At 57.8% G+C, this 48,017-nt stretch carries 44 protein-coding genes (1 of these 44 only partly in view); 19 read left to right on the top strand and 25 right to left on the bottom strand.

The window, feature by feature from the left end; translation table 11 throughout:
• From PH5382_RS06975 to PH5382_RS06955, 5 genes are all read left to right on the top strand, one after another.
• Positions 1 to 554, top strand: a 554-nt coding sequence (locus tag PH5382_RS06975; RefSeq protein WP_255354094.1) for an amidase family protein, incomplete at its 5' end; no start/stop codon positions are given.
• Between the two features lie 834 nt (positions 555 to 1,388).
• Positions 1,389 to 2,534, top strand: coding sequence for an acyl-CoA dehydrogenase family protein (locus PH5382_RS06970; protein ID WP_058333623.1), 1,146 nt, complete (start codon positions 1,389 to 1,391; stop codon positions 2,532 to 2,534).
• Positions 2,535 to 2,624: 90 nt separating this feature from the next.
• Entirely contained in the window at positions 2,625 to 3,665 is a 1,041-nt protein-coding gene (locus tag PH5382_RS06965) for an enoyl-CoA hydratase/isomerase family protein (protein WP_058333622.1), read from the top strand.
• A gap of 3 nt (positions 3,666 to 3,668) precedes the next feature.
• Positions 3,669 to 4,541: a 3-hydroxyisobutyrate dehydrogenase gene (gene mmsB / locus PH5382_RS06960; protein ID WP_058333621.1), complete on the top strand. Its 873-nt coding sequence runs from the start codon at positions 3,669 to 3,671 to the stop codon at positions 4,539 to 4,541.
• Between the two features lie 368 nt (positions 4,542 to 4,909).
• Positions 4,910 to 6,493, top strand: a complete 1,584-nt coding sequence (locus PH5382_RS06955) for a Hint domain-containing protein (protein ID WP_058333620.1) — start codon at positions 4,910 to 4,912, stop codon at positions 6,491 to 6,493.
• 21 nt (positions 6,494 to 6,514) lie between these two features.
• Here the strand turns inward: PH5382_RS06955 and PH5382_RS06950 are convergent, their stop codons facing one another.
• On the bottom strand, positions 6,515 to 7,285 hold the full coding sequence (locus tag PH5382_RS06950) for a helix-turn-helix domain-containing protein (RefSeq protein WP_058333619.1): 771 nt from the start codon (positions 7,283 to 7,285) through the stop codon (positions 6,515 to 6,517).
• Positions 7,286 to 7,459: 174 nt separating this feature from the next.
• On the opposite strand from PH5382_RS06950, the gene PH5382_RS06945 reads away from it, so the two are divergent.
• Positions 7,460 to 7,855 (top strand): excinuclease ABC subunit A, encoded by a 396-nt coding sequence (locus PH5382_RS06945; RefSeq protein ID WP_231751812.1) that lies wholly within the window; start codon positions 7,460 to 7,462, stop codon positions 7,853 to 7,855.
• An 88-nt stretch (positions 7,856 to 7,943) separates the two neighbouring features.
• On the opposite strand, the gene uvrA is transcribed toward PH5382_RS06945, so the two are convergent.
• Both uvrA and PH5382_RS06935 read right to left on the bottom strand, forming a co-directional pair.
• Complete coding sequence (uvrA, locus tag PH5382_RS06940; RefSeq protein WP_058333617.1) at positions 7,944 to 10,802, bottom strand: excinuclease ABC subunit UvrA; 2,859 nt, start codon at positions 10,800 to 10,802, stop codon at positions 7,944 to 7,946.
• Positions 10,803 to 11,050: 248 nt separating this feature from the next.
• Positions 11,051 to 12,223 carry an MFS transporter gene (locus tag PH5382_RS06935; protein ID WP_197410012.1) on the bottom strand — a complete coding sequence of 391 codons (1,173 nt, stop codon included), beginning with the start codon at positions 12,221 to 12,223 and terminating at the stop codon, positions 11,051 to 11,053.
• A gap of 105 nt (positions 12,224 to 12,328) precedes the next feature.
• Here PH5382_RS06935 and PH5382_RS19720 point away from each other — a divergent pair, with 105 nt between their 5' ends.
• Complete coding sequence (locus PH5382_RS19720; RefSeq protein ID WP_156414849.1) at positions 12,329 to 12,598, top strand: hypothetical protein; 270 nt, start codon at positions 12,329 to 12,331, stop codon at positions 12,596 to 12,598.
• Positions 12,599 to 12,739: 141 nt separating this feature from the next.
• On the opposite strand, the gene lpdA is transcribed toward PH5382_RS19720, so the two are convergent.
• On the bottom strand, positions 12,740 to 14,134 hold the full coding sequence (gene lpdA, locus PH5382_RS06925) for a dihydrolipoyl dehydrogenase (RefSeq protein ID WP_058333614.1): 1,395 nt from the start codon (positions 14,132 to 14,134) through the stop codon (positions 12,740 to 12,742).
• Positions 14,135 to 14,377: 243 nt separating this feature from the next.
• On the opposite strand from lpdA, the gene PH5382_RS06920 reads away from it, so the two are divergent.
• Positions 14,378 to 14,809 (top strand): hypothetical protein, encoded by a 432-nt coding sequence (locus PH5382_RS06920; protein ID WP_058333613.1) that lies wholly within the window; start codon positions 14,378 to 14,380, stop codon positions 14,807 to 14,809.
• 54 nt (positions 14,810 to 14,863) lie between these two features.
• Here PH5382_RS06920 and PH5382_RS06915 read toward each other — a convergent pair whose 3' ends face one another.
• The 4 genes from PH5382_RS06915 to PH5382_RS06900 all read right to left on the bottom strand — a co-directional run bounded on the left by PH5382_RS06915 (position 14,864) and on the right by PH5382_RS06900 (position 21,529).
• Positions 14,864 to 15,442 (bottom strand): DUF924 family protein, encoded by a 579-nt coding sequence (locus PH5382_RS06915; protein WP_058333612.1) that lies wholly within the window; start codon positions 15,440 to 15,442, stop codon positions 14,864 to 14,866.
• Between the two features lie 139 nt (positions 15,443 to 15,581).
• Entirely contained in the window at positions 15,582 to 16,856 is a 1,275-nt protein-coding gene (locus tag PH5382_RS06910) for an MFS transporter (protein WP_058333611.1), read from the bottom strand.
• Positions 16,857 to 17,050: 194 nt separating this feature from the next.
• Entirely contained in the window at positions 17,051 to 18,121 is a 1,071-nt protein-coding gene (queA, locus tag PH5382_RS06905; RefSeq protein WP_058333610.1) for a tRNA preQ1(34) S-adenosylmethionine ribosyltransferase-isomerase QueA, read from the bottom strand.
• A 99-nt stretch (positions 18,122 to 18,220) separates the two neighbouring features.
• The gene (locus PH5382_RS06900) at positions 18,221 to 21,529 is read right to left on the bottom strand and encodes a YhdP family protein (protein ID WP_231751811.1); all 3,309 of its coding nucleotides are present in this window, start codon (positions 21,527 to 21,529) and stop codon (positions 18,221 to 18,223) included.
• Positions 21,530 to 21,697: 168 nt separating this feature from the next.
• Here PH5382_RS06900 and PH5382_RS06895 point away from each other — a divergent pair, with 168 nt between their 5' ends.
• From PH5382_RS06895 to PH5382_RS06875, 5 genes are all read left to right on the top strand, one after another.
• Entirely contained in the window at positions 21,698 to 22,159 is a 462-nt protein-coding gene (locus PH5382_RS06895) for a peroxiredoxin (protein ID WP_058333609.1), read from the top strand.
• Between the two features lie 355 nt (positions 22,160 to 22,514).
• The gene (locus PH5382_RS06890; protein ID WP_058333608.1) at positions 22,515 to 23,378 is read left to right on the top strand and encodes a ferritin-like domain-containing protein; all 864 of its coding nucleotides are present in this window, start codon (positions 22,515 to 22,517) and stop codon (positions 23,376 to 23,378) included.
• Between the two features lie 317 nt (positions 23,379 to 23,695).
• A complete protein-coding gene (locus PH5382_RS06885; RefSeq protein WP_058333653.1) occupies positions 23,696 to 25,027 on the top strand; it encodes a M23 family metallopeptidase in 1,332 nt (443 codons plus the stop codon).
• The gene (locus tag PH5382_RS06880) at positions 25,017 to 25,562 is read left to right on the top strand and encodes a bactofilin family protein (RefSeq protein ID WP_058333607.1); all 546 of its coding nucleotides are present in this window, start codon (positions 25,017 to 25,019) and stop codon (positions 25,560 to 25,562) included. Before PH5382_RS06885 ends, PH5382_RS06880 begins: the two co-directional genes overlap by 11 nt.
• A gap of 543 nt (positions 25,563 to 26,105) precedes the next feature.
• On the top strand, positions 26,106 to 26,414 hold the full coding sequence (locus PH5382_RS06875) for a hypothetical protein (protein ID WP_058333606.1): 309 nt from the start codon (positions 26,106 to 26,108) through the stop codon (positions 26,412 to 26,414).
• A gap of 182 nt (positions 26,415 to 26,596) precedes the next feature.
• On the opposite strand, the gene PH5382_RS06870 is transcribed toward PH5382_RS06875, so the two are convergent.
• Together PH5382_RS06870 and PH5382_RS06865 are read right to left on the bottom strand one after the other, a co-directional pair.
• Positions 26,597 to 27,142 carry a peptidylprolyl isomerase gene (locus PH5382_RS06870; RefSeq protein WP_058333605.1) on the bottom strand — a complete coding sequence of 182 codons (546 nt, stop codon included), beginning with the start codon at positions 27,140 to 27,142 and terminating at the stop codon, positions 26,597 to 26,599.
• Positions 27,135 to 27,641 carry a peptidylprolyl isomerase gene (locus PH5382_RS06865; protein ID WP_058333604.1) on the bottom strand — a complete coding sequence of 169 codons (507 nt, stop codon included), beginning with the start codon at positions 27,639 to 27,641 and terminating at the stop codon, positions 27,135 to 27,137. Before PH5382_RS06865 ends, PH5382_RS06870 begins: the two co-directional genes overlap by 8 nt.
• A gap of 147 nt (positions 27,642 to 27,788) precedes the next feature.
• Here PH5382_RS06865 and pgk point away from each other — a divergent pair, with 147 nt between their 5' ends.
• The 6 genes from pgk to PH5382_RS06835 all read left to right on the top strand — a co-directional run bounded on the left by pgk (position 27,789) and on the right by PH5382_RS06835 (position 35,399).
• A complete protein-coding gene (gene pgk, locus PH5382_RS06860; RefSeq protein ID WP_058333603.1) occupies positions 27,789 to 28,979 on the top strand; it encodes a phosphoglycerate kinase in 1,191 nt (396 codons plus the stop codon).
• 325 nt (positions 28,980 to 29,304) lie between these two features.
• Positions 29,305 to 29,604, top strand: a complete 300-nt coding sequence (locus PH5382_RS06855; RefSeq protein WP_058333602.1) for an FtsB family cell division protein — start codon at positions 29,305 to 29,307, stop codon at positions 29,602 to 29,604.
• A gap of 232 nt (positions 29,605 to 29,836) precedes the next feature.
• Positions 29,837 to 30,826: a pyruvate dehydrogenase (acetyl-transferring) E1 component subunit alpha gene (gene pdhA / locus PH5382_RS06850; RefSeq protein WP_058333601.1), complete on the top strand. Its 990-nt coding sequence runs from the start codon at positions 29,837 to 29,839 to the stop codon at positions 30,824 to 30,826.
• A 15-nt stretch (positions 30,827 to 30,841) separates the two neighbouring features.
• Positions 30,842 to 32,209: a pyruvate dehydrogenase complex E1 component subunit beta gene (locus PH5382_RS06845; RefSeq protein WP_058333600.1), complete on the top strand. Its 1,368-nt coding sequence runs from the start codon at positions 30,842 to 30,844 to the stop codon at positions 32,207 to 32,209.
• 14 nt (positions 32,210 to 32,223) lie between these two features.
• Entirely contained in the window at positions 32,224 to 33,537 is a 1,314-nt protein-coding gene (locus tag PH5382_RS06840; RefSeq protein ID WP_058333599.1) for a pyruvate dehydrogenase complex dihydrolipoamide acetyltransferase, read from the top strand.
• A 266-nt stretch (positions 33,538 to 33,803) separates the two neighbouring features.
• The gene (locus tag PH5382_RS06835) at positions 33,804 to 35,399 is read left to right on the top strand and encodes a methyltransferase domain-containing protein (RefSeq protein WP_197410010.1); all 1,596 of its coding nucleotides are present in this window, start codon (positions 33,804 to 33,806) and stop codon (positions 35,397 to 35,399) included.
• Between the two features lie 226 nt (positions 35,400 to 35,625).
• Here PH5382_RS06835 and cysE read toward each other — a convergent pair whose 3' ends face one another.
• The 15 genes from cysE to PH5382_RS06760 all read right to left on the bottom strand — a co-directional run.
• Complete coding sequence (gene cysE / locus PH5382_RS06830; protein ID WP_058333597.1) at positions 35,626 to 36,444, bottom strand: serine O-acetyltransferase; 819 nt, start codon at positions 36,442 to 36,444, stop codon at positions 35,626 to 35,628.
• 136 nt (positions 36,445 to 36,580) lie between these two features.
• On the bottom strand, positions 36,581 to 36,946 hold the full coding sequence (locus PH5382_RS06825) for a DUF7742 family protein (RefSeq protein WP_197410009.1): 366 nt from the start codon (positions 36,944 to 36,946) through the stop codon (positions 36,581 to 36,583).
• 37 nt (positions 36,947 to 36,983) lie between these two features.
• Positions 36,984 to 40,985 (bottom strand): baseplate multidomain protein megatron, encoded by a 4,002-nt coding sequence (locus PH5382_RS06820; protein ID WP_058333595.1) that lies wholly within the window; start codon positions 40,983 to 40,985, stop codon positions 36,984 to 36,986.
• Positions 40,985 to 41,482: an NlpC/P60 family protein gene (locus PH5382_RS06815; RefSeq protein ID WP_058333594.1), complete on the bottom strand. Its 498-nt coding sequence runs from the start codon at positions 41,480 to 41,482 to the stop codon at positions 40,985 to 40,987. Before PH5382_RS06815 ends, PH5382_RS06820 begins: the two co-directional genes overlap by 1 nt.
• A complete protein-coding gene (locus PH5382_RS06810; RefSeq protein ID WP_058333593.1) occupies positions 41,479 to 42,366 on the bottom strand; it encodes a DUF2163 domain-containing protein in 888 nt (295 codons plus the stop codon). Before PH5382_RS06810 ends, PH5382_RS06815 begins: the two co-directional genes overlap by 4 nt.
• Complete coding sequence (locus PH5382_RS06805) at positions 42,366 to 42,998, bottom strand: DUF2460 domain-containing protein (protein WP_058333592.1); 633 nt, start codon at positions 42,996 to 42,998, stop codon at positions 42,366 to 42,368. Before PH5382_RS06805 ends, PH5382_RS06810 begins: the two co-directional genes overlap by 1 nt.
• A gap of 16 nt (positions 42,999 to 43,014) precedes the next feature.
• Positions 43,015 to 43,674: a phage tail tape measure protein gene (locus tag PH5382_RS06800; protein ID WP_058333591.1), complete on the bottom strand. Its 660-nt coding sequence runs from the start codon at positions 43,672 to 43,674 to the stop codon at positions 43,015 to 43,017.
• 63 nt (positions 43,675 to 43,737) lie between these two features.
• Positions 43,738 to 43,959 (bottom strand): rcc01693 family protein, encoded by a 222-nt coding sequence (locus PH5382_RS06795; protein ID WP_058333590.1) that lies wholly within the window; start codon positions 43,957 to 43,959, stop codon positions 43,738 to 43,740.
• Positions 43,950 to 44,309 (bottom strand): gene transfer agent family protein, encoded by a 360-nt coding sequence (locus PH5382_RS06790; RefSeq protein ID WP_058333589.1) that lies wholly within the window; start codon positions 44,307 to 44,309, stop codon positions 43,950 to 43,952. The genes PH5382_RS06795 and PH5382_RS06790 overlap by 10 nt, the downstream gene beginning before the upstream one ends.
• Before the next feature lie 10 nt (positions 44,310 to 44,319).
• Positions 44,320 to 44,733 carry a phage major tail protein, TP901-1 family gene (locus PH5382_RS06785; protein WP_058333588.1) on the bottom strand — a complete coding sequence of 138 codons (414 nt, stop codon included), beginning with the start codon at positions 44,731 to 44,733 and terminating at the stop codon, positions 44,320 to 44,322.
• A gap of 58 nt (positions 44,734 to 44,791) precedes the next feature.
• Positions 44,792 to 45,199: a DUF3168 domain-containing protein gene (locus PH5382_RS06780; protein WP_058333587.1), complete on the bottom strand. Its 408-nt coding sequence runs from the start codon at positions 45,197 to 45,199 to the stop codon at positions 44,792 to 44,794.
• A complete protein-coding gene (locus PH5382_RS06775) occupies positions 45,196 to 45,540 on the bottom strand; it encodes a head-tail adaptor protein (protein ID WP_058333586.1) in 345 nt (114 codons plus the stop codon). Before PH5382_RS06775 ends, PH5382_RS06780 begins: the two co-directional genes overlap by 4 nt.
• Positions 45,537 to 46,151: a head-tail connector protein gene (locus PH5382_RS06770; RefSeq protein ID WP_058333585.1), complete on the bottom strand. Its 615-nt coding sequence runs from the start codon at positions 46,149 to 46,151 to the stop codon at positions 45,537 to 45,539. Before PH5382_RS06770 ends, PH5382_RS06775 begins: the two co-directional genes overlap by 4 nt.
• 165 nt (positions 46,152 to 46,316) lie before the next feature.
• Positions 46,317 to 47,498 (bottom strand): phage major capsid protein, encoded by a 1,182-nt coding sequence (locus PH5382_RS06765; RefSeq protein ID WP_058333584.1) that lies wholly within the window; start codon positions 47,496 to 47,498, stop codon positions 46,317 to 46,319.
• Positions 47,495 to 48,017 carry the 3' portion of an HK97 family phage prohead protease gene (locus PH5382_RS06760; protein ID WP_058333583.1) on the bottom strand. The gene runs 71 nt beyond the window's last position, so the window shows 523 of its 594 coding nt (coding positions 72-594); its start codon lies off the right edge, out of view; the stop codon is at positions 47,495 to 47,497. Before PH5382_RS06760 ends, PH5382_RS06765 begins: the two co-directional genes overlap by 4 nt.

The following is a 48,017-nucleotide window of genomic DNA, read 5'->3' as shown; positions in this document are numbered from 1 at the left end:
GCTCTTGGCATACCCGTTACCGAGCCCGTAGGATAATTCCGTCCGGGGAAAGGGGAAGTCCCCTCAGAAACCGATTTGTGCAACAAAGCCTCACCGGGAAACCGGTTGAAGAAACCGGACTGATGAATCGCTTCACCATCGATTTCGGGAACAAAGCGGAAGGCCTCAGCGCTGGGGATCTGGAATCCGCTGAGACCTATTTTGCGACCATGGCACAGAAATTCGACAGTTGGATGACACCATTTGACGTCGTCTTGACGCCGGTGGCCTATGCACCACCGCCCCAAACCGGTTTCCTCTTTGATCAAAGCAAAGATTGGGACGTCATGCACCGCCGGGTCTTCGACTTCGTCAGCTTCACCTCGCCAATGAATGTGTTCGGGTTGCCTGGGATGTCGGTACCACTTGCCTGGAGCAAAGGAGGCTTGCCGATTGGCAGCCATTTCTTTGCCAAATATGGCCAAGAACCCATGTTGCTTGAACTCGCCTATGAACTGGAAGCCGCACGACCGTGGAAAGACAAGTGGGCGCCGAACTCGATCGCCAATTTGTGACGAGCGCCTATTGGGTCAGTGAAAGTGCGGTGGGGCGGCAGGACCGATTCTGGCACAAAGTGTCGTAGTGGCACGTGTTGCAGCATGGTTATCGGCGTTTCGCATACCAAGCCACTAAGCCCGAATTCTCCCCCTTCGCAACCCGCGTGACAAAGGTCCGCTATCGTACATTCGCGCCAAGGGCCTTGGGTCCGCTTTGGGCTGACAGCAGCCGCTAGCGCCATTTGGGACTGAGTTGCCGACACTCGTCGCGAGCCCGACCAAAGTAGCATAGCAATGCCCATTTTGAATCCTGACCGGGAGCGCGCCGCCCGCGTTCTGTGTAAGTTGGAAGTCCTTGATCCAAACAATGGAGGGGCGGCCATGTAGCGCTCTTTCCTGCCGGAGGTCGGCGCAGTTCTGAGGGCAATGCTACGACCCAAAAGTTGGGAAAAATTGAAGGGCGTACCCTAAGAGCTCGGCTCCGAGCAGTTTAAACCCCCTTTAAACGACCTTTAAAGACAGCCGCAGCTGGACATTTTAAACGGGTCGGGATGCGCTATAACCGATTTTGAAATGGGAAGTGTCCAGTACTGCAATGCGAAGTGTCCCAAACTCACCTCGAAATAGGCACCAATGGTGGGTGGCCTCGGGTCCAGTTCTGACATATAAAACAGGGCGTTCGTCTAGAAAATTTTGCTGCAACGGGAAGTGTCCCGCACTGCAAAACGAAGTGCCCCACTACATTGAATTTGTGCAGCACCGCTTTGCAAGCGCGCCCGGTTGCTCTTGGAGCATGATCCGGCTATTAAATAAACAACTGTTCAATTCACACCGCGCCAGGGAGGACACGACGTGGATTTCGCTTTGACCGAGGAACAAACCGCGATTTTTGATATGGCTCATGCATTTGGCCAGGAAAACATTGCGCCTTTTGCACGCCAGTGGGAATCCGAAGGCACCATCCCAAAAGAGCTGTGGCCCCGCGTGGGCGAGTTGGGCTTTGGCGGTCTTTATGTCAGCGAAGAAGGTGGCGGTTCGGCCCTGTCACGTCTGGATGCCACATTGGTGTTCGAGGCCCTGTCGATGGCCTGCCCCTCCGTGGCGGCATTCCTGTCGATCCACAACATGTGCGCCAAGATGCTCGACAGCTTTGCCAGCGACGAGATGAAAGCCCGCATCATGCCGGATGTCTTGTCGCTCAATACCGTGTTGAGCTACGCCCTGACCGAGCCGGGCTCTGGCTCTGATGCCGCCGCACTGAAGACCCGCGCCGAGAAAACCAATGAGGGCTACACCCTGAACGGCAACAAGGCCTTTATCTCGGGCGGTGGCTATTCGGACGCCTATGTCTGTATGGTGCGCACCGGCGAAGATGGCCCCAAAGGTATTTCCACCGTTTATGTCGAAGACGGCACAGCCGGGCTGTCCTTTGGTGGGCTCGAAGAAAAAATGGGTTGGAAAAGCCAACCAACAGCACAAGTACAGTTTGATGACTGCAAAATCCCGGCCAACAATCTGGTAGGCGAAGAGGGCAAAGGCTTCAAATACGCCATGATGGGCCTGGATGGCGGGCGTCTGAATATTTCGTCCTGTTCACTTGGGGCCGCCCAGACGGCGCTGAACCTGACCCTGCAGTACATGTCGGAACGCAAGGCATTCGGCAAAAGCATCGACCAGTTCCAGGGGCTACAGTTCCGCCTCGCCGATATGGAGATTGAGCTGCAAGCCGCCCGTGTGTTCCTGCGTCAGGCGGCTTGGAAGCTGGATCAGGGGGCACCCGACGCCAGCAAGCATTGCGCCATGGCCAAGAAATTCGTCACAGAAGCAGGCTCCAAAGTCGTTGATCAGTGCCTGCAACTGCATGGCGGCTACGGCTACCTGGCGGACTATGGTATCGAAAAACTGGTGCGTGACCTGCGCGTGCATCAGATCCTCGAAGGCACCAACGAGATCATGCGAGTGATTGTCGCGCGTCATTTGCTGGCAGAAAATGCCTGATCGCGAGACCACCGCCTATTCTGACCGATAGCCCTGCTACACCTGCGCTGTGAAACCGGCGCAGGTGCACAGGCTGACAGCGAGGACAACATGAGTGATATCAATATCCGTGTGATCGGTCAGGCCGGTCGCATCACCCTCACCCGCGGCAAAGCCCTGAACGCGCTGTCCTATGACATGTGCATGGCGATTGACGCCGCCATGCGCGCCTGGGCCACAGATGACGCGGTCAAACTGGTGGTGATCGATGCCGAGGGCGACAAGGCTTTTTGTGCCGGCGGCGACATTGCCGAACTTTATGAGACCGGCACCAAAGGCGACTACGCCTACGGGCAGAAGTTCTGGCGCGATGAATACCGCCTGAACGCGATTATCTTTGAATACCCAAAGCCGGTTGTCAGCTTCCTACAGGGGTTCACCATGGGTGGCGGCGTTGGCATTGGCTGTCATGGCACCCATCGCGTGGTTGGCGACAGCAGCCAGATCGCCATGCCTGAATGTGGCATCGGCCTCATTCCCGATGTGGGCGGCACCCTGATGCTGGCACTGGCTCCGGGACGTCTGGGTGAATACCTTGGCACCACGGCCGGTCGCATGAAGGCGGCAGATGCCATCTATGCAGGTTTTGCTGATTTCTACATTCCTGAAAGCTTCTGGCCCGTGCTGATCGCTGGGCTGCAACGCGATGGCGATCCGTCCATTCTGGAGGTCGCTGCACGAAAAGCACCAGCGGGCACCCTGGAAGGCCAACAAGCGGATATCGACCGTTGTTTTGCAGGCGAGACACTCGGCGACATCCTGACTGTGCTCAAGGCAGACGACAGCGAACTTGCGACGGCAGCGCTGAAACCGCTCCAGCGCAACGCGCCTCTGGCCATGGCCTGCACGGTGGAACTGCTGCACCGGCTGCGCGGCAGCAATCTGGGCATTCGCAAAGCCTTGGATCACGAATACCGCTATACGTTCCGGTCGATGGAAAAGGGTGATTTTCTCGAAGGTATTCGGGCCCAGATCATTGACAAGGACCGCCAGCCCAAGTGGCAATATGCGAATGGAAATGTGCCTGCTACGGCCGTCAGCCAAATGCTGATGCCGCTGGGTGCAGATGCACTGGACTTTGAGGAGGAGTAAGGCATGAAAATCGGATTTATTGGTCTGGGCAATATGGGTGGGCCGATGGCCGCCAATCTGGCCAAGGCAGGCCATCAGGTCACCGGGTTTGATATGGCGGATGTCACCATCGAGGGTGTCGCCATGGCTGCATCCGGCGCCGAAGCCGCCAAAGGCGCGGATGTGGTCATTACCATGCTGCCCAACGGCCAGATCCTACGCGCCGTCGCCAATGAGGTTCTGCCCGCGATGACAGCAGGGGCCGCCTTGGTTGATTGCTCCACCGTTGATGTGGATTCTGCCCGTGCCGTTGCAGAACAGGCTGCCACCGCCGATCTTTTGTTTGTCGACGCGCCTGTGTCTGGTGGCGTTGGCGGGGCTTCCGGTGGCACGCTAACCTTTATGGCCGGTGGCAGCGCAGATGCCTTTGCCAAGGCAGAGCCGCTGTTCGCCATCATGGGTCAAAAGGCGGTACATTGTGGAGATGCAGGCGCCGGTCAGGCGGCCAAGATCTGTAACAACATGATCCTGGGCGTCACCATGGTTGCCACCTGCGAGGCCTTTGCGCTGGCAGATAAACTGGGGCTGGACCGCCAGAAGATGTTCGACGTGGTTTCGACCTCTTCAGGCTATTCCTGGACGATGAATGCCTATTGCCCTGCCCCCGGTGTTGGCCCGCAGTCTCCCGCAGACAATGACTACAAACCCGGCTTTGCCGCTGAATTGATGCTGAAAGATCTGCGTCTCAGCCAACAGGCCGCGCAAAGCGCTGACGCAGACACACCGATGGGGGAGCTGGCTCAGGCACTTTATACCCAGTTTGTCGAAAACGAAGGCGGCACTGGTATGGATTTCTCGGCCATGTTGCCCCGTTTTGAGAAACGTTCGCGCAGCTAACCCTGCCACAATGAAAGTGACCAGCCCGGTTTGAGCCGTCTCTTGCCCCTAAGAGACCCGCTCAAACCGGGCTGTTTTCCATGCAACATGCTGTTGCCCGCCCGAACAAGATACAACTTAGGCCGAACGACGCATCAAAACGCGTCTGGCCAGCGCTGACTGGGACAGGCTTGCTGCTATGCCCTGTCTGACTTGTTCCACCTGACGGGTCCGCCTGAACTAATCGCCCCATTTCTTCAGCTTTTGTTAAATTTGATTAAAATTCAGGAAATCGGCACCGCAGCACCACATTTCAGTCCAAGTTCAAAGCGAAACCTGCAGATAAGCCGCCAAAGTCGAGCGGCCTTGGACAGAGTGCAGGTTTAATCATGGCTACGGCAACAGAACTCGATATCAACACATCCGCCACGGCCACGCAGATGGCCAACGAGATCTTTGGCGACGGAACCACCGTGGTCAGCGCCAGCTATACCGGTGATGTGGACTCATCTGGGATTTATACCGGGGCCGATACCACCGTTGCAGGCGTTGCCCCCGCAGACAATGGCGTCATTCTGTCGACCGGCGACGTCGTAGATTTCACCAACAATAGCGGCACCACGAATACAAACACTTCGGGCAATACCAGCACCAATACCAGCGGCGTGAATGGCGACAGTGATTTCAACGCCATCGCGGGTTCGGCCACCTATGACGCCGCCTTTCTCGAAATCGACTTCATCCCTGATGGTGATGTTCTGACCCTCGACTTTGTACTGTCCTCAGAAGAGTACCCCGAATTTGCCTCGTCGCAGTATAACGATGTCGTCGGCGTTTGGGTCAACGGCGTGCAGGCCCAAGTGACGATCGGCGATGGCTCTGCCTCGATCGGCAATATCAACCAGAGTGACACTCAGAATATCTATGTCGACAATACCAGCGACCAGTTCAACACCGAGATGGACGGGTTCACCATCACGCTCACTTTTACCGCTCCGGTAAATGCAGGCGCGGTGAATTCGATCAAAGTCGGTGTCGCAGATGTTGCCGACAGCAGCTACGATACCAACCTCCTCATAGCCGGGGGATCAGTTCAATCCGCCTTTGTGGCGCAGGATGACAGTCTGACCATGCCGCTGGCAGCTACACGTATGCTGGATGTGCTGGACAATGACGCAGCCACAGCAGGCGGCACCCTGACGATTACCCATATCAACGATGTGGCAGTCACGGCAGGCGATACTGTCACCCTCAGCTCTGGCCAGCAGATCACCCTGAATGCCGATGGCACGCTGGAAGTGGTTGCTGATGGCGATGCCGAAACCGTCTATTTCAACTATACGGTCGAAAATGATCTGGGCGACAGTGACACTGCCCTGGTTGAAATCACCCAGGCGCAGCCCTGTTTTCTGCGCGGCACCCTGATTGTGACCGAAGACGGCCCCTTGCCCATCGAAGACCTGCGCCCAGGCATGCTGGTTGAAACCTATGACCATGGATTACAGCCTCTGCGCTGGATCGGACACAGCCATGTGACTGTGTCCGAGACCACGGCGCCTATCAGGTTTAAAAAGGGCCAATACGGGTGCGAACAGGACCTCTGGGTCTCTCCGAACCATCGTATGCTGGTGACCGGACAGTTTGCCGAACTTCTGTTTGGTGAATCCGAAGTGCTGGCCAAGGCCAAAGATCTGGTCAACGACAGCAGCATTCGCCCTGATCACAGCTTTGAAACAGTTGAATATTTCCACCTGCTATTCGATCAGCACGAAATCCTGTGGTCCAATGGCGCGCTGAGCGAAAGCTACCATCCTGGCCCCGAGACGACCCGTGGTTTTGATGCCGAAACCCAGGCCGAACTTTTTGCGCTGTTTCCCGAACTCTGCCCAATGACGGGCACGGGCTATGGTGCTGCCGCCCGGCTGTCCCTACGCCATTTCGAGACCGTCCTGCTGGACACTTACATGAGTTGACGGCACAGAACATACGCGACATCAGGCCGTGACAAAGAGCGAAAGCAAAGCCTCTTTTGTCCGTTCATCTGCCGGGAACATCATTTCGACCTTCAGTTCTGACATGGCAATATCGCCGGTCGAGGCGAATTGCGACAGGGTTGAGAAAAGAGACAACTCCTGCCCATTGATGCGGTAGACTGCGGGAATGATCGCTGGCAATTTCTGAAGTGACGCGGTTTTATGGCCTGCGATGTTCATTTGAAGCCGTTCGACAGCGCTTTCGAGCAAAGGATCGCGACCAAAATGCGCCAGTTCGGTCCGCAGCCGCAAAAGGCTCAGGGCTTCGACCTCTTCCAAATTGACCAGAGAGTGGCGCAGGAGCTCATTGCCAAGGAGCGCCTCTATCAGACTATCGCCTGAATGAACGCCACTGGCTTGAAGCATTATCCGGGCCGGTGAGTTGCAGGCAACAAGCCGCCAATGCCGATCCAGGGCCATCCCCGGATAGGGCGAATGGTTTTGCAGGATCCAGTCGACGGCCTGCTGCAGAGGCGCCCGTTCGGCCTCGGACAGACCTTTCACCCCATGAGCCGCAACCAGCCCGACCGCCGCTAATAGTTGGTTGCGGGCGCTGAGCGGCATGTGCAGCGCCTCTGCCAGGCGCAGTACCATGTCACGACTGGGACGAGATCGCCCCGTTTCCAAGAAAGAGATATGGCGGGCGGAGACCTCGGCACCTAGCCCTAGGTCCAGCTGGCTCATCCGGCGCAGTGCCCGCCATTCCTTGAGTATCACGCCGAAGGTTGCCATCACGCCTCTCCCTGTCTGGTCAAAGACTAGAGCAGACAGGAGCCAAAAGCACTTACCTGCAAGGTAATTGTTTTGTGAATCAGGGGCAGGTCATTCTGGCCCTATCAGGTTCAACAAAAGGGATATACTGCCATGAAACATGAAAATGCCATCCAGGGTTTGAAATTAGCATCAATGGCCACGATAGCTTTCGGACTGGCCATGGCTATCTTCCCGGCGACCTCGCTCAAGTTTCTCTTCGACTGGTTTCTGGATTTGGCGCATCTGCCGCTGGACCGCGCACAAAACATCGACAGTGACAGCGAAGCCTTGCTGATGGCCATTTCCGGCGGCCTCATGGTAGGGCTGGGCACTCTGGTCTGGCAGGTGACGGAGCTAGTCTATGCACGAACCCCTCAACACGGCCGAAAGATCCTTCTGCCGGGCCTTTTGGCCTGGTATCTGCCCGACTGTTTCGGCTCCTACCTTGCGGGTGCGTGGTTCAATCTGCTGATGAACACAGGGTTTCTGGCACTCTTTCTGGTTCCGCTTCTTTTGGGAAGCAAGCAGGAACAGACGACCGCAGCCTGAACCCCGCACCTGATGGCCAACCATGCGTGCAAAAAAGGGGGGGCAGTGAGCCCCCCCCTTTTGGCAGAGTTTCCCAAAGGGGCAAAGCCTATTCGGCGGCAACTTTCTTCGCCGACAGCATATCCTTCAAGTAGTGGCCGGTATGGCTGCGTGGCTCTTTGGCGACCGTTTCTGGCGTGCCAACTGCAACGATCTCGCCGCCGCCATCGCCGCCTTCGGGACCGATATCGATGATCCAGTCCGCGGTTTTGACCACATCAAGGTTGTGTTCGATCACCACGACCGAATTGCCCTGATCAACCAGCTCATGCAGAACTTCCAACAGCTTTTTGACATCCTCAAAATGAAGCCCCGTTGTGGGCTCATCCAGAATATACAGCGTCCGCCCAGTAGAACGCTTTGACAGCTCTTTTGAGAGTTTCACCCGCTGCGCCTCGCCGCCAGACAGCGTCGTCGCCTGCTGGCCGACCTTGATATAGCCCAGCCCCACCCGCATCAGCGCATCCATCTTGTCGCGGATCGTTGGCACTGCCTGAAAGAAACTCTGTGCCTCTTCGACTGTCATATCGAGCACATCCGCGATGGATTTGCCTTTGAACTTGATCTCAAGCGTTTCGCGATTGTAGCGCGCGCCCTTGCAGGTTTCACATTCCACATAGACATCCGGCAAGAAATGCATCTCGATCTTGATGACACCGTCGCCCTGACAGGCCTCGCAGCGCCCGCCTTTGACGTTAAAGCTGAACCGCCCCGGCTTGTAGCCGCGGGTCTTTGCCTCTGGCAGGCTGGCGAACCAGTCACGGATCGGCGTAAAGGCCCCGGTATAGGTCGCCGGGTTGGAGCGCGGCGTGCGCCCGATGGGACGCTGATCAATGTCGATGACCTTGTCCAGATGTTCCAGCCCCTTGATGCTCTCGCAGGGCGCCGGGGTCTGGCGGGCCCCATTCAGCCGCATCGAGGCGGTTTTGAACAGGGTCTCGATTGTCAGGGTGGATTTGCCACCGCCAGACACCCCGGTCACACACAGAAACATCCCCAGCGGGAACTCTGCAGTCACATCTTTCAGGTTGTTGCCAGAGGCTTTGACCACCTTCAGCTTTTTCTTGTTGCCCTTGCGCCGCTTGGCTGGCACCGCGATTTCGCGCACCCCCGAAAGATACTGCCCGGTAATCGAGGCCGGATCGGCTGTCACCTCGGCGGCGGTGCCATGGCTGACCACTTGGCCACCATGCACGCCTGCGCCGGGCCCAATATCAAAGACATAGTCCGCCTGGCGGATCATGTCTTCGTCATGTTCTACCACAATCACGGTATTGCCTTGATCCCGCAGGTTTTTCAGCGTGGTGATCAAGCGGTCATTGTCACGCTGATGCAATCCAATCGAAGGTTCATCGAGCACATAAAGCACCCCGGTCAGACCAGACCCGATCTGGCTGGCAAGGCGGATCCGCTGGCTTTCACCGCCCGACAGAGTGCCGGAGTTGCGCGACAGGGTGAGGTATTCCAGACCGACATTGTTCAAAAATCCAAGCCGTTCGCGGATTTCCTTGACGATGGCGCGGGCGATTTCCTGCTTTTGCTTGGTCAGATGGTTGGGCACATCCTCGATCCAGGCCAGCGCCTCGCGGATGGACTTCTGCACCACCTGCCCCACATGCAGACCGGCGATTTTGACGGCTAGCGCCTCTTCGCGCAGGCGGTAACCATTGCAGGCCCCGCACGAACGGTTGTTCTGGTAGCGTTCAAATTCTTCGCGGATCCAGTTGCTGTCTGTCTCGCGGTAGCGGCGTTCCATATTGGGAATGACGCCTTCAAAGACCCGCGTGACCTCGTAGACGCGGCCACCTTCGTCGTAGCGAAACGGAATTTCCTCTTCGCCGGAGCCATAGAGAAAGACCTTCTGCACCTTGGCAGGCAAGTCTTTCCACTGGGTGTTCTTGTCGAACTTGTAGTGTTTGGCGATGGCCTCGATGGTTTGCAGGAAATAGGGCGATTTGCCTTTGCGCCAGGGCGCCAGCGCGCCGTCATAGATCTTCAGGCTTTGATCCGGAACCACCAGGCGCTCGTCAAAGAACAGCTCCATCCCCAACCCGTCGCAGACCGTGCAGGCGCCAAAAGGTGCATTGAAAGAAAACAGCCGTGGTTCAATCTCGGGAATGGTGAAACCGCTGACAGGACAAGCAAAATTCTCGCTGAACGTAATCCGTTCAGGGTCTCCTTCGCGTGGTGCGGTTTCCAGAACGGCGATGCCATCGGCCAGGTCCAGCGCCGTGCGCAAACTATCAGCAAGCCGGGTTTCCAGACCTTCGCGCACCACCAGACGGTCAACCACCACGTCGATGTCATGGCGGAATTTCTTGTCCAGTGTCGGTGGCTCATCCAGCTCATAGAATTCGCCATCCACCTTGACTCGCTGAAAACCCTGTTTGCGCAGCTCGAGGAACTCTTTTTTGTACTCACCTTTGCGGTCGCGCACGATGGGAGCCAGCAAATAGCCGCGCGTGCCCTCCTCCAGGGTCATCACGCGATCCACCATATCTTGCACCTGTTGGGCCTCGATCGGAAGGCCGGTGGCTGGTGAATAGGGCGTGCCTGCGCGCGCAAAAAGCAGACGCAGGTAGTCATAGATCTCGGTCACGGTGCCGACTGTGGAGCGCGGGTTTTTCGAGGTGGTTTTCTGCTCGATAGAGATCGCAGGGCTGAGACCCGAAATATGATCCACATCGGGTTTTTCCATCATATCAAGAAATTGCCGGGCATAGGCGCTCAGCGATTCCACATAGCGGCGCTGCCCTTCGGCATAGATGGTATCAAAGGCCAGCGACGATTTCCCTGACCCCGACAGACCAGTGATCACCACCAGCTCATCACGTGGAATATCCACATCGATGTTTTTGAGATTATGCTCGCGCGCGCCGCGCACCTCGATGGATTTCAACTCAGCCATTCTGTCCTCATGTCAAACCAGACGCCCAGTCCCAAGTCCCGCATTGAAACCCGAAAGGGGCGTCATTCACAGGGACAGAGCCGGGGCCGGTCATTGAGTTAACAGATAGGCATTGCTGCGTGAGTCTCCAACAAAAAAATGAGAACGTTAGCGGAACATATTCTAACTTTGTGGCGTGATACCGCCATATCTGGTGAACACCGCTATTCTGCAGCATCCTCCACCGAGAGGATCTAAACCGCCAGGAGCTAGCCCCCCACACCGCGCCTTTGAGCCGCAAGAAAGACATGCACACCAAAGCCGCCTAGGAAAAGCACCAAAAGCGTCGCCATCAACCCGCCAAAGCCGGAAACCCCAAGGGCTGCGACCATCAGCGGAGTTCCGATAGTATTGCCAAGATTGCCGGACTGAGCCAGCACGCCACTGGATTCGGCGCGTGCGGCAGCGCTTTCATTGAGCTGGGGAATGGCCGCAAAGGACGCCCCCTGCACCAGCCCCATAGCCCCCGCCAGTGTGATACAGGCCAGCGGATATCCCGGCATCGCCCAAAGCCAGAGAACAGAAGCCGCACAGAAAAGGAAACCCATTTGCACCACTGTCACCGCAGACACACGGCGCAGCAATTGCACCCCAACCGTCATCGACACGGCAATGCTGGCCAGGGGCATGGCCCCCAGAACAAAGCCGCGGCTCTCGACGGCGATATAGGGTGGTATCACGGTCAGGATGGCGACAAAACAGCAGGTATAGAACAGCCAGCCAGCCGCCGGGGCCACTTTCCAGGCCGAACGATAAACTGGCAGATGCAGAGCAGGCAGGGACTTAAATGCGGGTCTTGCCTCACGCGCAGGAACCGGAACATCCCGCAGGGCGAAGCCGAGCAGAAGCGCCAGACCCGCCATCACACCGGCATGTATCCAAAACAGCGCCAACACCCCCTGTGCTGCGACCAATGGCAGGCCGAGCCAGGCCAAAAGGGTAAAGGCAACCCCAAAGAAGGTGCTCCAGAGGGTCATGACCAGCCCCCGGTCCCGGTTCGAGCTCAACTGCGCCATCAGGACCGGCGCGGCAACCACCACACCGAGATGTGACAGGCCTTCGATCACGCGTGTTGCCAGGAAGATCGCAAAGGGCAGATGCATTGCTTGAAGCGCCGACATCGCAGCCCCCACCCAAAGGGAGCAGACAATCGTGCGCCGAAATCCGAAGGATGCGACAAACATCCCGGCCACAAGACCAAAGACAATCCCCATGAGCCCCACCAAAGACACGGTGAAACTGATGCTAGCTCCGGCATCTGGATACAACTGAGCCAGTCGATCAAAGACGATACTGATCTTGCCGTATTGGGCAGCAACCCCAAGGCCTGCAGCCCAGATGGCAAAGACCAGAGGCCAACGGGTTTTGCCCTGTTCTGTCACGACCCTTGCTCCCCTGATGTCAGGAAAGGTCTAGACCGTCCCTGCGACTACCACCCAGTTCTAGACCGGGCGACTTCAGAGTGCCAGTTGCGCAGGATTTCCATTTTGTCATTTGTGGGACGGCAGGGCAGTCGGTTGACGGAAAAAAAGCTAAAGACATTCCAGCTCAACAGTTTTTTGACGTTCATTTTGGCAATCAATCCATTGAAAACAATGGATCCTTCTGATTTCAAGGCCACAAATCCGCAGCTTTTTTCAGCGTATCCACTCATGGCTGCGACCGTTAAAACCCTTGCCGCGAAACATGGGAAAAATAAGGCACTACCGTCGCAATCCCCTGAAAGCCCCGTAAATAGAAATGAAGATTTTATTTAACAGTGCGATCCGACGCGGCGGTCAGCCCGCCTCCCGCAGGTATCTATTGCCTGACTGACCAGATGCAAAAAACCGCGCAAGCGCCGCCTGGCCCTTGCACGGTTTCAGTCATTTGGCCGCCCGCCGCAGAGGGCGTGATGCTTACATGTGAATGACCCGGTCGAAGGCGTCGAGTACGCTTTCATGCATCATTTCACTCAGGGTGGGATGCGGGAACACCGTATTCATCAGATCTTCTTCGGTGGTCTCCAGCTGGCGACCCACCACATAGCCCTGGATCAGTTCAGTGACTTCTGCACCAATCATATGCGCGCCCAGAAGCTCTCCGGTCTTGGCGTCAAACACGGTCTTGATCATGCCTTCAGCTTCGCCCAATGCGATCGCCTTGCCATTGCCAATAAAGGGAAAGCGGCCAACCTTGATATCATAGCCCAGCTCTTTCGCTTTGGCTTCGCTATAGCCCACACTTGCCACCTGTGGCTGGCAATAGGTGCAGCCGGCGATGCTTTCCGGTTTGACCGGATGCGCGTGTTTGCCTGCGATGAGATCCGCAACCATGACGCCTTCGTGGCTCGCCTTATGAGCCAGCCAGGGGGCTCCGGCGATATCACCGATGGCATAGAGCCCCTCGACACCCGTGCGACAATAGGCATCCGTCACCACATGCGTCCGGTCCAGTTTGACGCCAAGCGCCTCCAGCCCCAGACCTTCGACATTGCCAACGATGCCCACAGCGGAAATCACCGTGTCGAATTCCATCGTCTGGGTGTTACCGCCGGTTTCAATATGGGCAGTGACCTTGCCCTGCCCCCGGTCTAACTTTTTGACCGTGGATTTCTCCATGATCTTCATGCCCTGCTTGGTAAAGCTCTTCTTGGCAAAGGCACTGATTTCAGCATCTTCCACCGGCAGCACCCGGTCCATCACCTCGACAACCGTCGTGTCGGCGCCCAGCGTGTTGTAGAAACTGGCAAATTCGATCCCAATCGCGCCGGATCCAATGACCAGCAGTTTCTTTGGCATCCGGCTAGGCACTAGTGCGTCGCGGTAGGTCCAGACCAGATCCCCGTCCCCTTCGAGCCCGGTCAGCTCGCGGGCGCGCGCGCCCGTTGCCAAAATGATGTTCTTGGCCTGAAGTTCTTCAGACCCTTTGGCGGTCTTGACGCTGACCTTGCCCTTGGCAGGCAGCGTCGCCTCGCCCATCACCACGGTGACCTTGTTCTTCTTCAGCAGATGCGCCACGCCGGAGGACAGTTGTTTCGCCACGCCACGCGACCGTTTCACAACCGCATCCAGATCATAGCCGATTTTGTCGGCACTCAAGCCAAACTCCTTGGCCCGTTCCATCAGGTGGAAAACCTCCGATGACCGCAGCAGGGCTTTGGTCGGAATACAGCCCCAATTCAGACAGATACCGCCCAGATTTTCGCGTTCGATCACCGCAGTTTTCAGTCCCAGCTGCGCGGCTCGAATGGCCGCGACATAGCCGCCGGGGCCTGCGCCAATTACGATCAGGTCATAGGTTTGTGCGGCCATGGTATTCCCTCGCCAACAGGATCAAAATAAACTAGTTCACCGTTAAACTACTTTTCACCTCTCTGCAATCTCTGAGATGCGGAACCGACAAGTGATGCCAAATTACCCGCCCTCTCAACAATGACGGAAAGCCGCGTGACTGGCATTTTTACGGCATTCCTGAAATCATAGGATGCAGAGGCCAGCCTTGCCAGTCCAGAAAGTTCTGCCCAACCACAAAGTGATCTTTGTCCAATGAAACCTATGTTTGATCTCTTCAAAGCCTTTTTCAACGCCAGCCTGCTGCTTTTGGCTCTCTGTCTGTTTCTGGGGTGGAAGCTGTTTGCCGCCGCCGAAGCCGTCTCAGATGGTTTTGAAAAAACCAGTGCCGATTTTAGGCCGGTTCATGTCGAGATCCAAACCATGACACAGGAACTGGCAGCACTCAGCAAGACGCTGGAGCGGGACACTGGCCCCGACAGCACCGAAATGCGGTTGAGGCTTGCCAGACTGGAGCGGCAAACTATCGGGCTCAAAGTGGAAACACAGGCCCTGAAGCAGCTGCCTGCACAGGTGATGGCAAAGGCAGCTGAAGCCGCCGCAGAAAAATTGTCTGCTGGGCTGGCGCTTTGGGTGCCACGTTTGAGTGATTGCGCCGCAGACAGCCTGCCACAAATAACGGCGCTGCTGGATTAGGAACGCCGTCTGAAAGATTCGTGCCCGGCTTTGTCGTGCCCAGCTCTTGGACAGTTAGCCCGTGGCCTGCAGGCCACGTACGGTTTCGCCGTAGCCGCCCGCCATGACGTAATCCATTTCTGGCGCGGTGCTATGGCGCAACAGAGCTTCGTTGCGATAGGGAAAGCGACCAAACTGACGGATGACTTCGCGATGCGCCCGGGCGTGCAACATGTTCGACGCACCACTTTTTGGCATCCGCTCCAGCATCAACCGCACGCAGCGCTCCTGATCACACAGGTTCTCCGAATGCATCAGCGGCAGGTAGAAAAACTGCCGTGCGGGCTCGTCAACCTTCAAGTCCCATTTTTTGTGAATGGCGTTCTTGGCCGCACAAAGCGCCATACGATCCGACCGGAACGCGTCGCCGGTGCCGCGAAACATGTTGCGCGGGAACTGGTCCATCAAAATGATATAGGCCAGTGTTCCCGTCGGATAGGTCAGCCACATCGAGAATTTGCCGCTCAACGCGGCCTCCCATGTTGCCTTAAAACGGGTGCGGATAGTGTCATCCAGCTCGGTATTGCTCAGATACCAGCCTTTTTCACCAACCTCATCCAGCCAGAACTTAAGAACTTCTTCGGGCCCCTGCATCGGTCCATCTCCACGTATTTATACTGAGGTTAAGTTCAGACGTTTTTACGTGTATTTGACAAGTGACCCGAGGTCACTTTTTGCAACATCTCGGGTCATTTGTTGAAATATTACTCACAAGAGCAAAAGGTTAGCGCAATCAACCCGCCTCACTGGCGGCTTCTTGCTCTTCGATATCGGTGTCGATGGCATATTCTTGGGCAAATTCCACCACCACCGGCGAGCCGGTTGGCGTCATTGGAGACATAATCCCGGTATCCTCGGAGGGAATCGCCGCCCGCTGAGTTGTCCGGTAGAGCGCATAGATGGCCAAAGCCACCAGCAAGATGGCCATGAACAGGAAATACCCCGCCGGACCAAAAGCCGCATCACTCATCATCCAGCCGGTGATCAGCGGCCCGGCGATAGCCCCCAGCCCGTTGATAAAGACCAGCCCACCAGAGGCCGCAGCCATATCATCATGGTCCAGATAATCGTTGGTATGGGCGATCAGCAGCGAATAGAGCGGGTTCGACATGCCGCCAATAAAGAAGGCCGCAATCAGCAGGTAGGTGTAGTCCCCTCCCATCATCATGCCCATGATGGCAGCGCCACCGCCCAGGGCAGATACCCCAAGCACCAAAACCCGGCGATCCATCCAGTCCGACATCCAACCCAGCGGGTACTGCAAGATAATGGCGCCGATATAGAAGGTCGCGATGAAAATCGAGATCTGTGACAGCGTCAACCCGGCCTCGGCGGCGTAAACCGCGCTCATGCCAAACTGCGCTGAGAACACCCCGCCAAGCAGGAACATCCCTACACAGCCCAGCGGCGAGACATCCATCAGCTGGCGCAACGACATCGGTTTGGTGGTCTCAAAGGCCGGCGTCGGCGAGATCGACAGCAAAATGGGTGCAAAGGAGACCGAGATCACGACCGACGCGATAACAAAGGTCTCATACCCGGTCGGATCTCCCACCAGCATCAGAGCCTGAGCCGATACAATGCCAAAAGTCTGCACGATCATATAAAGTGACAGCGCCTTGCCCCGGTTAGCGTTATCTGCGGCATTGTTCAGCCAACTTTCGGCGGTGACATACACACCGGAGAAACAGAACCCGATCAATACGCGCCCAAGCATCCATGCAATCGGATTGGCGACCGCCGGATAGAGGATCATCACCGCCGAGATCAGCGAGGCAAGGGCCGCAAAGACCCGCACGTGACCGACCCGGCGGATCATCTCGGGCGCCAGACGCGACCCTCCCAGAAAGCCGATAAAATAGGCCGACATCACAAAGGACATCTGAAGTGTGGAGAATCCCTCCATGGCGCCGCGCACACCCAGAATGGTGCCCTGCATACCATTGCCTATCATCAGCATTCCCATGCCCAAAAGCAGCGCCCAAGCGCTCGACAAGACCTGCAGCATCGTGGTGGCTCCTTTGCCAACGCGCAGAGACCACGTGGACAAATGTCCAAGCAGCACCCGCCCGCATAGTGTTTCAGACCGGAGAATGCCCCTGGCTCAAGAGGCGGGTATCGGTTTTTAAGATTGCGTTGTGATGACACGATCCAGCTCTGATCAGAGCGGATCCTGCGCGCGCTTGTCTACGCTTATTCGCGTCACTTCTGCGGCGTTTTCGCCCCATGAGGTAATAAAAGCGACGCATCGCCATAAGAAAAGAACCGATAGCAGTTTTTCACGGCATGCGCGTAGATGTCGCGGACGCGTTCCTGTCCCATCAGGGCAGAGATCAACATCAAAAGTGTTGATTTCGGCAGATGGAAATTTGTCATGAGCGCGTCAGCTGCATGAAAGGTGAAACCTGGATAGATAAAAATATCCGTCTCGCCTTCCCAGGGCTCCACCTGACCAGACCGGGCTGCACTTTCGATCAAACGCAGTGCCGTGGTGCCAACCGGGATGACCCGCCCACCAGCCGCCTTGGTAGCATTAATTTCAGCGGCGGCCTCAGCACTCACCTGCCCCCATTCCGCATGCATCTTGTGGCTGGTCACGTCTTCGACCTTGACCGGCAAAAACGTCCCTGCCCCCACATGCAGCGTTACATAGGTAAACTGCACTCCCCTGTTGCGCAAAGCCTCCAACAGGGGGGCATCAAAATGCAACGAGGCCGTAGGTGCTGCAACCGCGCCAGAATGCCGGGCCCAGACGGTTTGATAGTCTTCCTTGTCCTGCGCATCCGCAGGGCGTTTGGCGGCAATATAGGGCGGCAGCGGCATCATGCCAGCTTCGGCCAGCGCCGCATCAAAATCATCGCCGACCAGATTGAAACGCAGCATTCCTTGCCCGTCTTCTTTTCCGACCAGCTCTGCTGTCAGATCCTGTGAAAAGACAATTTCTTCACCGATTTTAATCTTTTTCATCGGCTTGAGCAGGCTTGACCAGGTTCCATCAGCGCGCGGGTCCAGCAGTGTGACTTCGATTTTGGCTGCGGTCTCGCCCTCGGCTGAGACCCGATGGCGCAAACCTGAAAGCCGCGCGGGGATCACTTTAGTATCGTTCAGGACCAGCCGGTCCCCCGGGCTGAGCCAAGTCAAAAGATCACCGACATGAGTATCGGTCAAGGCATCCCCATCGGCCACAAGCATGCGCGCCGCACTACGTGGGCTTGCTGGGCGGGTTGCAATTAGATCTTCGGGCAGATCAAAATCAAAATCACTGAGTTTCATGCCGCTCCTTTACGAGGTTTGGCGCAGCTTGACCATGAGATTTGCGCACCCTTTGTTTTGCAGATGCACGCTTTGTGGCCTATGTACGGTACCGGGTCGTTAACGGGCACCGCCATCGTTTTTGGGACGGTGATCGGGATTGGGAACATGGGGCTCTTCCGGTGCGCCCGGCACGGTTGGGGCCTTGCCACGGAACAACTCCCGGAACATGCCAGGCGCCAGTGCCGACAACGGATTGACGCTGACTTTGGGATCATCCGCCGTGCCGCGCAGTCTGAAGGCAAATCCGATCAGGCCCTCGCCTTTGCGAGCAATCACCCGTCCAATAGCGTTGATCAGATAGATCGGAGAAATCACCCCGCGCATGTTTAATGCCCCAGAGTTCAGATCATAGACCCCGTCCATTGAAATCCCCATCGACGGCCCCACCGAACTGCTTTCATGCAGGATCAGATGCGTCGACCCAAGGCGGAATTTGGCCTCGATACCGGTAAACAGGATGCCGCCACCAGTGAGCTCATCCAGCAGGCCGACAACACTGATTGCGTTGAGCAAGGCCGCCATGGAAGGAGCATTTTTAATCCGGGTGTTTTTCACTTTGATGGTGCCGTCATATTCACCGGCGACATCAGCCGGAACCAGTGTCATGTCAAAACTGCCGCCACGGCCATGACGCAAAATACCAGCGGCCTGAAACACCCCACCTGCATCTTCGGAGCGGATACGGGTGGCAACACCGCCCTCTTGCGGAACAACCACGCCTGAGACCGGCGTTGCGCCATTGAGCCGCCCGCTGAATTGGCCATTGAAGCCACCGCGTGCAGAGAAATTCCCTGAAAAACCCGTTAAGGCGATACTGTCCGTCACCTGCAAACGGTCAAGCCGCATCGAAATCGGCCCGGTCTCGTCACTGCCGCCACCGGAACTACTGCCGCTTGCGCCGGTAAACGGCGCTTTGCGCATGTCCAGCGTTCCGCTCGTCAGCTCCAATGCAGGCACGTTACCGTTGCGTCCCAAAAAGACCGCAGACCCGCGCATCCAATTGCCAACAGTCACAGAAGACAACACTGCCCGGTCCAAGCCGCCGTCTGCCTTGGTTGTCACACGTCCCTGCGCCGTCAGCCCGGGTGCGGCAAAGGACAGGGATTGCACTTCGACCGGGGTGGCAAGCCGCGCCACTAGGTCCAATTTGCCGGACACGGATGGGGGTTTTCGCCAACTTACCGGCGACATCCGCAACTCCAGCCCGGTTAGATCAGAGCTGAGCTGAAATCGGGGCGCAGTGTCGGGGCTGATATCCAACTGGTATGTGCCCCGCCCGGTGCCGCCGACCGAGCCTTGCGGCAGACCGATTTGCAGCGTCTCAACCGCCTGACGCGAAATCTCGACCGTGCCTGTGACCTGACTGGTGCCATTGGCCTTGGCACCAATAATCTGACGCCAGCTGGCCGTTAGCGGAATGCCAGACAGAAAGCCTGCGCCAGAGAGTTCAACCTGGCTTTGATCCCCGCGCAGGGTCAAAGACTGGGCTGCAACCTCATGGCCCGGCACCAGCACCGATGTCTGCACCTGCGAAACCATCCCGCGGTAATGATAGAGAATTTCCTCCGGCAAGACGCCTTCTTTCAGGGGCAGCGCCAGGGTACCTGTGACCTGCACCTGCCCCGTCGCAAGCTCAACTGGCAAATCCGCCTTGTCCATGATTGACAGCGGCGGACGGTTGAGGAGCGATAGACCCGCCGTCACCGGCCCAGAGGCCACAATTCTGGCGATCCCGGGGGTGCCGTTTTTTACTGATGTGTCCGGAATGATAAAGGACGTCCCCGCCACCGCAACTGAGCCACCCTGATCGGCCGTCACCGTGCCTTCGGTCGCGACGATGACCATACGTGGCCCATAGAGGCTGAAATGCCCCGCGCCCTCGCGCAGGTGAGGCAGGTGTTTTTGAAATTTCACCTCGGCCCCGGAAAAACCCGCATCCAGAGACACAAATGGCTTTTGACTCCCCTTGCCACGCAGGGCGAAATTCACATCCTGCGCCTGGGCCTGAAAGACATTGTCGCGCACCCATTTGCGCGGCTTTTCTGCAGCGCCTTCAGGCCAGAGCGACTTGACCTGCGAAAGATCCAGTTGGTCGGCCTGTGCATCCAGTGCGTAGTTCCAGCCCTCATGCCCGGCATCAATGCGACCCTCAACCCTAATGTGACTGCTCTCATGGGCGATCAGCATTTCCCCAAGCTGAAACCGGAATGGAATCGGCTGCAACCGGAAATCAGCCGTGACATTGGTAAAAACCTGCGGCTGCTCATAGAGTTGGCGTGGATTAAGAGTGAGATCGGTGAACCGCAACTGCCCGACAAGATCGGTCAAACGGCCATCCTGAACCCCGGCCAGAAGCGCGCGCCCGGCAACCGTGCCCGACCCCCAGCCGCTTTCCAGTCGCAATTCATCAAACTGCAGCGCCTGTTCCGCCGGGAAATAAGTGAAATAGCTATGGGCCCGATGGATCGGGATCGGCAGTGTCTCTTGCGACGGTTGAATGACACCCTGGCCGATTTGCAGACTGGCCGACAGGGGTAACAGGGCGCCGTCACTGGCAATACCGCCACGCAAAGAGCCCGAAATCGTTGCCTTCAAGACCTCCAGCCAGCCAAGTGCCGGAGCCTGCAACGCGATATCTTCACTGGCGATATCACTGACCAAAATGCCAAATTCCGCGGCAGCATCGCCGATGTCGGATTTGTAGTTGGCCTCCATCAGACCGACATCCTGACGCCCGCTCAGGACAGAAAATCCAGAGGAAACGGTCAGTGTAGGACCGGAACGCGTCAGCTTCACATGGCCACCGTCCAGCGTCCATACCCGCCCCAGGCGAGCATCTTCATAGCGCAGTGTCACCCCAGCGGTGCTCATCTCGGTCAGCGCAGACAGAACCGGCATTTCGAACTGGCGGTCCCATTGTTCGATCAATTCCGCCAGATTGCCCGCCTGTCGCAAAGGCGAGCCGGTTTCGGAAAAACTCAGGGCGATGCCGTCGCTCTCCCGGCGCAGGTTGACATAGAGCCCGCTCAGCGCGATGCGCTTGGGCTGGATCCGCCCCTGCAGCAAGGGTCGCATTGCCAGTGAGACTTCGGCATCGGCCAGCTGCATGATCGACGCACCATCAGCCGCAAGCAGCCTGATATCGCGCAGCCCGATCCGTGGTCGCCAGCCTCGGTTCACCACCATATGGATCTCGCCGAATTCAATCTGCATGCCGTTCAGATCATTTTCGATCCGTTCTTCGACTTGCTGGCGCAGCCACAGCGGTGCTGCCATCCGAGTCCCGATGCCAAAATACAAAGCACCAGCCGCCAGAAAACAACCCAGAGCCAGAAACCAGACCAGGCCGCGCAGAAGACGCCACATCCGGCGCCTCTTTCCAGGGGCTGCCACCATTACGGTATCGGCCTCGCAAGGCGAGGCCGGGTCGTCGAGACCGGCTTTATCCGCATCCGCTTCGATCTGTGTTTATCCTTTGCCCGTGATGGCCTAACTATGGCATGCAGCTGTTGCCAAACCGTTTGGAGACCCAAAATGCTCGACCTGTCTGATCATGCCCCTCTGTTCACCCTGCCACGCGATGGCGACGGAGTGGTTTCACTTGCAGCACTGAAGGGCAAGGCCGTGGTCCTGTTCTTTTACCCACGCGATGATACGCCGGGCTGCACCAAAGAATCCATCGGGTTTTCTGAGCATCTGCAAAGCTTTGCCGACGCCGGAGCGCTGGTTTTTGGGATTTCAAAGGATCCGGTAAAGAAACACGACAAATTCGTCGCCAAACATGGGCTCACCACGCCTTTGCTATCTGATGCCGAGGGCTCCACCTGCGAAGACTATGGCGTGTGGAAGGAAAAGAACATGTATGGCAAGAAGCACTGGGGAATCGAACGTTCCACCTTTCTGATCGACGCCGAAGGCCGCATTGCCCGGGTCTGGCGCAAAGTCAAAGTGGATGGCCATGTCGAAGAGGTGTTGGAGGCGGCTGCAGCACTCTAGACTGTCGGTCTCAGTCATTTCCGTCTCAGTCATTTTCGAATCACCATGACTAACAGACGCTTTGCACGGGGAAACGCCACCGCCCCAATCCGGGACAGCATAGCTGTCTCGCTTGCCAGAATCGCCTGCCAGAGTCGCGTGTCAGTTTCGCTTGCAGTGTGGCGCCAGCAATGGCAGGGGACGGATCAGATAAAGGGAACTTGTGACTTTCACTTTCATCAGACCCTGAGCCAGCTTTGATCAAAGCCGAACCCAGCTAGCCCTGCTTACAGCCGCCTGCCCCGGATTCCCAGTTCGGAACGTTCCTGCTCAAGCCCGAACCCTGCTCCATATTTTTTCACGTCGAGGACCCGCAATGACATCACAACTCACACTCGCCCAGATGGCTAACGAAGTGTTGATGACAGCGGATGGGCACGAAAAGACCACGCTTTCGCGCCGCTATGCCGCCGCCTGGCGCCAAGCCCGCAATGAAGCCCGCGATGAAGTCGGCCACTCATCAGACTGCGCCATCAAGATCGGTACCGCACAACCACCACTGCATCCGGCACGACCACAAAAGCCAGAGTTGCTGAACCCGCGGGATGTGCCAAAGCGCAAACCCGGCAGTGAAGCCGGGCGCATCGCCCTATTGCATGCGGTGGCCCATATCGAGCTGAACGCCGTAGACCTTCACTGGGACATCATTGCCCGGTTTTCTCATGTGCCTTTGCCCATCGGTTTCTTTGATGACTGGGTCAAAGCCGCCGACGAAGAATCAAAGCATTTCAAACTGATGTGCGACTGCCTTGAAGCTTTGGGCAGCCACTATGGGGCCCTTCCGGCCCATGCCGGCATGTGGCGCGCCGCCGAGGATACCGCAGAGGACCTGATGGGACGGCTTGCGGTTGTCCCCATGGTGCTCGAAGCTCGTGGGCTGGATGTGACACCCGGTATGATCAATGTCTTTCGCAATGCCAAAAACACGCGGGCCGTCGAAGCACTGGAAGTGATCTACGCCGAGGAAGTGAGCCATGTCGCCTATGGCTCCAAATGGTTCTACTTCCTGTGTGGACGCGACAATCTGGATCCAAAGGTGGTGTTTCACCAATTGGTCCGCAAGTATTTCCGCGGCGCCTTGAAGCCCCCCTTCAATGAAGAAAAGCGTGCCGATGCTGGCATTCCGCCCGATTTCTACTGGCCCCTGACCGAAGACATCAAACCGATTGCCGGTGTCTAACTCCGGTTTCCACCACCGTATCCTGCAAGCAACCTGATTGCACCGTGGTCGCCTTTGTCTGCCCATTGTCGGCTGTCCATTGCCGGCTGTCCATTGCCGGCTGTCCATTGTCTGTCCGTTTTCAGGAGGTTTCAGAGGGACGGCGGCGGGGAGGCTGTGGCAAAAATCCGCCCAAGGTTTAGCAAATGCAAGGAAAACACCGCTGAGGGACGCTGCAGACTTGCCCAAAGCCTCGGCTCTGGCTAATGATTTCGTCCAGAGCAATGGCAGGGGATGGCTGTGGCTCTGAATGTTTGGGATGGGACAAGGATCAGTTCGTGCGCACACGTCTGGCTATCAAGATACACTCATTTCTGGAACATAGGTTTCCGGAACGCCGGGTCTTTCTGAAATCTGACACAGATACTCGCTTCATCCGATTACGACCGGAAACGCAGCTGGTAGCGATTGCCGGTATGGTGCTTCTGGTTTCCTGGGCCATTGTTGCCACGGCCATTGTGCTGATGGACAGCATCGGTGCCGGCAATTTTCGCGAACAGGCCAAACGGGATCAGATGACCTATCGTGCACGTCTGAACGCAATATCTGATGAGCGTGACAACCGCGCCGAAGAGGCCCTGGCGGCACAGTCGCGGTTCAATGCAGCCCTGGCGCAGATTTCGATGATGCAATCCGAATTGCTGACCTCCGAAACCCGTCGGCAGGAACTTGAAACCGGCATCGAGGTGATCCAGACCACGCTGCGCCAGACCATGACCCAGCGCGACACCACCCGCAGCGCCTTGGAACAGCTGAAGGCCAACACGCAAGGCGAGAGCGCAGCCCAGGCACATGCCGCAACCGCGCCGGTTCAGATGGATTTCCTGTCCTCCGTGCTGAGCGATACAGCTGCCGAACGCGACCAGATCGAAGCCGATGCCCGCCAGGCCCTGGAACAGCGTGCTGAAATGGAGTTGGAACTGGAACTACTGAACGAGCGCAACGACCAGATTTTCCGCCAGCTGGAAGAAGCCGTCACCGTTTCGGTCACCCCGCTGGACAAGATGTTTCGCAATGCAGGCATGCCCCCGGACCGGATCCTCGAACAGGTGCGGCGTGGCTATAACGGTCAAGGTGGTCCGCTCAGCCCTTTAGCCCTGTCCACCCGCGGTGAAGAACCCACTGCGGATGAGCTGCGCGCCAACCAGATTCTCAACAAGTTGGACCAGTTGAACCTGTACCGTATGGCGGCGCAGCAGGCGCCTTTTGCCACTCCGGTTAATCTCGGCCTGGTGCGCCAGTCTTCGGGCTACGGCTATCGTCGAGATCCTAAAACTGGCGGCCGCCGCCTGCACAAAGGCTCTGATTTTGCCGGAAAAACCGGCACTGATATCTTTGCCACCGCCGATGGTGTCGTCACCCATGCGGGCTGGCAATCAGGCTATGGCAAACTCGTTTCCATTCGCCATGCCTTTGGCATTGAGACAAAATACGCCCATAACTCCAATCTGCGTGTGAAGGTCGGTCAAAGGGTCTCGCGCGGCGATCATATTGCTGATATGGGTAACACCGGACGGTCCACCGGGACCCACCTCCACTATGAGGTAAGGGTCAATGGCAAACCCGTAAACCCGATGATCTATATCAAGGCTGCAAGAAATGTTTTCTAAGAGCAAAATCAACGAGCCCGGGCCCAAGCAGGCCGAAGCTACCCCCACAGCTGCACCTGCCGCTGCGGCCCCTGCTGCCCCCTCCAGCGATTACAAGCCCTCGACAACCCCGAAGGCAAAACCACCAGCATCGCTGCTCAGCTCCGATCTGCACATCACCGGCAATCTCAGAACCACTGGTGATATCCAGGTTGAGGGCACCGTTGAAGGTGATATCCGCGCCCATCTGCTGACCGTTGGCGAGACCGCCACGATCAAGGGCGAAGTGACTGCCGATGATGTTGTGGTCAATGGCCGCGTTGTCGGTCGTGTGCGCGGCCTGAAGGTGCGCCTGACCTCGACCGCCCGTGTCGAAGGGGACATCATCCACAAAACAATCGCCATCGAAAGCGGTGCCCACTTTGAAGGCTCCGTGCAGCGTCAGGACGATCCTTTGACACCTGGCGGCAAAAAATCAGCGCCTATCGGTGCAGCTGCCACGGCCCCTTCGGCAGCCGTCAAAGCTGCAACCGCTGCCGCCAAAGCTGAAGGCTGAAGCTCACGGGTTTATAGGCCGAAATTTAGGCCATAGCTTGACCCTGTAATTTGTTTTGAAAAGGCGTCGCGAAATGCGGCGCCTTTTTCCTTGGCCCTTTCCTTGGCTCCAATCCATATCACCTCCCCTTTAGGGTGCGGCTAGGATGCGGCGACCTGATGTCGAAACCTTCTGGCTTTGGCCTGCCTCTGCCTCACCGTGACAGTCGTTTCTGGGAGAATGATATCCGAATTGGGACATCTTGTGGAACACTGCCCCCTTGCGAGATGCAACTATAGCTTGACGTCAATTGACATCCATTTTCGTACAGCCCCTATTGGGAGCTTCCGCAATGACAAATGTGCTGATCAATGGCCCAAGTGGTCGTTGCACTCTAGATTTCCTGACAGTTGGCAGATTCCACTACCTCAGTTCGGCCTCGTCCTCCTCGACGCCACTTGTGATCGCAGCTAGAAGTGGCGCATCTCTGACCCTAACCAGTAGTATCTACGGTTCCATCTAGACCTATTGGTCCTTCAGATCCGTTTCGATCAGCGCACACGGGTGCGTGAAACTCTCCATGTCAGATTTTATCTGCGCTTTCACAAGCTGGACTATCATGGAACCGGCGAGGCGTATTCCGGCGACGACCGCATCACGTGCAACACTGCGTTTGGCCGCCACTTCCCAACCTATTGCGGCAGCGATACCAGCGACGGTGGTGGCGACAACATCGACCGGCTGACGTTCAAACAGCAAGACAACGACGTTCTGACCTCATTTTCCAATGTTACAATTCTTGTGCAGTGCAGCTCTGCGGGCCAAATGCAGGACGTGGACAACTTCCTGTTCCAGTCAGCGATATCTGACTGACTTTACAGAAAAGGCCGCGCCAGTACATTCTGACGCGGCCTTTCGTTTTCTTGTTTCGGATCTTTGTGATCCTCCCTGACCGCCGCCGTCGCCAATCCATTTGCTCGCTAAAGGCGCGGCTCTTGATTAGCGGAGAAAGAACGACCTGTCCGGGAATTGGTCAGGAGAATTGGCCCGGGCAATTAGTCGGTGACTGTGACCTTTGTCATGACATCCGGCTTTCCAACCACTGAGCCACTGTTGCCCGCGCCGCGCTTGATTGCATCCACAACATCCATGCCCTCGGTGACTTCGCCAACGATGGTGTACTGACCGTTGAGAAAATGCCCTGGCTTGAACATGATGAAGAACTGCGAATTGGCGCTGTTGGGGTTCTGCGAACGTGCCATGCCAACCACACCACGATCGAAGTTCAACTCCGAAAACTCGGCAGGCAAATCAGGCAGCTCAGAGCCCCCCATGCCAGCGCGGCTCATGTCTCCACCCAGACGGCCAAACTGAACGTCGCCCGTCTGTGCCATGAAGCCCTCGATGACGCGGTGGAACACCACGCCGTCATATTTACCTTCACCAGCCAGCGCGGTGATCTGCGCGACATGTTTAGGCGCCAGATCTTCAAGCAGGTCGATCTTGACGGTGCCATTGGCCTCGCCCTCGATCTGGATTTCGAGCCCCGAAGCCAAAGCCGTGCCTGCCATCAGGGAAAAGGCAGCTGCGAGCTTAAGCATCGGCAGCAACCTTGACGCTGATCATACGATCAGGCTCCGCAGGTGGCTCACCTTTGGTGATGGCATCGACGTGCTCCATGCCTTCGATGACGCGGCCGTATACGGTGTATTGGCCGTTCAGGAAGTGGTTATCTTTGAAGTTGATGAAAAACTGCGAGTTGGCCGAATCCGGATTGGCCGAGCGTGCGGCACCCAGGGTGCCACGATCATGCGGCAGTTTAGAGAATTCTGCAGGCAGGTTTGGCAGGCTGGAGCCACCGGTACCGGCCATGCGGATGTTGAAACCATCTTCCATGTCGCCGTTGGCGACATCGCCAGTTTGAGCCATGAAGCCATCGATAACCCGGTGAAAACAAACGTTGTCATATTCACCAGCGCGGGCCAGTTCTTTCATGCGCTCGGCATGTTTCGGGGCAACATCCGCCAGAAGCTCAATAACGACATTGCCGTCCTTGAGTTCAACGATGACGGTGTTTTCTGGATCTTTAATCTCGGCCATGAGGCCCTCCTGTCAACAAAATTTGCACCGATAATTAAGGGTAGCGCTCGCAATTGCCAAGGGAGCATTGACTGATGGGCAAAAAGCCACGAAATAACATCGGATTTATCCGCATTCTTTCGCATTTTTTGCACAGAGGAGCCTTCCATGGGCTGGAAAACACTCGACGATATGGACCTGAACGGCAAACGCGTATTGGTACGTGTGGACATCAATGTCCCGATTGTTGATGGCGTGGTTACCGATTCAACCCGGATCCGTCGCATTGCCCCAACCGTACGAGACATTCTGGCTGCAGGCGGCAAACCAATCCTTCTGGCTCATTTTGGCCGCCCAGGTGGCGAACGCCGCGAAAACCTGTCGCTGGTCCAGCTGATACCAACGCTGGAGCGAGCCTTTGAAACCAATGTGCTGTTTGCCGCCGACTGCGTCGGCGCCGGGGCAGCCGAGGCCGCCAATGCGCTGCAGCCCGGCGAAGTGCTGCTGCTGGAAAACACCCGCTTCCACGCCTCAGAAACCAAGAACGATCCCGTACTGGCGGCTGGCATGGCTGAACTTGGCGATATCTATTGTAACGATGCTTTCTCTGCCGCGCATCGCGCCCACAGCTCCACCGAAGCCATTGCTCACCTGCTGCCCTCCTGTGCAGGTCGCCTGATGCAGGCTGAACTTCAAGCACTGGAAAGTGCTCTGGGCGCCCCAGAACGCCCGGTTGCCGCCGTTGTGGGCGGGGCGAAGGTATCGACCAAACTGGAACTGCTGGGCAATCTGGTCGAAAAAGTGGACTACCTGATCATTGGCGGCGGCATGGCCAATACCTTTCTGGTCGCCAAGGGCTTGCCGGTCGGCGTCTCTCTGGCGGAACGCATCATGAAGGACACCGCTGCCGAGATCCTCGCCAAGGCCGAAACCACCGGCTGCAAGATCATCCTGCCCAGCGATATCGTGGTTGCAGAGAAGTTTGAATCTCACGCCAAGCATCAGATCCTGCCCGTCGATCAATGCCCGGACGATGGCATGATCCTGGATGCTGGCCCTGACAGCGTCGCCACCATCAACGAAATTTTCGAGCAAAGCAAAACGCTGATCTGGAACGGCCCACTTGGCGCATTTGAGCTTGAACCCTTTGATGCAGCCACCAATGCGGCTGCTCTGAAGGCCGCCGCATTGACCCGTGCGGGCCTTTTGACCGCTGTTGCCGGTGGTGGCGATACCGTAGCCGCCCTGAATGCATCAGGCGCGGCCAAAGATTTCACCTATATCTCCACCGCAGGCGGCGCATTTCTGGAATGGATGGAAGGCAAGGTCTTGCCCGGTGTTGAGGCCCTTTCGCACTAAAGAAGCACCTTTCGTTGTTCCCGCAGTGGAACGAGAGGCTATCGGACCAGCCCTGGGCAATGACACCGAGCTGGCCCCTGCCCGCAAACATATAAAGGCCGCCGGAGTCAATTCGGCGGCTTTTTCTTTTCCCTTCACGCCATGCTAACATAGTGATCCACCCACCCTTGCCGGACAGATTAACAAAAAGTTAATAGTGAAAAATCTATCCCCTTGGACTCAAAAGGGGATTCACAAACCGAATCACTTGTGGCATAAAGATGTCAGAGGCCGGAACAAACGGCCCAACGACAGACTTGAGCAGTAAACATACAGGCAACTCCACGTGACCCGAAGCCACAAGCCTTCCATCGGTGCTTTCACCTTTTTTGCCATCGCATTCGCGCTGAGCGCGTATTTTACCTTTGCGGCGGTTCAGGGTGATTTCGGGTTGTTCAGAAGGGTCGAGATTCAGGCCGAAGCGGATGAGCTTCGCCTGGATCTCGCTCGCCTTCGGCATGAGATGACTGGAATGGAAAATCTGACCCACCGGTTGTCGGACGACTTTCTTGATCTTGACCTGCTGGATGAACAGGCCCGTTCCGTGCTCGGCCTGCTGCGCGCTGACGAAATCGTCATTCGCTAAACCCTTTATATACGCCTGATACCGCACAGCTGTCTGATCCGGCTGTTGAACCGATCCCAATGGCATGCAACCATGTGGGGCGTAGCTTTGCGTCGGACCAAGATTGTTTCGACCGGCGCCGGTTCTGCGGTGAAATGACCTCGGGTCACAAAAACACTCGCCAGTCGGGTCAAAATCCATTATGGATTAGTTTAACACTAAACTACCTAGCCTCAAGGGGGAGCCCGTAACGATGGCTGCTAGAAAAAGCACAAAGAAACCAAATGTTTCCGCCGAAGAGCTGACTGCGTTTTATCGTGACATGCTTTTGATCCGGAGATTCGAGGAAAAGGCCGGTCAACTCTATGGCATGGGCCTGATTGGCGGTTTCTGCCACCTCTACATCGGCCAGGAAGCGGTTGTTGTCGGGCTCGAAGCAGCTGCCAAAGACGGCGACAAGCGCATCACCTCTTACCGCGATCACGGCCACATGCTGGCCTGCGGCATGGATGCCGGTGGTGTCATGGCTGAGCTGACCGGCCGCGAGGGCGGGTTGTCCAAAGGCAAGGGCGGCTCCATGCATATGTTCTCGAAAGAGAAAAACTTTTACGGTGGCCACGGCATCGTGGGGGCTCAGGTGCCACTGGGTGCGGGTCTTGCCTTTGCTGACAAATACAAAGGCAACGACAATGTCACCTTCACCTATTTCGGTGATGGGGCTGCCAACCAGGGCCAGGTCTACGAGACCTTCAACATGGCGGCGATCTGGGATCTGCCGGTCATCTTCGTGATCGAAAACAACCAATACGCCATGGGTACCGCGCAGGCCCGCTCCACCTCGACCCCTGATATCTACACCCGTGGCGCTGCTTTTGGCATCCCCGGTGAAGCGGTGGATGGCATGAATGTGCTGGCCGTCAAAGAAGCCAGTGAACGCGCAACCGCACATTGCCGCGCCGGTAAAGGCCCCTATATCCTTGAGGTCAAAACCTACCGCTATCGTGGCCATTCGATGTCGGATCCGGCAAAATACCGTACCCGCGAAGAAGTGCAAAAGATGCGCAGTGAGCGTGACCCGATCGAACAGGTCCGCGATATGCTGCTGACTGGCAAACACGCCAGCGAAGACGATCTGAAAGCGATCGACAAGGAAATCAAGGACGTGGTCAATCAGGCCGCTGAATTTGCCCGCACCAGCCCGGAACCAGCGCTTGATGAGCTCTGGACCGATATCTACGCCTGAGGGGAATGAAGAGATATGGCAACTGAAATTCTGATGCCCGCCCTGTCGCCGACCATGGAGGAAGGCACACTGGCCAAATGGCTGGTCAAGGAAGGCGATACCGTAAGCTCTGGCGATATTCTAGCCGAGATTGAGACCGACAAGGCCACGATGGAATTCGAAGCCGTCGATGAAGGCGTGATCGGCAAGATCCTGATTTCCGAAGGATCTGAAGGCGTGAAGGTCAACACCCCGATCGCGGTGCTGGTCGAAGAAGGCGAAAGCCTTGATGCGACGCCTGCGGCGAGCAATCAAGCGCCAGCGGCCGGGGCACCTGCGGCGCCCGCAGCCCCTGTCGCTGCTACCGTGGCTCCAATCGAGCCCCAGGTGGACAGTTCTCCGGACTGGCCCGAAGGCACCGAGGTGGTTCCCACTACCGTGCGTGAAGCCCTGCGTGACGCAATGGCGGAAGAGATGCGCGGCAATGAAAACGTCTTTCTCATGGGCGAAGAGGTTGCCGAATACCAGGGCGCCTATAAAATCAGCCAGGGACTGCTGGACGAATTTGGCTCCAAGCGGGTCATCGATACTCCGATCACAGAGCACGGATTTGCGGGGATCGCCACAGGGGCAGCCTTTGGCGGTTTGAACCCGATTGTTGAGTTCATGACCTTCAACTTTGCCATGCAGGCGATCGACCACATCATCAACTCTGCCGCCAAGACGCTCTATATGTCCGGCGGCCAGATGGGGGCTCCCATGGTGTTTCGTGGCCCCAATGGGGCTGCTGCACGTGTTGGGGCGCAACACAGCCAGGACTATGCCGCGTGGTATATGCAGATCCCTGGTCTGAAGGTTGCGATGCCCTATTCTGCCTCGGATGCCAAGGGTCTGTTAAAATCGGCGATCCGTGACCCCAACCCGGTGATTTTCCTCGAGAATGAAATCATGTATGGCCGGTCGTTTGACGTGCCCAAGATGGATGATTTCACTGTTCCCTTCGGCAAAGCTCGGATCTGGCGTGAAGGCAGTGATGTGACTATCGTCTCCTTTGGTATTGGCATGCATTTCGCTCTCGAAGCGGCTGACCAGCTGGCCAATGACGGCATTTCCGCAGAGGTTATCGACCTGCGCACCCTGCGGCCGATGGATCTGCCGGCCGTGATCAAATCAGTGATGAAGACCAACCGTCTTGTCACTGTCGAAGAAGGCTGGCCGCAGGGATCCGTTGGCAGCTATATCGCCTCAGAGGTGATGCAGCAGGCATTCGACTACCTGGATGCGCCCGTTGTGACCTGCACCGGCAAGGACGTACCCATGCCCTATGCCGCCAACCTGGAACGCCACGCGCTGATCACCACCGAAGAGGTCGTGGCAGCCGTGAAACAAGTGACCTACCGGTAAGGAGCGCGAGAAGCATGCCCACAGAAATCCTGATGCCTGCGCTGTCCCCCACCATGGAGGAAGGCACCCTTGCCAAATGGCTGGTCAAGGAAGGCGATACCGTCTCGTCTGGCGACCTCATCGCCGAGATCGAAACCGATAAGGCCACGATGGAGTTTGAGGCCGTTGATGAAGGCATTGTCGGCAAGATCCTCATAGCTGAGGGCTCTGAGGGCGTGAAAGTGAACACGCCCATTGCGGTCTTGTTGGAAGATGGCGAAAGCGCTGATGATATTGGCACCACGCCAGCTGCGCCGTCAGAGGCTGCATTGGCAGCCGACGCGGGTCACGAGGCGGCCCCTGTGGTCGCCGAGGCACCCGCTGCCCCGGCCCCGGCAGTCCCGGTTGCCGCAGATGGCACCCGGATCTTTGCCTCGCCTTTGGCACGTCGCATTGCGGCCGACAAAGGGCTGGATCTGGCCCAGATCACAGGCTCTGGTCCGCGTGGTCGTATCGTCAAGGCAGATGTGGAAACCGCCACTGCGGCACCACAACCCGCTGCTGCGACAGCCCCTACAGTGGCACCCGCCACGCCTGGTGCGACTTCTATGCCAACAGGCGCCTCTGCCGATATGGTTGCCCGCATGTATGAGGGGCGCACCTATGAAGAGGTCAGCCTTGATGGCATGCGCAAGACCATTGCCGCCCGCCTCACCGAAGCCAAACAGACCGTGCCGCATTTCTATCTGCGTCGCGACATCCAGCTCGATGCACTGCTCAAGTTTCGCGCTCAGCTGAACAGGCAGCTCGAGGGCCGTGGCGTCAAACTCTCGGTCAATGATTTCATCATCAAGGCCGTGGCGCTGGCGCTACAGGCGGTGCCGGATGCCAATGCGGTCTGGGCCGGTGATCGTGTGCTGAAGATGAAAGCTTCTGATGTGGCAGTGGCCGTCGCCATAGAAGGTGGGCTGTTCACGCCCGTGCTGCAGGACAGCGACATGAAATCCCTGTCGGCTCTGTCGGCTGAGATGAAGGATCTAGCTGCTCGCGCCCGCGACCGCAAGCTTGCGCCGCATGAATATCAGGGCGGCAGCTTTGCCATTTCCAACCTCGGCATGTTCGGCATCGACAATTTCGATGCCATCGTGAACCCACCGCATGCTGGCATCCTAGCTGTCGGTGCCGGGGCCAAGAAACCCGTAGTCGGCGCAGATGGTGAATTGAAAGTGGCGACAGTGATGAGCGTCACAATGTCTGTTGATCACCGCGTCATCGACGGAGCCCTTGGGGCGCAGCTGTTGCAGGCCATCGTCGAAAACCTGGAAAATCCAATGGTCATGCTGGCCTAATTTTTCCAGATCACAAATCGTTCCAATGCATTTTGCAGGTCGAACTGGAAGGTCGTCATACAAACCTTCGCCCTGAAACACAGGGCGAAGGTTTTTTCGTTTTTCATTTTTCCCTGGCTTTACGGCAGCATCTCGACATCTTCACACAGAAAACGCGACTCCCGCATAGATTGTTTTTCTCAATTCTTCAGGCATAGGGATTTTATTAAAGTTCTTGCTCTATTCATCTCAAACAGTGGCGACTGACTGGCATGATGGAAGATGAAATGACACACTCGACAACAGACTACAATATCACCATGGTCAAACCCGACGGCTACGTACATGCCGCCGCTTTTGATGAAATCGGCGAAACACTTTTGTTTGGCCTGCAAGAGCTTTCGCTGAACGCCAAGCTCAGTATCAACGCGATCGACTCTGAAGCGCGCAATATCATTCTTGGCGCCAATCTTTTGCAACCTGCGACTTTTGCGCAGTTGCCCAAGGACACGATCATCTACAATTTCGAACAGCTCGGCAATAAATCCGCTTGGGACACGCCCGAGTTGCGTTGGCTTTTGTCGAATTTTCAGGTCTGGGATTACAGCACGGAAAACCTGCAGTACCTTGAAACTCTGGTCATGGATCAAAGCCCAAAACTGGCCCCCATTGGCTATTGCGCCGCGTTGAGCCGGATCGAAAAACCGGTGGAACAAGACATTGATGTCCTGTTTTACGGCAGCCTCAACGAGCGACGCAAAATGGTGCTCGATTCCCTGCGCGAAGCAGGCCTGAACGTGGTGCATCTGTTCGGCGTTTATGGCGAAGAGCGCGATGCGCATATTGCCCGCGCCAAGGTGGTGCTGAATATCCATTTTTATGACACCAAAATCTTTGAAATCGCGCGTGTTTCCTACCTGCTCGCCAACAAAAAAGCCGTCGTTTCCGAATTTGGATCGAACTCTCTGATTGCCCACCCCCTGCAGGATGCGCTGACGCTGGTGCCCTACGAGGACCTGGTCACCAGCTGTATCGCACTGGTCAATGACGACAAAATGCGCGCAGAGGTCGAAGACGCAGGTTTTACCGCCTTTTCTGCGCTGAAAGAAAGCGACATTCTGGTCGATCTTGTTCTGGATGGCAAAGCCCCAGCATCCACGGCCCCGGCGCCCGTGACGCCCAAATCAGAAAAATCCAAGGCCACGACAGCAAACCCGAAAAAAGCCAAGCCGCCCAAAGCGCAATCAAGCAAGCCAGCTCCTGCCGCAGCGCCGACGGCAGCTCCCTCCCTTGCTTTGCCCCGCACCCTGAACATGGGCAGCGGCAAGGACTTCCGCAAAGACTGCGTCAATCTGGACTACTCGGACTATTGGAGCCCGGATATTGTCACCGACCTCAGCCGCAAGGATCTGATCGGTACGGAGTTTGAGTGCGACCGCTTTGGCAAAGTGACCCTCGAGGAAGGCATGTTTGACAAGATCATCTGCAATGATGTGATCGAGCATATCCCCGATCTGGTATCGGCTATGACCAACTGCATGAACATGATGTCGGTTGGTGGTCATTTTGAAATTCTGGTGCCATATGATCTGTCCTTCGGCGCATGGCAGGACCCGACCCATATCCGTGCGTTCAATGAAAACAGCTGGCTCTACTATACAGATTGGCACTGGTATCTTGGCTGGAAAGAGCATCGCTTTGACACCAAGAAGCTTACCTATAACCTCAACCCGATCGGTCGCAAACTGCATGAGGACGGGATGGGCCAGGACGAGCTGATCCGTACGCCGCGCGCCGTCGACTCCATGTTCGTGGTCTTTGAAAAACGCGCCCTGACCGACAAGGAAAAGGCAGTGGCAGATCACTTCACCTCTCGTAAGTAGGCTGGTGCTGCATGTATCGGAACGGGGAACCACAGTTCTCCGTTCTACGCTGTCTTGTTCGGCCGCAAACCCCTTCCAAATTTGCAGGGCTAGCCCGGAGAAATACTCTGCAAGCCATTGAAGACACGAAAAAAGGGGCAAAACTGCCCCTTTTTGACGTTTTACATCTGCAGTTGCGATGTCGCAATCAGGCTAAGCCCCTTGGATGTTTCCATCCGACACAGTCTTAAGGCTGAAGTGATCCGTTTGGCACCACCTGATCCATGCTGACCGAAGGCTGATCACAGCCCGCTTCACCAACGATCTTTGCCGGCACACCCGCAACGGTTTTGCAGGGCGGCACTTCGGACAGGACGACAGAGCCGGCCGCAATGCGACTGCAATGGCCAATCCGGATATTGCCCAGCACCTTGGCACCGGCCCCGATCAGAACGCCGTCTTCGATCTTGGGGTGGCGGTCCTCTTCTTCCTTGCCGGTACCGCCCAGCGTCACCGAATGCAACATGGAGACGTTGTTGCCGACAACCGCAGTCTCGCCAATGACGATGGAATGGGCGTGGTCGATCATGATGCCGCGGCCAATACGGGCGCCGGGATGAATATCGACGCCAAAGATCTCTGAGATCCGCATCTGGAAGAAAAACGCCAGATCCTGATCGCCCTGCTTCCACAACCAATGGGCCACGCGATAGGCCTGCACGGCCTGATAGCCTTTGAAGTATAGGATCGGTTGCAACAAACGATGGCAGGCCGGGTCACGGTCATAAACCGCCATCAGATCGGCGCGCGCCGCAGCAATCAGGCTGGCATCCGCCGCATAGGCTGCATCGACGATTTCTCGCAGGATCACCATCGACATCTCGTTCGAGCACAGCTTGGCTGCAATGCGATAGGACAGGGCCTTTTCGATCGTTGGATGGTGCAGGATACAGGCATGGATCAGCCCGCCCATCAGCGGCTGCTTGGCGACGGCTTCGCGTGCCTCCGTCGAGATCTGATCCCAGACCGGATCCAGGGGAGCTACTGCTGTACGCAACTTGATCATGACCTGCTGTCCTCTTTCTGGCCTCGCTGGCACTCATCATGGCATCTAGGGCAGAAAAACCCAAACGCAAACCCTTGATGAAGAAGATTTCGAAATTGAATGGGTCACAATACCGGCACGTGGCCACCCCGCCAGACTATGGGCATGTCCATGAACTGGCGCGCACAATTTTTGTAGTTCCCGGCTTTTCGGCTGCTGGTGCAAGCCGCAGCTTCAGCTCGACCAGGACCAGCAGCAGGCTGTCAATGAACTCCGGATCATGCCAGAGCGGCTCTTGCACAAGAGGCATGGTTCTGGCCGCCGCATCCAGAGTGCCATTGCCCCAACGCGGGTGCAGCTGATTGCGACACCGCATATGGTCGGCGGCCTGTTCCGCTGCATCAAACAGGTCGCGACACAGGTCTCGGCGTCGGCATAGTGGCTGCGCAAGCAGGGCACGGGCCAGAGTTGTAACATCCTGCGGCAAAACCGGACTTGGTCGCCACAATGGCTCAGCCGTCACTTGCGGTCCGAGGCACGGGATCTTGTCCCCGAACCTGTCATGCCAAAGGAATGCTGGCGGCAAAACCAGCTCCATAGCGATCCGAAACCTGCGCGACCTCCAGCCTGTCACCGGGCAGGATACCATCCGCCACCTGTTCAGCTGCTGGGTAGTTCCACTGCGAGGTGCTCAGTTGAACTTCGCGCAAGGTCTGCTGACCCCGCATCAGACGCAGGCGGTAGACCTCTTGCGTCTCCCCCAGAGGGATTTCCTCCAGATCCCAGCTATCACTTTCAATCCTGCCACGCCGTATCCAGCTGAATTCAAGATCCTCGCCCAGCGCCCCGGCCCTAGCGGCCGCAGTTTTCGGCCCGCCAGCCACGGCCTGACGCAGATGCACCGGAGCATAGGGGCGCAGGCCATTGCCCTCAAAGGATTCGACCCGGTGCACATAGCTGGGGTCATCATAGCTGCGCCGCGCCGGACCAATCCGGTAGTTGCGCGCCAGACGGCGCTGGAACAGGCTCAGATCAAGCTGCGTCAGAGCTGCGTCGAGCAAGACCACATAGGATCCTTCCGGCCAGGCAGGCGGCATCAGCCCGTCGCTGCCCAGCTGACCACGCAGGCGTCCGCGCAGCTGATAGGTATCTGGCGCGACAAGATCTGCCGTTTGAAACTGAAAGATCTCCCAATTGCCATTGCTGCCGTCGCCAATGGCCGCCAAATTGGCGCCATTGAGCACCGCCAGCCTGTCGCGGCTTTGCAACCCGCCAGAGATGAGTTTGATCTGCAGGTCTGCTCCCAGATCCCACCGACCGACAGGCCCTGCCGAAAGCAGGGTCTCACTGAGCCCGACCACACTCCGGGCGGCGATGATCTGCTCCAGCAGATAGTTTTCGTCGCTTTCCGACCCATAGAGCGCCACCGAGCCAGGCCAGGGCTGACCACTCACTGCCAGATGCGGCGCATGCGGAGCTTCGGCGCCCCCCAGCAGTGGCAGATCCATGAACAGTGGCAGTACCGGCAAGGGCGGCACAAAGGCGGCAATACCAGGCAGATCCTCCGGGACTTGCGCGGGCAAATAAACTTCCGGCTCTATCCTTACGGCATCTACGATCTGAGCGGTGCCGATCTCCACCCGATCGAGACGGTAGCGTTCGGATGCTTCGCCATCCGTCTGGCCGGTCTGCGCCGCCAGTCCAGCAGTCTTTGATCCGGAACTGGTCACAGAGACGATATCACCAACGCCGAGGCCCAGCGCAGAAGGCGGTAGCACAAAGCGGGCGGTATCGCGCGACACCCGCGCCTCAGCCAGCCAGCGTTCGACCGTCTGGCGTGCTTCGGCACGGGTCAGCACAATGGCAACATCGCTGGCGCTGACCGCATGGGTCTGCTCATCCGGCAATGACGCCTCTTCGGCGGCGATATCATAGGCCGCCCCCCATTCGACAAACCGCAGGCGCACCCGCCCGGCAATTTCGGCCTCGGCTTCACGCTGCAGCTCCAAAAGACCGTCCATCTCGTCACGCGCAACAAGCTGGTCTGCACTCACCCTTTGTGCGCCTGTCCCCACGCGGGGGCGAAACAGCAAAACACCGTCGCGTTCGATACTGTCAAACCCATAGCGCAGGCTGAGAGGCTGCAGGGCGGCGCGGGCTTCGCCGACGTCATGCAGGGTATAGCCATGCACGATGCCGTGCAGTTCTGACACGTCGATCAGGCTTTGGCCTGCTCCTGCGCAGATTTCACTCACCACCGAGGCTAAAGAGCGCTGCCCGGCCCGCCCATTCAGCCAATGACCGCGCAGATAGTTTTCACCATCGCTCCAGACATCGGGCAGATTGGGAAAGGCAGGAAAGGGGCGCGCATCCCAGGCCCAGACAAAGGCGTTGCTCATATCGAGCATTTGCCCCTCGTATTCCTGTGACACCGGGTTGTTATCATCCTCCCCCCAATAGCCGAGCAAGGCGCGCAGATATTGCATCTGCATCAGGTCATCGCGATTGCCATTGGAGTATTTCGGCAGCTTCGATTCCGAGCTTTTGGGGTCTAGGAACTTGTTGGGCTGATTGGTGCCCTTGTCTATAGCCGCACAGCCCAGTTCGGTGAACCAGATCGGCTTCATCTCGGGCACCCAGTCGCTGGCCGTTTCCTGACGACTACCAGCAACCCGATCGTGATGCGTATTCAACCACCAGTTCTTCAGGTCTTTGTAGCGCCAGACCCAGGGTTCATCATGGGCGCCATCGGTGATGTCTGTGCGGATTTGGGCGGCTTCGGCTTCTGGTGAGTGGTAGTACCAGTCATAACCCTCGCCGCCTTCGACATTGGCACGCAGGTAGTCGAGATCGTAGATGCTCGCGGCGCCTGATGTGGCATCCAGATGTTCGACACCTTCGCGCCAATCCGACAGCGGCATGTAGTTGTCGATCCCGATGAAATCGATATTGCTATCCGCCCAGAGCGGGTCGAGATGGAAATAGCGATCTCCCTCTGGGCTGTTATACCCCCAGTACTCCGACCAGTCGGCGGCATAGCTGATTTTTGCCTCTGGCAGCAGCAGGCGCACCTCAGCTGCCAGCTGGCGCAGGGCCTCAACAGCGGGAAATCCAGCTGCGCCTCGGATCTGCGTCAGCCCGCGCATTTCAGAGCCAATGCAAAAGGCATCCACCCCACCGGCAGCGGCACAGAGTGCGGCGTAGTGCAGGATAAACCGTCTCAGGCCCCACTCGGATGGCCCGGTATAGCTGACCGTACCGTTGCCAACTGCAAAATCCGCCGCCACAGCGGTACCCATGAAGGCCGCGACTTCAGCATCCGCTGTGATGGTCTGGTCGGGACTATCTGGCTGCCCCGGCGCCTTGGACAGGGTGATCCGTCCCCGCCAGGGCAAAGCGGCCTGAGTTTCGGCGTCACTCCAGGGGTCGGGCAGACTGTTGCCTGCGTCCTGATCCATCAGAATGAAGGGATAGAACATCACGCGCTTTCCAGCCTCCTGCAGTGCCGTAATGGCCTCGACCACCGCAGCATCCGCCGGGGTCCCCCCATAAAGCGGACGCCCCTCCTCGTCTTGGAGCACCAGATCCGCAGTGGCACGGCTCTCAGATGCGACCGACCAGAGCATAGGTGAACCCTCGGCATCTTTCTGCTCTACCTTGGGCTTGATCGTACAAGTGCCACAGCGCAGATCATTGCCAAACCAGGACACGATGAGCGAAGCCGCCTCGCAACTGGGCAGTTCTGAGCTCAAAGCCTCTATAGAGGTCTGAAGATCAGTCTCCCCCGATGCGGTATGGCTATTGGCGGATTTCACCGTGCCCGGTCCCGATGCGTAGTGCACTGGCGTGCTGGCCAGCGTGTATTCTCCGGTGCCTGGCATCAGGGCGACACCACGTACCAATTGCCCCAGATCGAGATCATAGTCAGGGCTGTCAGGTTGCTCGGCCCGGACCACCTCAAATGAAAACTGCGGCACCCGGTTGCCAAAACTATCAAGCTGCAGGTTTTCCATCACCACATAGGCGGTGCCGCGATAGGCGGGCACTTCGCCGGTGCCTTCGACTGCTTCCATCAGCGGATCCGGCAGCTGATCCGGGGTGCCGCGATAGAGCGTCATGTTGAGATCCTGCGGTGCCACCTCTTCGCCATCGGCCCAGACACGCGGCACGGCAGCAATCTCACCAGCACACAAGGCCACGGCCAGCGAAACCGAATAGCTGTAGCTGGTGGTTTCGGGTTGGCGAGAGGCGCCCTTGCCGCCGCCACCCGTGGTAGATGTCGCCTCGACGAACTCTGTGGCCCAGATCACCTGGCCGCCAATCCTTGACCGCCCAAAAACCTGCGCCATCGGCTGACCATCACTTGCCTGTGTCAGGCGGAACCGGTCGACCTGGCCGACCTCAACCGCATCCGATCCCAGCCCCAGCAAGCGATCATCAATCACCCGCCCCAGTGTCGCCCCCACAGCCCGCCCAATGGCCACCGAAGACAGCCCTGCCACGGCACCGCCAAGGCTGCCACCTATCGCCGCCCCGGCAGCAGAAAGAACAATCGTCGCCATCAGCTCAGCTCCTCAGGAAAAGTAAAGCGCGCCACAATACGGCGCTGCCACGCAGAGGTCAGAGCGCTTTCCTTGACACCATGTCCCGAATAGGCGTGAACAAAGGACGCCCCTTCACCAGAGCTCCCAGTGGCTGTCCGCGCTTGCACTCCCAGGTGCTTTGCCACCGCTCCGGTGCGCATGCGAAACAACAACACATCTCCTGGTGCCGCCTGCCCCAGCGGTTTGGTCGCCAGATGGCGCAGGGCCGCCTGCCAGAGCCGCTCTTCACCCTGGGCTTCAGACCAATCCATCGAATAGGCAGGCGGCAGTTCCGGCTCTATCGCGTAGAGCCCGCGCCAGACCCCACGAATCAGGCCCAGGCAGTCACAGCCCGCACCGCTACAGGATGCCTGATGTCGATAAGGGGTGCCGATCCAGGTTCGGGCCAAAGCAACGGCGCGCAGGCCAGATGGGCCGTTTTCTTGCCAAACCCGTTCTTGCACACCCCCGCTCATCTGCGGCTGCCTCCGGTATTGGAGCCCTTGTTTTTGGGTACTGCCATCACCCAGTCTTCGCCGGGGATGTCGGGGAACCCCTGATAGTTCATCAGATTGTTGAATTTGAGCCGACAGCTCTGCAGACGCTTGTCACAACCTGCTTCCAGCCGCACCACATCGCCCGTCTCAAGGCCCATCCGCAGCGGCTCCCAAAGGGTTATGCTCCGGTCCGCGCCAAAATGCTGATCCCGTTTGATGCTCCGCCACAGCCCCGCAGCGGCGCCAGACAGAACCGAAAGGCGTCCGGCCGTGAACCACCCCGGCTCAAAGCCGTTGAGCCCCTGCCATTCCAAGGCCCCCGCCGGTGTGATCTTTTCCACCGGTCCTTCGAAACCGTACCCGGGCTTGTCGAGATCAAAACGACAGGTCGCATCCCCCAGAACAGCGGTACAGGGTTTTTGGTAGATCCGCCCCAAAGGACGGTTCAAGGCTTCGGTCAACCCGCGCAACTCGGCCTCAAAGGCGCCACCGGCTCTGCGCAGCTCACCGATCGATCCGCGAAACTGCAGCATGCGTGTCGAAACATCCTGCCAATTGACCTGCCAACAGATCAGATCAGCACCGTCAAAACGACCGGCCTGGATGTCTTCTTCGCGCACAGAGGCATCGCTGAGCGCCCCCTGAGCCTCGGAATTGTCGACACTCAAACCTGTGGCCTGTTCCAAAGCCCGCGCTGAAAGACCCGTGCCTGCCTTGAACTGCCATCCCTCAAAGCTGAGATCCCGATCATGATCAGTAAAGCCAAACATACCCCCATCGCGCCGGGTCAGCCCCCAGCACCGGCACAGGCTCGTCACCCCGGTTTTGACATGGGCCAGAAACCCTTCATTCGCGCCTGCCATTACACACGCACCTCGACAACCGGCACATCCGGCACATCCCCGGCCTGAAAGGAGGCGACACTGGTGGCAATACGGTCGGTGTCAAACCGAACCGGCACGTCAAACTCAAAGCCCGCCACCAGCTCGATCCCCTGTTCCGGCGGGTGGCTCAACGTGACCTCCCCGGTGGTGCTGTCGAGCGTGAAGTCGATATCTTCTTGCAACTCTTCCTGACCAAGGCCCAGCCGCAGCGTCCCTGCGACCGGTTTGCTGATCGGGCGCTGATAGCCAACCGTGCCCGACCGATAGGTTTTGGCCAACTGAAAGCGGGTCGTCACACCGTCGCCGGTGGCAATCAGCTGGTCGCGAAAATCGATCTCGGCCGTGGGTCGGGCAGATTTGAAATCTGACCAGTCCTTCCAGCGAAACCCGTAGATCTGACCCTGACGTGCTTCGAAGAATGCGATCAGCACCTCAATATCATCCAGCGAGCGCAGGCCCAGTCCGGCATCATACCGGCGGCGTGCATGGGCCCAGGGGGTGTTGCGTTCCTCGTGACCATTGGCCAGCGTCACAATATCTGTGCGCCGTTCAGGCCCACCGATGGAACCAAAGCTCAACGAGGCAGGAAATCGGATTTCGTGGAAATTCATTGCTATCCCTCCAATATCAGCGGTTACGATTGCCACGGCTCAGCGCACGGCTCATCTGGGCCGCGATCTGGCCCCGGCTGCGCGCAAACCCCTGAACATCTGGAGTGGTGACATTCATCACCAGATTGACCGTGCCGCCACCCTGGCTGCGCACTCCGAGCGATCCGTCAGCACCACGGCTCAGCGGCAGGATGGCTTCGGGGCCAGCTTCGCCCATCAGGCCAGTGCCGCCCCGCATCGGGAAACTTGTTGGAGAGCTCACGACGCCGCCCCGGGCAAAGGGCATGACACGCCCCTGCGAAAAGGCAGCCCCATTGGCAAAGGGCAACAGGCTGCCAATCAGATCGCCCACACCGCTGGAAATCAGCCCACCGACCTGATCCGTCACCGGTTTGATCGCGGCATTATAGGTGGTGTTCACCAGCGAGCGTGCCAGCGTGTCCAGTGCCGAGGACAGGCTTTGGCCATCAAAGACCACACCTTCAAAAGCGCGCCGCAACCCCTTGGAAAGGCCACGTTCCAGCGTTTCGACATCTTTTCCCGTGGCCTCAAATGCGTCGCGGACACGGCGCAGCTCGGATTCAAAACTCGCCGCCATCCCGGCAGCATCCCCAAGCGAGTCACCAAGGGCTTCGCTCTGCAATTCCAGGGATGCGATGTCATTGTTATCCGCCATATCACGCCTCTCGCTTTGCCTTTGAATAGGAAGTTTTACCGCCCGCGCGCGGCGGGCGAGGATCTAGTCGCTAGCGCTTGCCTGCGGCCCATCCGGAAAAGATGCCATCAGATCTTGCAGTCCTGACCGGTCCATGGCGCCGGTTCCCGCGCCCTGTCCCAGCAGCAATCTCAGCTCCACCGGTGTCAGCTCCCAGAACTGCGCCGGCTGCAGTCGTAACCCAGTGATCCCGGCCCGCATCAGGCCGGGCCAGTCCAGACCTTTTGGGTCCAGATCTAGGCGCACTCTGCCGCCTCGCGTGTGCTGCCAGGCAGCGAAAAACTGCGCGCCAGCAATTCAGCTGCCGCGCGGGCAGCCGCCACGGCGCCGCCTTCGATCTCGGCGCGGGCCAGATCTGTCGCAGAGATGTCGCAACCACCACCTGACAGACCTGCGGCCAGAAGCGCCAGAATATCGCGTGCAGAAAACTGCCCCTGCTCAAAACGGCGGACCAGATCCACCAAGGACCCCGTCCCCAAATGCGCCTCCAATTGCGCCAAAGCGCCCAACGTCAGCCGCATCTTTTGGGGCCGCTGGTCTATCACCAGTGTGACCTCACCGCGCCAGGGATTTTCGAAATGTGTCTCACCGGGCATCTTCACCGGCTCAGACCGCTGTAAAGGTCAGCGCACCGCCGCTGGCCAGTGACAACTCATAGGTGGCTTCCCCATTGTGAGAGCCGATGTATTCCAGCGCTGTCACTTGAAACGCCCCCTCGACAATGCCGAAATCCGGGATCACCATCTGAAAATCCGGGGTAATGCCATCAAAGAACAGCTGACGAGCCCGTTCATCGGTGGTCTCATCGCGAAAGATTCCTGAGCCGGTGATACTGGCAGAGCGCACCCCGGCGCCGGCGAGTAATTCACGCCAGCCTCCCTGACTTTCCAGACTGGTCACATCAACGCTTTCCGCGTTAAAACTGATCCGTGTGGCGCGAAGCCCTGCCAGTGTTTCGAACTGACCGTCGCCGGTCATATCCACCTTGATCAACAGATCCTTGCCGTTTTGCGCACCCATGGTGTTTCTCCAGTTTTGTCATATCTTGGGCCGTGTTTGCACGCCCGCCGTTTGGCCTTCAGTCGTCTTCAAGATGAGCGGTAAAGCGCATCGAGATACTGCGACCGCCATCGTCCAGACGCTGTGCCGTGGCGCGCTCAAACCAGATGCCCACCAGCCGCCCGCGCGTCAGCGTCAGGGATGGCTCCGCCAGGGCATCACTGATCGCACCGCCCACCTCTTTGGCAGCAGCAAAACCGGCTGAACTGGTAAATACACTGATGCTGAACCGGTGCCGCGCGGCTGCCCCGCTGGCGTCAGATCTGTCCAGCACCTCTTCGGCGCCAAGCACTGCATAGATCGGTGGCAATGCCCCGGTGGGCATGGCATCAAACAGCGCATCCCCCAAAAGCGCTGTAAGGCCTGCGTCAGCGCGCAAATGCGCATAAATCGCCTGCTGCAGCCCAGCAGAAAGCGCATAGGTCATGGCGCAACCTCCTCAAGGCACTGACAAGCGAGATAGCGCCCGGATGCGTCGGCCTCGCGGACGGTCTCGATCCGAAACAGGCGTGTCTCTTCACGAAACCGCTGCCCCGGACGCGGGCGCGACAGTGATACAACCGGGCTAGCCCGCAGCGTGATACGATAGCGTTGCAGTGACAGGCTTGCGCCTTCCTGGCCCGAGGTGCGCCCACTTAGCGGCGCCATCTGCGCCCAGATCTCACCCAGCGGAGTCCAGGCTTCGCTATAACCACCGGAGCCGTCACTGATCCGTTGCGGATCTTCCAATACCAGCTTGCGATTGAGCCGCATCTGCGCCGTGGTCATGACAAAGCCCCAGCTGACTGCGCCCCCGCAGAGATCCGCAACAAGCGATATCGTTCGATCAGGCTGGCCACCCCAAAGGGCATGCAGCCGCCATGCAGGGCCGTATCCTCGCGGTACTCATAGTAATGCGCCGCCAACATCAACACCGCCTGCGCCATATCCGAGGGCAACGCGTCCCAATCCGCCGCCATGCCGCCAGTAAACCCCACCTCAAGATGGGTACCAGTCGCAAGCGCTGTAAAACTTCCGCATTTGCTATGCAGCCTGGGCGTCTGGCTGTCCTGTTCCAGCCAAAAGTCGCTGGTGTTCAGCGCTGTTTCGCCGTTTTGATCAGCGACCTTTTTCAGACTGACGATCCCTGTCACCGGCGCGAGCGGCATCTCGATCACATCAAGACGTCGCAGCCGCGTCACCGACCAAAGAAAATCCCGTTGCAACAGCGCCTTGCCAGTTCGCTTTTCGATTGCGGCCAGAGAGGCCCGCAAAAATCCAATCAGCACCGTATCTTGCAAACCACTTTCGCCAAACCCGGTTCCCAGCCGCAGGTGCGCCTTGAAGGCCTCCAACGGCAGCGCCGCATCTGGCACCGGCGTCACTTCGCTTAACATCATTATCATCTCCGCAGGCTCGGAATCCCCGGGGTGTCCCAGATTGGTTCAGCGGGCACGCATGATTTCCTGCCGCTCGGACGGAGGGGGAGCAGCTAGACGGCAGAAAACTGTAATATGCGCACCCGCTGGGGATCCGGGCTGCCGGATCCCCCTTCGCCCTGAACCTTAGCTCAGGCCGAATTTCAGCAGCTTGATGGCAGCAAAATCACTAACATCCCCGCCGACCCGTTTGGTGGCGTAAAACAGCACATGCGGTTTGGCACTGAAGGGATCACGCAGCACCCGCAGATCCGGGCGTTCAGCAATGGTGTAGCCAGAGGCAAAATCGCCAAAGGCAAGCGCCAAGCTGTCACTGGCGACATCCGGCATGTCTTCGGCCACCAGAACCGGATAGCCAAGCAGGCGCGCGGGTTCACCGGCGGCCAGGCCATCAGACCACAGGAAGCGACCATCGGCATCCTTGAGCTTGCGGATCAATCCGGCCGTTTTGGAGTTCATCACAAAACTGGCATTGGCGCGATACTGCGCTCCCAATGCGTAGACCAGGTCAATGATGGCATCGCCATCGCCGATGCCGCCGTCCTCGCCGGTTGCGACATAACCCAGACTGCCCCAGCTCCAGCTGTCATTGTCCACCGCCGGGTGGCTCAGGATGCCCGTGGGCTTGTCGACGCCGTTGCCAGAGACAAAGGCGGCGGCCTCTGCCCGCGAGAACTTATCGGCGATGCGTCCGGCCAGCCAGGTTTCGATGTCAAAGGCGCTGTCGTCCAGCAACCGCTGCGAGGCCTTGGGCAGGGCGCTCAACTCGTGCAGGGCAATGGTGATCCGGTCAATCATCGGTGTGCCGGTTTCCACGGCCGGATCCGTTTCCGTGGCCCAGCCAGCACCGGTATCGCTATGGTCGATCAGTACATCAAAAGACGTGGCCTCGACCGTTACCACCGAAGCGACGGCCCGGATAGAAGCGGTCGATTGCAAAACCGATTTCACCGTATCCGCAGTTTGCGGATCCACCAGGTAACCGCCATCGCTATTGACGACGGTGGACAGCGATTTGCTTTCAGGCAGGATGCTGCGCAACGCGGTATCATCTCCGGTTCGGATATAGCCACAAAAGGCCTTTTGATGCGGGGCTTCACTGGTGTTTGCCGCCGCCAAAAGCGGGCGTGCCGCACGATAAGTCTTCCGATCCAGCATGGTCATTCGCTCTTCCGTCTGTTTGAATTTATCCCTCACGACGTCCTGAAACCCCTTGAATTCACGCATGAACCCAGAAAACGCCTGCGTTACTTCCTGCGCCAGAGGTGCTGGCTCTGCAGCCCCGGCCGGGATTTCCCATTTGCTCATGGCCTCTGTCCTGTTTTGAAAGGTGAGTTGATTTCGGTCTCCGCTGCCAACTGCTGGCTAGCAAAGCGCAACTGGGCGGCCAGGGCGCGAAGGCTATGGTCAACCTCGTTGCTGGTCTTGGCGGCGAGGCGCGCGCTGGGGAGCATTGGAAAGGTCACCAGCGACACCTCCCACAGTTCTACCTCCTGCAAGATCCGGCCACCGTTTTCGCCCTTTCGAGCGCGTTTGGTACGATAGCCAATCGAGAGACCTTCGATCGCACCTGCCGTAACCAGAGCCATTGCTTCGGCGCCCTGTGCAACCTCGGTCAGGATGCGGCCCTTCACCCAGAGCCCACGCGCATCCTCACGCAGTTCGTCCCAGACCCCGATGGGCTGCGCCGGATCATGTTGCCACAGCATCTTGACCCGGCTGCCACGGGCCGTCAGTGCCTGTAAAGAGGCCTGATAGGCCCCTGCAGCGACAATATCTCCGCCCTGGTCAAGCTCACCAAACAGGCTGGCATAGCCTTGGATAGTG

Origin of the sequence: Phaeobacter sp. CECT 5382 (assembly GCF_001457775.1) — a bacterium.
Lineage (GTDB): Bacteria > Pseudomonadota > Alphaproteobacteria > Rhodobacterales > Rhodobacteraceae > Pseudophaeobacter.
The sequence above is the reverse complement of the archived record's forward strand: the minus strand, read 5'-3'. Positions and strand labels throughout refer to the sequence as shown.

Coding starts and splice junctions, on each gene's coding strand:
- PH5382_RS06880 (WP_058333607.1), top strand. CDS start 25,017: ATGTTTTCTAAGAGCAAAATCAACGAGCCCGGGCCCAAGCAGGCCGAA.
- PH5382_RS06845 (WP_058333600.1), top strand. CDS start 30,842: ATGGCAACTGAAATTCTGATGCCCGCCCTGTCGCCGACCATGGAGGAA.
- PH5382_RS06840 (WP_058333599.1), top strand. CDS start 32,224: ATGCCCACAGAAATCCTGATGCCTGCGCTGTCCCCCACCATGGAGGAA.
- PH5382_RS06950 (WP_058333619.1), bottom strand. CDS start 7,285: ATGGCAACCTTCGGCGTGATACTCAAGGAATGGCGGGCACTGCGCCGG.
- PH5382_RS06865 (WP_058333604.1), bottom strand. CDS start 27,641: ATGGCCGAGATTAAAGATCCAGAAAACACCGTCATCGTTGAACTCAAG.
- PH5382_RS06835 (WP_197410010.1), top strand. CDS start 33,804: ATGACACACTCGACAACAGACTACAATATCACCATGGTCAAACCCGAC.
- PH5382_RS06920 (WP_058333613.1), top strand. CDS start 14,378: ATGTTTGATCTCTTCAAAGCCTTTTTCAACGCCAGCCTGCTGCTTTTG.
- PH5382_RS06945 (WP_231751812.1), top strand. CDS start 7,460: ATGGCCACGATAGCTTTCGGACTGGCCATGGCTATCTTCCCGGCGACC.
- PH5382_RS06870 (WP_058333605.1), bottom strand. CDS start 27,142: ATGCTTAAGCTCGCAGCTGCCTTTTCCCTGATGGCAGGCACGGCTTTG.
- PH5382_RS06790 (WP_058333589.1), bottom strand. CDS start 44,309: ATGCCCGGTGAGACACATTTCGAAAATCCCTGGCGCGGTGAGGTCACA.
- queA (WP_058333610.1), bottom strand. CDS start 18,121: ATGAAACTCAGTGATTTTGATTTTGATCTGCCCGAAGATCTAATTGCA.
- mmsB (WP_058333621.1), top strand. CDS start 3,669: ATGAAAATCGGATTTATTGGTCTGGGCAATATGGGTGGGCCGATGGCC.
- PH5382_RS06765 (WP_058333584.1), bottom strand. CDS start 47,498: ATGAGCAAATGGGAAATCCCGGCCGGGGCTGCAGAGCCAGCACCTCTG.
- PH5382_RS06955 (WP_058333620.1), top strand. CDS start 4,910: ATGGCTACGGCAACAGAACTCGATATCAACACATCCGCCACGGCCACG.
- PH5382_RS06815 (WP_058333594.1), bottom strand. CDS start 41,482: ATGAGCGGGGGTGTGCAAGAACGGGTTTGGCAAGAAAACGGCCCATCT.
- uvrA (WP_058333617.1), bottom strand. CDS start 10,802: ATGGCTGAGTTGAAATCCATCGAGGTGCGCGGCGCGCGCGAGCATAAT.
- PH5382_RS06820 (WP_058333595.1), bottom strand. CDS start 40,985: ATGGCGACGATTGTTCTTTCTGCTGCCGGGGCGGCGATAGGTGGCAGC.
- pdhA (WP_058333601.1), top strand. CDS start 29,837: ATGGCTGCTAGAAAAAGCACAAAGAAACCAAATGTTTCCGCCGAAGAG.
- PH5382_RS06775 (WP_058333586.1), bottom strand. CDS start 45,540: ATGACCACGGCGCAGATGCGGCTCAATCGCAAGCTGGTATTGGAAGAT.
- PH5382_RS06915 (WP_058333612.1), bottom strand. CDS start 15,442: ATGCAGGGGCCCGAAGAAGTTCTTAAGTTCTGGCTGGATGAGGTTGGT.
- PH5382_RS06895 (WP_058333609.1), top strand. CDS start 21,698: ATGCTCGACCTGTCTGATCATGCCCCTCTGTTCACCCTGCCACGCGAT.
- PH5382_RS06965 (WP_058333622.1), top strand. CDS start 2,625: ATGAGTGATATCAATATCCGTGTGATCGGTCAGGCCGGTCGCATCACC.
- PH5382_RS06810 (WP_058333593.1), bottom strand. CDS start 42,366: ATGGCAGGCGCGAATGAAGGGTTTCTGGCCCATGTCAAAACCGGGGTG.
- cysE (WP_058333597.1), bottom strand. CDS start 36,444: ATGATCAAGTTGCGTACAGCAGTAGCTCCCCTGGATCCGGTCTGGGAT.
- PH5382_RS06805 (WP_058333592.1), bottom strand. CDS start 42,998: ATGAATTTCCACGAAATCCGATTTCCTGCCTCGTTGAGCTTTGGTTCC.
- PH5382_RS06900 (WP_231751811.1), bottom strand. CDS start 21,529: ATGTGGCGTCTTCTGCGCGGCCTGGTCTGGTTTCTGGCTCTGGGTTGT.
- PH5382_RS06910 (WP_058333611.1), bottom strand. CDS start 16,856: ATGCTGCAGGTCTTGTCGAGCGCTTGGGCGCTGCTTTTGGGCATGGGA.
- PH5382_RS06770 (WP_058333585.1), bottom strand. CDS start 46,151: ATGATGTTAAGCGAAGTGACGCCGGTGCCAGATGCGGCGCTGCCGTTG.
- PH5382_RS06890 (WP_058333608.1), top strand. CDS start 22,515: ATGACATCACAACTCACACTCGCCCAGATGGCTAACGAAGTGTTGATG.
- PH5382_RS06785 (WP_058333588.1), bottom strand. CDS start 44,733: ATGGGTGCGCAAAACGGCAAGGATCTGTTGATCAAGGTGGATATGACC.
- lpdA (WP_058333614.1), bottom strand. CDS start 14,134: ATGGCCGCACAAACCTATGACCTGATCGTAATTGGCGCAGGCCCCGGC.
- PH5382_RS06800 (WP_058333591.1), bottom strand. CDS start 43,674: ATGGCGGATAACAATGACATCGCATCCCTGGAATTGCAGAGCGAAGCC.
- PH5382_RS06780 (WP_058333587.1), bottom strand. CDS start 45,199: ATGACCTATGCGCTTTCTGCTGGGCTGCAGCAGGCGATTTATGCGCAT.
- pgk (WP_058333603.1), top strand. CDS start 27,789: ATGGGCTGGAAAACACTCGACGATATGGACCTGAACGGCAAACGCGTA.